This is a genomic window from Halorubrum sp. B53 (assembly GCF_059752395.1).
In genome coordinates, this window is the sequence record NZ_MWTH01000011.1 from 39,506 (window position 1) to 81,372 (window position 41,867).

38 protein-coding genes are annotated in these 41,867 nt (G+C 69.5%); 14 read left to right on the forward strand and 24 right to left on the reverse strand.

Features of this window, described 5'->3' with window-relative positions:
- Window positions 1-1,027 (reverse strand): M24 family metallopeptidase (locus B4V06_RS08610; RefSeq protein ID WP_498169147.1); only part of this gene is annotated, 1,027 nt, incomplete at its 3' end.
- Between the two features lie 311 nt (window positions 1,028-1,338).
- Between B4V06_RS08610 and B4V06_RS08615 the strand changes: the two genes are divergently transcribed.
- The 3 genes from B4V06_RS08615 to B4V06_RS08625 all read left to right on the forward strand — a co-directional run bounded on the left by B4V06_RS08615 (window position 1,339) and on the right by B4V06_RS08625 (window position 5,447).
- Window positions 1,339-2,310: a transcription initiation factor IIB gene (locus B4V06_RS08615; protein WP_498169150.1), complete on the forward strand. Its 972-nt coding sequence runs from the start codon at window positions 1,339-1,341 to the stop codon at window positions 2,308-2,310.
- A 166-nt stretch (window positions 2,311-2,476) separates the two neighbouring features.
- Window positions 2,477-2,950, forward strand: coding sequence for an NUDIX hydrolase (locus tag B4V06_RS08620; protein ID WP_498169153.1), 474 nt, complete (start codon window positions 2,477-2,479; stop codon window positions 2,948-2,950).
- Between the two features lie 142 nt (window positions 2,951-3,092).
- Window positions 3,093-5,447, forward strand: coding sequence for a DUF7527 domain-containing protein (locus tag B4V06_RS08625; protein ID WP_498169156.1), 2,355 nt, complete (start codon window positions 3,093-3,095; stop codon window positions 5,445-5,447).
- Between the two features lie 168 nt (window positions 5,448-5,615).
- On the opposite strand, the gene B4V06_RS08630 is transcribed toward B4V06_RS08625, so the two are convergent.
- Window positions 5,616-5,921, reverse strand: a complete 306-nt coding sequence (locus B4V06_RS08630; protein ID WP_004595838.1) for a hypothetical protein — start codon at window positions 5,919-5,921, stop codon at window positions 5,616-5,618.
- A 304-nt stretch (window positions 5,922-6,225) separates the two neighbouring features.
- Here B4V06_RS08630 and B4V06_RS08635 point away from each other — a divergent pair, with 304 nt between their 5' ends.
- Window positions 6,226-7,575, forward strand: a complete 1,350-nt coding sequence (locus B4V06_RS08635) for an adenylosuccinate synthase (protein WP_123112104.1) — start codon at window positions 6,226-6,228, stop codon at window positions 7,573-7,575.
- Between the two features lie 33 nt (window positions 7,576-7,608).
- On the opposite strand, the gene B4V06_RS08640 is transcribed toward B4V06_RS08635, so the two are convergent.
- The gene (locus B4V06_RS08640; RefSeq protein ID WP_498169161.1) at window positions 7,609-8,475 is read right to left on the reverse strand and encodes an aldo/keto reductase; all 867 of its coding nucleotides are present in this window, start codon (window positions 8,473-8,475) and stop codon (window positions 7,609-7,611) included.
- A gap of 141 nt (window positions 8,476-8,616) precedes the next feature.
- Here B4V06_RS08640 and B4V06_RS08645 point away from each other — a divergent pair, with 141 nt between their 5' ends.
- The 3 genes from B4V06_RS08645 (at window position 8,617) to B4V06_RS08655 (ending at window position 11,519) form a co-directional block, all read left to right on the forward strand.
- Window positions 8,617-9,105, forward strand: coding sequence for an Lrp/AsnC family transcriptional regulator (locus B4V06_RS08645; RefSeq protein WP_123112102.1), 489 nt, complete (start codon window positions 8,617-8,619; stop codon window positions 9,103-9,105).
- A complete protein-coding gene (locus tag B4V06_RS08650) occupies window positions 9,102-10,241 on the forward strand; it encodes a pyridoxal phosphate-dependent aminotransferase (RefSeq protein WP_498169163.1) in 1,140 nt (379 codons plus the stop codon). Before B4V06_RS08645 ends, B4V06_RS08650 begins: the two co-directional genes overlap by 4 nt.
- 123 nt (window positions 10,242-10,364) lie before the next feature.
- Window positions 10,365-11,519, forward strand: a complete 1,155-nt coding sequence (locus tag B4V06_RS08655; RefSeq protein ID WP_123112100.1) for an acyl-CoA dehydrogenase family protein — start codon at window positions 10,365-10,367, stop codon at window positions 11,517-11,519.
- A 24-nt stretch (window positions 11,520-11,543) separates the two neighbouring features.
- Here B4V06_RS08655 and msrB read toward each other — a convergent pair whose 3' ends face one another.
- Window positions 11,544-11,963, reverse strand: a complete 420-nt coding sequence (gene msrB, locus B4V06_RS08660; protein ID WP_498169167.1) for a peptide-methionine (R)-S-oxide reductase MsrB — start codon at window positions 11,961-11,963, stop codon at window positions 11,544-11,546.
- A 134-nt stretch (window positions 11,964-12,097) separates the two neighbouring features.
- Between msrB and B4V06_RS08665 the strand changes: the two genes are divergently transcribed.
- Window positions 12,098-12,334, forward strand: a complete 237-nt coding sequence (locus B4V06_RS08665) for a CDGSH iron-sulfur domain-containing protein (protein ID WP_498169170.1) — start codon at window positions 12,098-12,100, stop codon at window positions 12,332-12,334.
- A 42-nt stretch (window positions 12,335-12,376) separates the two neighbouring features.
- On the opposite strand, the gene B4V06_RS08670 is transcribed toward B4V06_RS08665, so the two are convergent.
- Genes B4V06_RS08670 through B4V06_RS08685 form a run of 4 tightly spaced genes read right to left on the reverse strand, consistent with a single transcriptional unit; the run spans window position 12,377 to window position 17,224 of the window.
- Entirely contained in the window at window positions 12,377-13,396 is a 1,020-nt protein-coding gene (locus tag B4V06_RS08670; RefSeq protein WP_498169173.1) for a PfkB family carbohydrate kinase, read from the reverse strand.
- A 13-nt stretch (window positions 13,397-13,409) separates the two neighbouring features.
- Window positions 13,410-14,495, reverse strand: coding sequence for a DNA topoisomerase IV subunit A (locus tag B4V06_RS08675; protein ID WP_498169175.1), 1,086 nt, complete (start codon window positions 14,493-14,495; stop codon window positions 13,410-13,412).
- Window positions 14,496-16,976, reverse strand: a complete 2,481-nt coding sequence (locus B4V06_RS08680; RefSeq protein WP_498169178.1) for a DNA topoisomerase VI subunit B — start codon at window positions 16,974-16,976, stop codon at window positions 14,496-14,498.
- Window positions 16,973-17,224, reverse strand: coding sequence for a hypothetical protein (locus B4V06_RS08685; protein WP_498169180.1), 252 nt, complete (start codon window positions 17,222-17,224; stop codon window positions 16,973-16,975). The genes B4V06_RS08680 and B4V06_RS08685 overlap by 4 nt, the downstream gene beginning before the upstream one ends.
- On the opposite strand from B4V06_RS08685, the gene B4V06_RS08690 reads away from it, so the two are divergent.
- Together B4V06_RS08690 and B4V06_RS08695 are read left to right on the forward strand one after the other, a co-directional pair.
- Window positions 17,223-18,305 carry a hypothetical protein gene (locus tag B4V06_RS08690; protein ID WP_498169183.1) on the forward strand — a complete coding sequence of 361 codons (1,083 nt, stop codon included), beginning with the start codon at window positions 17,223-17,225 and terminating at the stop codon, window positions 18,303-18,305. The genes B4V06_RS08685 and B4V06_RS08690 overlap by 2 nt on opposite strands.
- 91 nt (window positions 18,306-18,396) lie before the next feature.
- Window positions 18,397-19,371 (forward strand): oxidoreductase, encoded by a 975-nt coding sequence (locus tag B4V06_RS08695; RefSeq protein WP_498169186.1) that lies wholly within the window; start codon window positions 18,397-18,399, stop codon window positions 19,369-19,371.
- A 16-nt stretch (window positions 19,372-19,387) separates the two neighbouring features.
- Here B4V06_RS08695 and B4V06_RS08700 read toward each other — a convergent pair whose 3' ends face one another.
- Complete coding sequence (locus B4V06_RS08700) at window positions 19,388-19,945, reverse strand: hypothetical protein (RefSeq protein WP_498169189.1); 558 nt, start codon at window positions 19,943-19,945, stop codon at window positions 19,388-19,390.
- Between the two features lie 115 nt (window positions 19,946-20,060).
- Window positions 20,061-20,255, reverse strand: coding sequence for a cold-shock protein (locus tag B4V06_RS08705; RefSeq protein ID WP_123112091.1), 195 nt, complete (start codon window positions 20,253-20,255; stop codon window positions 20,061-20,063).
- A gap of 229 nt (window positions 20,256-20,484) precedes the next feature.
- On the opposite strand from B4V06_RS08705, the gene B4V06_RS08710 reads away from it, so the two are divergent.
- Window positions 20,485-21,942 (forward strand): MATE family efflux transporter, encoded by a 1,458-nt coding sequence (locus B4V06_RS08710; RefSeq protein WP_123114812.1) that lies wholly within the window; start codon window positions 20,485-20,487, stop codon window positions 21,940-21,942.
- A 16-nt stretch (window positions 21,943-21,958) separates the two neighbouring features.
- Here B4V06_RS08710 and B4V06_RS08715 read toward each other — a convergent pair whose 3' ends face one another.
- From B4V06_RS08715 to B4V06_RS08765, 11 genes are all read right to left on the reverse strand, one after another.
- A complete protein-coding gene (locus B4V06_RS08715; protein ID WP_498169194.1) occupies window positions 21,959-22,216 on the reverse strand; it encodes a DUF8119 family protein in 258 nt (85 codons plus the stop codon).
- A 109-nt stretch (window positions 22,217-22,325) separates the two neighbouring features.
- Window positions 22,326-22,787, reverse strand: a complete 462-nt coding sequence (locus tag B4V06_RS08720; protein WP_123112089.1) for a universal stress protein — start codon at window positions 22,785-22,787, stop codon at window positions 22,326-22,328.
- 3 nt (window positions 22,788-22,790) lie between these two features.
- On the reverse strand, window positions 22,791-24,548 hold the full coding sequence (locus tag B4V06_RS08725) for a VC_2705 family sodium/solute symporter (RefSeq protein ID WP_123112088.1): 1,758 nt from the start codon (window positions 24,546-24,548) through the stop codon (window positions 22,791-22,793).
- Window positions 24,545-25,015 (reverse strand): DUF4212 domain-containing protein, encoded by a 471-nt coding sequence (locus tag B4V06_RS08730; protein ID WP_123112087.1) that lies wholly within the window; start codon window positions 25,013-25,015, stop codon window positions 24,545-24,547. Before B4V06_RS08730 ends, B4V06_RS08725 begins: the two co-directional genes overlap by 4 nt.
- A gap of 123 nt (window positions 25,016-25,138) precedes the next feature.
- Entirely contained in the window at window positions 25,139-27,133 is a 1,995-nt protein-coding gene (acs, locus tag B4V06_RS08735; protein ID WP_123112086.1) for an acetate--CoA ligase, read from the reverse strand.
- 123 nt (window positions 27,134-27,256) lie between these two features.
- Window positions 27,257-29,035: a bacterio-opsin activator domain-containing protein gene (locus B4V06_RS08740; RefSeq protein WP_498169199.1), complete on the reverse strand. Its 1,779-nt coding sequence runs from the start codon at window positions 29,033-29,035 to the stop codon at window positions 27,257-27,259.
- A 285-nt stretch (window positions 29,036-29,320) separates the two neighbouring features.
- Window positions 29,321-29,557 carry a DUF2061 domain-containing protein gene (locus B4V06_RS08745; RefSeq protein WP_123112084.1) on the reverse strand — a complete coding sequence of 79 codons (237 nt, stop codon included), beginning with the start codon at window positions 29,555-29,557 and terminating at the stop codon, window positions 29,321-29,323.
- A 72-nt stretch (window positions 29,558-29,629) separates the two neighbouring features.
- Window positions 29,630-31,588 carry an acetate--CoA ligase gene (acs, locus tag B4V06_RS08750; RefSeq protein WP_498169202.1) on the reverse strand — a complete coding sequence of 653 codons (1,959 nt, stop codon included), beginning with the start codon at window positions 31,586-31,588 and terminating at the stop codon, window positions 29,630-29,632.
- A 132-nt stretch (window positions 31,589-31,720) separates the two neighbouring features.
- Window positions 31,721-33,076: a GTPase HflX gene (gene hflX, locus B4V06_RS08755; protein ID WP_498169205.1), complete on the reverse strand. Its 1,356-nt coding sequence runs from the start codon at window positions 33,074-33,076 to the stop codon at window positions 31,721-31,723.
- The gene (locus tag B4V06_RS08760) at window positions 33,073-33,438 is read right to left on the reverse strand and encodes a DUF2209 family protein (RefSeq protein WP_123112081.1); all 366 of its coding nucleotides are present in this window, start codon (window positions 33,436-33,438) and stop codon (window positions 33,073-33,075) included. Before B4V06_RS08760 ends, hflX begins: the two co-directional genes overlap by 4 nt.
- A gap of 177 nt (window positions 33,439-33,615) precedes the next feature.
- Window positions 33,616-34,665: a threonine aldolase family protein gene (locus B4V06_RS08765; RefSeq protein WP_498169209.1), complete on the reverse strand. Its 1,050-nt coding sequence runs from the start codon at window positions 34,663-34,665 to the stop codon at window positions 33,616-33,618.
- Window positions 34,666-34,813: 148 nt separating this feature from the next.
- On the opposite strand from B4V06_RS08765, the gene B4V06_RS08770 reads away from it, so the two are divergent.
- Together B4V06_RS08770 and B4V06_RS08775 are read left to right on the forward strand one after the other, a co-directional pair.
- Window positions 34,814-36,340 carry a carboxypeptidase M32 gene (locus B4V06_RS08770; protein WP_498169212.1) on the forward strand — a complete coding sequence of 509 codons (1,527 nt, stop codon included), beginning with the start codon at window positions 34,814-34,816 and terminating at the stop codon, window positions 36,338-36,340.
- A 52-nt stretch (window positions 36,341-36,392) separates the two neighbouring features.
- Window positions 36,393-37,283, forward strand: a complete 891-nt coding sequence (locus tag B4V06_RS08775; protein WP_498169214.1) for a mechanosensitive ion channel family protein — start codon at window positions 36,393-36,395, stop codon at window positions 37,281-37,283.
- Window positions 37,284-37,374: 91 nt separating this feature from the next.
- Here the strand turns inward: B4V06_RS08775 and B4V06_RS08780 are convergent, their stop codons facing one another.
- The gene (locus tag B4V06_RS08780; protein ID WP_498169217.1) at window positions 37,375-37,989 is read right to left on the reverse strand and encodes a hypothetical protein; all 615 of its coding nucleotides are present in this window, start codon (window positions 37,987-37,989) and stop codon (window positions 37,375-37,377) included.
- A gap of 225 nt (window positions 37,990-38,214) precedes the next feature.
- Window positions 38,215-39,387 (reverse strand): 3-dehydroquinate synthase II, encoded by a 1,173-nt coding sequence (locus tag B4V06_RS08785; protein ID WP_498169220.1) that lies wholly within the window; start codon window positions 39,385-39,387, stop codon window positions 38,215-38,217.
- Window positions 39,388-39,572: 185 nt separating this feature from the next.
- Between B4V06_RS08785 and B4V06_RS08790 the strand changes: the two genes are divergently transcribed.
- Window positions 39,573-41,120: an HTTM domain-containing protein gene (locus B4V06_RS08790; RefSeq protein ID WP_498169223.1), complete on the forward strand. Its 1,548-nt coding sequence runs from the start codon at window positions 39,573-39,575 to the stop codon at window positions 41,118-41,120.
- 48 nt (window positions 41,121-41,168) lie between these two features.
- On the opposite strand, the gene B4V06_RS08795 is transcribed toward B4V06_RS08790, so the two are convergent.
- Window positions 41,169-41,867, reverse strand: a 699-nt coding sequence (locus tag B4V06_RS08795) for a 2-amino-3,7-dideoxy-D-threo-hept-6-ulosonate synthase (protein ID WP_498169226.1), incomplete at its 5' end; no start/stop codon positions are given.

A 41,867-nucleotide genomic window follows, 5' to 3' on the forward strand; every position in this document is an offset into this window, starting at 1 on the left:
GGGGGGACTCGTGGACGTCGAGGCCGATCCCGTGGCCGGTCGAGTGGATGAACCCCGTCTCCGTCTCGGGGTCGGTGCGGAACGTCGGCTCGCCGGCGTCCTCGTACACCTCGCAGGCCGCGGCGTGGACCTCCTCGCCGGTCGCGCCCGGCTCGACCGCGTCGAGCGCGGCGTCGAGCGCGCGCTCGGTGAGGTCGTACCACTCCCGGAGCGCGGCCGGCGGCTCCCCGACGCAGAACGTCCGGGTCATGTCGGCGTTGTACTTCGTCGCCTTCGACCGGGGGAAAATGTCGACGATGATCGCCTCGTTCGCCCGGAGCGGGCCGGAGCCGCGGTCGTGGGGGTCGGCCGCCTGCGCGCCGCCGGCGACGATCGTCTCGTCGAGCGCGCAGCCGTGCCGGAGCAGCGTCACCTCGATCTCCTCGGCGACGCGCTCGCTGGTGAGCGGCTTGCCGTCGACGAGCAGGACGCCCGGCTCAGCGTCGGCCTCGCCGTCGGCGGGCGCGTCCTCGCCCGCCACGTCCGCGCTCGCCAGCAGCTCCTCTGCGGCGCGCATCGCGGCCCCGTTCGCCCGCTGTGCCTCGCGGATCGCGTCGACCTCCTCGTCGGTCTTCACGGCGCGGACCTCCCGGAGGAGGTCGTCGCCGTCGACCACGACGTCGATCCCGCGCTCGCGCATCGCGTCGGCGGTCCCGACCGGGCCGCGAGGCGGCATCGACATCGACTCGACCCCCTTGTCGCGGACGAACGCGGCGTACATGTCGTACCGCTCCTCCCGGCCGCCGTACTCGTAGTCGTAGTCGGCGTGGCGCTCGACGGTGTCGGCGTCGGCCTCCGCCTGCGCCCGCCCGTACTCCAGCCCGGAGACGAGCGCGTGGACCTCGCCGTCGGCGTACAGCGTCAGGAACGGGTCCGGGCCGGTGAACCCGGAGAGGTACAGCTGGTTCGCGTCATCCTGCGACGCGTCGAGCAGGTAGCCGTCGGAATCGAGGGCGGCGAGCGTCTCGTCGAGGCGAGTCCGGTTCATACCGTTCGTGGTCGGCCGATACCCAAATCGGTTGCCCTCGCGGAACCGTTTCCGTCCCGAACCCACCGAGTTTATCACGAAATATCTATATAGTGGCGGTCGGCCGACGGTCGACCGCGACCGGACGCGAATTTCGTTCGTGAGAAAACCGGCAACTATCGCCATCAGACGGTTCGAGACGACCTCTCGACGTACTTTTCAGATCCGATATCGGCACAAGGATTTAAATGTGTTCAGCCCTTACCTGATAGTGAGGAAACCAACCGAGACGCGTCTCTCGGTCCCCTCGTTCCCTCCATTTGAACCAACCAATGAGCGAAAACGTTCGAACGTACACGGCGGAGCATGTCGACGACGAGCAGGAGAGCGAGTCGGCCGACGAGGAACTGCGTTGTCCCGAGTGCGGCGGCCAGCTCGCCACCGACACGGAGCACGGCGAAACGGTGTGTGTCGACTGCGGGCTCGTCGTCGAGGAGGACGAGATTGACCGCGGGCCGGAGTGGCGCGCGTTCGACTCCAAGGAGAAGGACAGCAAGTCCCGCGTCGGCGCCCCGACGACGAACATGATGCACGACAAGGGGCTCTCGACGAACATCGGCTGGCAGGACAAGGACGCCTACGGCAAGTCCCTCTCCAGCCGCCAGCGCCAGAAGATGCAGCGGCTCCGCACCTGGAACGAGCGGTTCCGCACCCGCGACTCCAAGGAGCGGAACCTGAAGCAGGCGCTCGGCGAGATCGACCGCATGGCCTCGGCGCTCGGCCTCCCGGACAACGTCCGCGAGACCGCCTCGGTCATCTACCGCCGCGCGCTCGACGAGGACCTGCTCCCCGGCCGCTCCATCGAGGGCGTCTCGACGGCCTCGCTGTACGCGGCCGCCCGGCAGGCCGGCACGCCGCGCAGCCTCGACGAGATCGCGGCCGTCTCCCGCGTCGAGAAGGACGAGATCGCCCGGACGTACCGCTACGTCGTCCGCGAGCTCAAGCTGGAGATCCAGCCCGCGGACCCCGAGAGCTACGTCCCGCGGTTCGCCTCCGACCTCGGCCTCTCGGACGAGGCCGAGCGCCGCGCCCGGTCGCTGCTCGACACCGCGAAGTCGCAGGGGATCCACTCCGGCAAGTCGCCGGTCGGCCTCGCGGCCGCCGCCGTCTACGCGGCCTCCCTGCTGGTCAACGAGAAGGTGACGCAGAGCGAGGTCAGCGACGTCGCGAACATCAGCGAGGTCACCATCCGGAACCGCTACCACGAGCTGTTGGAGGCCGAGGACGGCGTCGCGCTGAGCTGATCGGCGCGCCCGCCCGACCACGTCGACGCTCCGCCTTTTCGTCGTCGACGCACCGCACTTTTGACGCCGGCGCTCCGCCGTTTCTCTCCGAGACCGGAGCGACCGGACGCTCGGTTTCGACTTCCGTTTTCCGAACGCACAAGCCCTCGCGGGCCGAGCAACGCGTATGGAGACCACCCGTCACTTCACCGCGACGACGTACGTCGTCAACGACGGCGCGACCGCGCTCCACGCCCACGACCGGCTCGGGATCCGCCTCCCGCCGGGCGGCCACGTCGACCGCGACGAGCTTCCCCACGAGGCGGCGCTCCGCGAGGTCCGCGAGGAGACCGGGCTGGAGGCCGAGCTGGTCGCGACCGAGTCGTCGATCGCGGGACCGAACACCCGCGGGCTCCCGGAGCCGGCGCACCTCATGCTTCACGACATCAACGTCCACGAGGACGGATCGGTGGGCCACCAACACGTCGACCATCTCTACTTCGCTCGCGTCGGCTCCCGCGAGATAGCGCCGAACGGCGACGGCGAGGTCGACCCGGACGCGTGGCGCTGGTACGACCCGACCGAGCTGGCCGCGAGCGACCTGCAACAGGACGTGATCGAGCTCGGCCGCGAGGCGATCGCGACCGTCGGGGACGCGTAGCCGGACGGGGTCTCGAGGGTCGAGCGGGAAAACCGCCGGACAGAGACCCGATCTCGGTCGGCAGAATCCCGCCCGATCGCTGTCAGACGAGCGTCTCACGGTCCGGAAGGTATTTGGGTCGTTGCAGGCCACATAAACCAAGATGGACGCACAGCGACGATCGGAGATCACCGGGTGGGACGCCCGCGAGTTCTCGGGCGGATTCGCCGGGCTCGGGCGCCTCGTCGACCGCGGGTTCTCCGGCGCGGTGACCGACGGTGCGGCGTGGCTGTTCGTGTTCGAGGGCCGCGTCGTCGGGACGGCCGACGGCGACCTGGACGAGTTCGCGGATGCCTCCGGCACGCTGTACGAGGCCCCCGAGGCGGTCCTCCCGGTGCTGTTCGCCATGCAGGAGCAGGGCGGCGAGCCGCGGGCGCAGTACTACACGAACGACACCCCGCTCTCGGAGGCGGACCGCAAGCTCTCGCAGGGCGGGTTCACCGGCTACGTCGAGCTCTCGGAGAACGTGCTCTCCGGCGACTACTACGTCACGTACACCGCCGGCGAGTCGATGGCCGCCGCGTACGTCGGCAACTCCAGACGGCTGGAGACCGGCGAGAAGGCGTTCTCGCTCGCCGACGACGAGGTCGGCATCTACACCGTCTACGAGGTCGACTTGGACGTCCGCGAGATCCCGTCGGACGGCGACGCGGGAGCGGCCGCGTCCGGGGCGACCGCCACGAGCGATTCGGAGCCGGACGAGCCGGAACCGGACGAGGGATCGGCGGACGGGGCGACGGCGGACCGGACGGAACCGAGCGACCCAGGTCCGAAACGCAGTCCGGAACCCGAGGACGGTCCGGAGCCCGACGACGTCGCGTCTGGCGGGCCGACCGCCGTCGACGCGGCCCCGGACGCCGCCGGCGACGACGCGACCCCCGAAAGAGCCGGAAGCGACGCGACCGCCGGAAGCGACGCGACCGCCGAGAGCCGTGATGGCCCCGGCTCCCGGGCCGAGACCGACCGCGACGACGACCAGTCGCCCGTCGACATCGGCGGGGCGGGCGACCGCGGTGCCGCGGGCCGACAAGGAAACGAGAGCGAAGCGTCGACCGAAGCCGGCGCCCGGGCGGACGAACCGGCGAGTGATCCCGGCGAGGGAGCCTCCGAAATCGCGCCCGGCGGCAAGGACGCGACCGCGGCCGGAACCGACTCGGACCGATCCGGAGACGCGACCGACGGAGCGCACCCGAGCGACGACGTGTTCTCCGAGGAGGAGCAGTGGCGCGAGCAGAAATCGATCCCGGCGCTCGACCCGTCCGAGGCGAGCGACCCGCCGGGCGGCCGCAACGGCGCCGGAAACGCGACCGGGGGCGGCTCCGGAGGGTCGCGCGACTCGAACGGCGCCGCGGGGCGGAACGAGGCCGGAACGGCCGCGCAGTCAGCGAACGAGCCGTCTCCGGATCCGCGCTCGACCGCCGAGGCCGGCGCGAACCGGTCGGCCGTGTCGCAGCGCTCTCGGGGGGCCGGCGAGTCGCGCGACGAGGGAACGCGTCGGGAACGCCTTCGGCAGCTGGAGAGCGCGCTGGAGGAGTCGGAGCGAGAGCGCGAGTCGCTGGCGGCTGAGTTGGACGAGGTCGCCGCGGAGCGCGACGACATCGAGGGCGAGCGCGACGAGCTGGCGACGGAGGTCGACCGCCTCGAGTCGGAGGTCTCGACGCTCCGCGAGGAGCGGGATCGGCTCCGCAACGAGCTCGCCGCGGCCCGGGAGCGGCTTCCCGAGAGCGACCGCTCGCTCTCGCCCGCGGAGGCCCGGAGCGGGACGAACCTCTTCGTCAGGTACGACTCCAAGGGCGGGGCGACGCTGGAGGACGCCCACGACGGCACCGTGGACCGCGACATGCTCCGCGAGAACCTCCGGATCGAGCACCACACGAGCTTCGAGACGGACGGGCTCTCGGTCGACGGCCGACCGTTCGAGGAGTTCCTGCGGGACACGATCGAGTACGGGTTCACGCGCTGGCTCGTCGAGGACCTGCCGTTCGAGGTGAGCGGGACCGGCAATCAGAGCGTCCTCCGCGACCTCTACGACGCGATCCCCGAAGTCGACCGCGCGGAGATCGGCGGCTCGGTGTCGATCGTGATCCGCGAGAACGGCGAGGAGACGCGCGAGCAGCGCGCGTTCGACCTCGTCTTGCGCGACCGGATGGGGAACCCGCTGTTCGTCGCCGACCTCAACGACAGCCGGGACCCGACCGCCGAGGGGACGCTGGAGTCCCTCGTGAGCAACGGCCGCGACATCGCCGAGTCGAACGACTCGTTCGCGGGGGCGTTCGCGGTGACGGAGAGCTTCTTCGAGCCGGGCGCGTTAGAGACCGCGAGCGACGCCGTCGGCGGCGGGCTGTTCAGCCGGTCCAAGCGCGCGAGCTTCGTGAAGCTCTCGCGCAAGCAGGGGTACCACCTCTGTCTGGTCGAGGCCCGTGACGGCGGGTTCCACATGACCGTCCCCGACCTGTAGAGCGGATCCGCGAGACGGGACGTTTGACGAGGATCAGTCAGCGAGCGGCAACGGATGATTCCTTTCGCAACGCGAGGCGATACCGACCGGACACGGGACGCTCCCGGCTGCGTCCGACCGCGGTCAAAACGCGGACTCCCGGCGGGCGAGGCGTACGAACGAGGGCGTTCAGTTCTCGAGTTCGGCGGCGTCGTCGATCCGCATGGAGCCGAGCTTCTCGACAGTCTCGTCGAGCTTCTCGTCGAGTTCGTCGACGAACTCGTGGGTCCGCTCGGTGGTGATCGCGCCCTGGCTGGACGGCTCGATGAGGTTCTCCTCCTCGAGCACGCGCAGCGAGTAGCGGACCTTGTGGTGGGGGTAGCCGGTCTCGTTCGACATCTTCACGATGCCGATCGGTTCGTTTTCGATGACCATTCGCAGAACCTGGAGGTGGCGTTCCAGCATGTCTACCTCCTTCTCTAGTCGATCTATCATGGCACATGTTAACTCGTCATGCCCCGGTTTAAAAGTTGCTGTCGGCGACGGGGGCGGGGTCGCTCGATCCGGCGCTTTGACGTGGGAGTAGTTAACGTGTTCGATCGCTTCGACGACGACGGCCTTCGCGACCCGCCCGGACCGCCCGACTGAGACCGGTGACGGCGACCACGCGCGGGCGGAGAGCGACCGCACGAACGGGCACATCTCACTCGGCCGCGCCACGATGTGATGCACGTCTGTGGGGTAAGACCGACGACGGACCGTAATCGGTTTTACCCCCCGGCCGGAACCTCCGGGCCGTATGACACTCACCATCGTCGGCTCCCAGCTGGGTGACGAGGGCAAGGGCGCGCTCGTCGACCGGTGGGGAGGGGACGCGGACGTCGTAGTCCGTTATCAGGGCGGCGACAACGCCGGCCACACCGTCGTCGAGGGGGGCGCGGAGTACAAGCTCTCGCTGGTACCGAGCGGCGCCGTCCGGGGCACGGTCGGCGTCTTGGGCAACGGCTGCGTCGTCAACCCGCGCACGCTGTTCACCGAGATCGACGACCTGCGCGATCGCGGGCTCGACCCCGACGTGCGGGTCGCCCGGCGCGCGCATGTCATCATGCCGTACCACCGCGTGCTGGACGGGATCGAAGAGGAAATCAAGGCGGACGACGACGCCGGCGACGAGGTCGGCACGACCGGCCGCGGCATCGGCCCGACGTACGAGGACAAGGCCGGGCGGCGAGGGGTTCGGATCGCCGACCTGCTCGACCCCGACGTGCTCCGCGAGAAGCTGGAGTACGCCGTCCCGCAGAAGCGCGCGCTCGTCGAGGACGTGTACGGGCTCGACCTCGATGACGACCGCGCCGAGGCGTTCGACGTCGACGCGCTCCACGAGGAGTTCGCCGCGATCGGCGAGCGCCTCGCCGACGAGGGGATGACCGTCAACTGCAGCGACTACCTCTACCGCCGCCGCGAGGCGGGCGACCGGATTCTGTTCGAGGGCGCACAGGGGACCCACATCGACGTCGACCACGGGAACTACCCGTTCGTCACGTCCTCGAATCCGACCGCCGGCGGCGCGGCGGTCGGTTCCGGAGTGGGCGTCACGACCGTCGGCGACGGCGAGGTCGTCGGCATCGTGAAGGCGTACCTCTCGCGGGTCGGCGAGGGGCCGATGCCGACCGAGCTCGACGGCGACGCCGACGAGGAGGCGCTCGCCGACGACATCCGCGAGAAGGGCGGCGAGTTCGGTACCGTGACGGGTCGCCCGCGCCGGATCGGGTGGCTCGACCTCCCGATGCTCCGCCACGCCGCGCGCGTCTCCGGCTTCACGGGCGTCGCGGTCAACCACGTCGACGTGCTCGCCGGGCTCGACGAGCTGAAGGTGTGTACCGGCTACGAGCTCGATGGCGAAGAGATCGACACCGTCCCCACCACGACCGACCGATGGGAGCGGTGCGAACCGGTGTACGAGTCGCTCGACACCTGGGAGGAGTTCGACTCGGCCGCGGTCGCCGAGGGCGGCTACGACGCGCTCCCCGAGCCGGCGCGCGAGTACCTGGAGCTCGTCGCCGACGAGATCGACACGCCCGTCTACGCGGTCGGCGTCGGTCCCGACCGCGAGGAGACGGTCGAACTCGTGAACCCGTTCGACGAGTAGCGGACCGAGCGACCTTTTTTAAACGATCCGCCGCTACGCCTGCGGGTCGACGTCGTTCAACGCGCGCACGTCCTCGTCCGTCAGCGACAGCTCCGCGGCGGCGACGTTCGATTCGAGGTGCTCGACGCTCGACGTGCCCGGGATCGGGAGCGTCACGTCGGAGTGCTCTAAGAGCCACGCGAGCGCGACCTGCCGCGGCGTCGCGTCGCGACGGCCGGCCACCTCGCCGAGCGCCTCCGCGACGCCCTCCTCGTCGACCGTGTACATCGGCCCCCACGGGATGAAGCCGACGCCGTTGCGCTCGCAGGCCCGCAAGACGTCCTCGTCGTCGCGATGGCCGACGTTGTACCGGTTCTGGACGGTGGCGACGTCGACGATCTCCGTCGCGGTCTCCAGCTGTTCGACGGTGACGTTCGAGAGCCCGACGTGGGCGATCTGGCCGGCGTCTTTCATCTCCGCGAACGCGTGGACGGACGCCTCGAAGTCGGTGTCGGGGTCAGGACGATGATACTGATAGAGGTCGACGGTGTCGGTGCCGAGCCGGTCAAGGCTACACAGCACCTGGTTTTTCAGGAAGTCCGGGTCGCCGTGGGGGAGCCAGTCGCCCTCGCGGTTGCGGAGCAGTCCGGCCTTCGAGGCGACGACCACGTCGTCGGGGTCGCCGAGCGCTTCGCCGATCAGCCGCTCCGAGACGCCCGGCCCGTAGGAGTCGGCGGTGTCGACGAAGTCGACGCCGAGCTCGACGGCGCGCTGGAGCACAGCCTCGGCCTCGTCCTCGTCGTCGGGTCGGCCGATGATGTCCTCGCCGGTGATCCGCATCGCGCCGAAGCCGAGGCGGTTAACGGTCAGCTCGCCGCCGATGTCGAACGTGTCGCTCCGGTCGGTAGTGTCTGAAGTCATGGTCGGCCAGTCGCGGGCCGCGCCCAAAGTCGTGGGGATGGCGGAAGGATCGTCGCCGGAGGAGCGCGGTCCGCCCTCCGGCGCGCTCGCCCGTCTTGCGCACGTCGCTACTAATAAACCGCCCCCGTGCGATCGGAGGGTATGGACGCCGAGCGCGAGGTACTCGACGTGTTGGCGCGGAACGCCCGCGAGGACATCGACGACATCGCGGCCCAGACGGGCCTCGACGCGGAGGCGGTAGCGGACGCGATCGACGCGCTGGAGGCGGACAACGTGGTCCACGGCTACCAGGCGGTCGTCGACTGGGACCGCGTCGACGAGGGGAAGATCCGGGCGGTCGTCGAGATCAACGTCGAGCTCGACCGCGAGACCGGCTACGAGCAGGTCGCCGACCGGATCGCGAAGTTCCCCGCGGTCGACGCCCTCCACCTCGTCTCCGGGGACTACGACTTCGCCGTCGAGGTGCTCGGCGAGACGATGCAGGACGTCTCGCGGTTCATCTCCGAGCAGGTCGCGCCCATGCCGGAGGTCACCCAGACGGTGACCCACTACATCATGGAGACCTACAAGGACGGCGGGATTCGGTTCGAGGACGGCGACGACGACGACCGCCTCTCCGTGTCGCCATGAGGCTCTCGGACCGCGCCAGCGACCTCCCGGAGTCGGGGATCCGGAAGTTCTTCGAACTCGCGGAGGCGCGCGACGACGTGATCTCGCTGGGCGTCGGCGAGCCCGACTTCTCGGCCCCGTGGGCGGCCCGCACCGCCGCGATCGACTCGCTCGAGCGCGGGAAGACCTCCTACACGTCGAACCGCGGGATGGCGGCGCTCCGCGAACGGATCGCCGCCCACCACGAGCGCTACGACCAGTCGTACGACCCGGAAGAGGAGGTGCTCGTCACGACCGGTGCGAGCGAGGCGGTCGATCTGGCCTTCCGCGCGCTGGTCGACCCCGGCGACACGGTCGCCGTCCACGAGCCGACGTACATCTCGTACGGGCCGGGGATCGAGCTGGCCGGCGGCGAACAGCTCACGGTGCCGACCCGCGCCGCGGACGACTTCGCGCTCACGCGGGAGGCCCTGGAGGCGTCGGGCGCCGCCGACGCCGACCTCCTCGTCCTCTGCTACCCGAACAACCCGACTGGCGCGACGATGACCGACGAGGAGCTCGCCGAGGTCGCGGCCTTCTGCCGCGAGAACGACCTCCGGGTGGTCGCCGACGAGATCTACTCCGCGCTCACCTACGGCGCCGATCACGCCTCCATCGCCACGCAGCCGGGGATGCGCGAGCGCACCGTCGTCGTCAACGGCTTCTCGAAGGCGTACGCCATGACCGGGCTCCGGCTGGGGTACGCGCTAGGCCCGACCGACGCGATCGACGCGATGAACCGGATCCACCAGTACACGATGCTGTCGGCGCCGACGACGCCGCAGTACGCCGCCATCGAGGCGCTCGACCGCTGCGACGACGAAGTCGCGGAGATGGTCGACGAGTACAACCGCCGCCGGCGGCTCGTCGTCTCCCGGTTCAACGAGATGGGGCTCGACACGTTCGAGCCCGGCGGCGCGTTCTACGCGTTCCCCGACTGCGGCGGCGACGACGAGGCGTTCGCCGAGGACCTGCTGGAGGCGCAGGGCGTCGCGGTCGTCCCCGGCTCCGTCTTCGGCGCGGGCGGCGAGGGCCACCTCCGCGTCTCGTACGCGACTTCGATGCGAGAGCTGAAAGAGGCGACCGACCGGATCGCGACGTTCGTCGAGAACCGCTGAGGCGACGCTCGACGCGTCGCGGTCGCGGGTCGACGTCGGCGGACCGAGGTGTAAACGAAAAACTACTTGCGAATTGTTCGGCGTTCGCCAACGATTATCACGGTTTACCCTGATACTCGAGGTATGGAGTTTCAGCTGACCGACGAACAACGACAGCTTCGCGAGGAGGTACGGAAGTTCGCCGACGAGGAGATCCGACCGGTCGCGACCGAGTACGACGTCGACGAGAAGTACCCGCACGAGATTATGGACAAGGCCGCGGAGATGGGGCTGTTGGCTCCGCACGTCCCGGTGGAATACGGCGGCGTCGGGTACTCGTCGGTGGAGAACGCGATCCTGACCGAGGAGCTGTTCGCCGCCGACCCCGGGATCGGCCTCTGCGTCTCCAGCGCCGGGTTCGGCGCCGAGGCGCTGATGGAGTTCGGCACCGACGAGCAGAAGGAACGGATCCTCCCGGAGGTGACCGCCGGCGACGCCGTGATGGGCTCGGCCATCTCGGAGCCGCAGGCGGGCTCGGACGTGACATCGGTCGCGACGCGTGCTGAAAAGGACGGCGACGAGTGGGTGATCAACGGCTCGAAGATGTGGATCACGAACGGCACCGTCGCCGACTACTTCGTGGTCGTCTGCGAGACCGACCCCGAGATCGACGACCGCTACTCCGGCTACTCGCAGATCCTCGTGGAGGGCGACCGCGACGGGCTCACCCGCGACAAGATCACCGGGAAGCTCGGCATCCGCGCGAGCGACACCGCCGAGCTGCGGTTCGACGACGTCAGGGTCCCGGAGGAGAACCTCATCGGCCAGCGCGGGATGGGATTCCTCCAGCTCATGCAGTTCTTCGACGAGACCCGCACCGCGGTCGCCGCGCAGGGCGTCGGGATCGCCCGCGGCGCGGCCGAGCGCGCGCTGGAATACGCGGAGGAGCGCGAGCAGTTCGACCGCCCGATCAGCGACTTCCAGGCGATCAAACACAAGCTCGCGGAGATGCACACGAACACCGAGGCCGCCCGCTGGCTCACCTACCGCTCCGCGTGGGCCGTCGACAACGAGTCGGGGGACCTCACGGCGCTCGCCTCGATGGCCAAGGAGTTCGCCTCGCGGGTCGCCGTCGACGTCGCCGACGAGGCGGTGCAGGTCCACGGCGGCGCCGGCTTCGTCAACGATCACGACGTCGAGCGGCTCTACCGCGACGCGAAGATCACCCAGATCTACGAGGGCACCACCGAGATCCAGAAGAACATCATCGCCCGCGAGCTGCTCGACGAGGGGATGTGAGCCGGCTGCTCGTGGCCGACGTCCCTACTCCTCGTCGTATTCCATCGCGACCGAGTTGATGCAGAACCGCTTGCCCGTCGGCTCGGGGCCGTCGTCGAACACGTGGCCGAGGTGCGAGTCGCAGTTCGCACACCTGACCTCGGTGCGGCGCATCCCGTGGCTCGTGTCGACCGTCGTCGTCACGTTCTCCTCCTCGGCGGCGTAGAAGGCGGGCCAGCCGCAGCCGGACTCATACTTCGTCTCGGCGTCGAAGAGGACGGTCCCACAGGCCCGGCAGCGGTACTCCCCGTCGTCGGGGTGGTGATCGACGTACTCGCCGGAGAACTTCGCCTCCGTGCCGCTCTCGCGGAGCACGCGGTACTCCTCCTCGGAGAGGCGCTCCCGCCACTCCTCGTCGCTCAGTGCCTCGGGGTCGACCGCGTCTCGCTCGCCGGTCTCGCTCATACAGCGAGTAGGGGACCCACGCTCAAGGGGGTTGCGGCGGGAACGGCGTCAGGCAGTGACCGTGTCACCCGGGCAGGCCCGGCTGACTCAGAGTCGGGCGTAAGCCGTATTCGGACGGGCACCGATCGACGTGTATGGCACGCGAAGTCACCCACGAGGAGCGAGGGCCCGCGGTGCTCGACGAGTCGGACATGGGCGACGACGACCTGATCTACGTCTGTCAGTGCGGCCTCTCGGACTCGAAGCCGCTCTGTGACGGCTCGCACAACGCGACCGCGGACGAGGAAGACGGCGTCGTTTATAAATACGCGAACGACGACGCGGACGGCGAGCGCCGCGAGGTCGCCGCGATCGAGTACGACGATCGGTAAGCGGTCGCGAGACGGTCGGACGGTAGCGGGAGCGACGGTCGCTCAGGACTCGACGGGGGGCCGTTCGTCGAGGAATTCGGCGATATCCCGTCCACCGCCAGTACCGCCGGATTCGACGTAGTAGACCGCACAGGCGTTTCCACACGCCAACGCGAGGTCCCAGTCCCACCCGCACGCCAGCGCGTGGCCGAGCCCGCCAGTGAACCGATCGCCGCCACCGGTGTGCCGCACCGGCCGCTCGACGCGGTAGTTGTCGACCCGCAGCCGCTCGTCGCACGTAACGGCGGCGGCCTCGTCTCTCGCGTGCATCACCGCGGCCGTGATACCCGTCTCCTCTCGGATCGCGGCGAGCCGCGCGAGGTCGTCGTCGAACGGTCTGGAGAGAGGTGCGGCCGTCGTCCGAACTTCTTGTCGGTTGGCGGAGTACACCACGTCGAACGTGTTTTGGAGAGCGGCGACCGCGTCGAGCAACGCACCGATCTCGTCGGGAGGGGACCCGACGATATCGCCCGGATCGAACACGAACGGAACTCGCGGCACGTCCGTGTCGCTCAGCTCGTGAAACGCGCTCTCGAGCCCTCCCACGGACCCCCAGTTGCTACAGCAGACGGCGTCTCCCCCGAACGCGTCCGAGAGGTCACCGACTCGGCGTAGCTCCGCGAGGGTCCACTCCGCGACCTCGGAGCTCTCGACGAACATCACGTCTCGATCGCTGAAGCCGAGCACGTACACGAGCGCAGGTGACCCCATCGACACGGTGGCGAAGGGCAGCGATTCGAATACCGGCGCGTCGAGATGGCCGTAACAGGTGACCGATCCGCCGAGCGCGTGCAGCTGTTTCGCCGTGTTGACCGCTTGACCACCGGGTTCAGTCGTCTCGACGGTAAACGAGAACGACGACCGATCTCCCAGAATCTCGCGGGCGAACGCGTCACGGGTCTCGAGCGACTCGGCGCCGTCTTCGACGACCGTACAGAAGTGGTCGACGCTTCCGTCGGGGAGCGTCGCCACCGTCGGGGACCCGGACTCACCGAGACGCCGCCGCAGCCGATCGTAGGGCATGCTACGCTCGCCGTTAGATCACCCCCATCTCCCCGAGCCGCTCGGGGAGGTACGTGTCGGTGACGAAGTCGAGCCCGCGGCTCGCGAGCGACTGCTGTTCGGACTTCTTCCCGATGTCGAGCTGGAGCTCGATCTGCTCTTCCCAGTAGTCCGTCTGGAAGCGCGGGTCATCCAGCTCCGACTCGAGGGCGTTCACGTCCGAGTCGGAGAGCGGGTCGGCCGGCAGGTCGTACTCGACGATGTCCTCGGGCTGGATCCCGACGAACTGCGCCTCCGGCGTCGCGAGGTACTTCGAGAGGTGCGCCGACTTGATCGAGCCGTACGCCACGGAGCCGTAGATCCGGTAGGACCACGGGTCGCCGTCGGCGAAGACGGCGATGGGGACGTCCAGCTCGTCGTGGACGCGCTTCGTGATCCGGCGGGTCGCCCGCGCCGGCTGGCCTTTTAAGTGAATGACGAGGCAGTCGTACGCCTCGTCGAACCCGTTCTCGACGAGTCGGTCGCGCATCCCGCCGGTCTCGACCGCGAGCGCGAAGTCGATGTCGTCGTCGAGGAACTCGATCATGTCCGGGTTGTTCGGGATCTGGTACCCCCCCTCGCCGACGTCCTCCTGACAGTGGATCTCGCGCTCGCCGCGGCGGGTCTGCTCGCGGATCTCCAGCGGGCCCATCAGCGTCGCGCCCGACTCCTCCGGGCGCATGTGGAAGTCCTCGCGGGTGACCCCCGTCACGATCTCCAAGTCCTCCACGAGGTCGTTGGACTCGTCCTGCGACTTGAACTGGGCCTCGTCGTTGTCCCACGACTCGGAGAGGTAGTACAGCTCCCGCAGCGTCGAGGAGCGCCCCTCGTCGAGCTGGTTCGCGAGGAACTCGATCGTGTACGCCGCCTTCAGCAGCTTGCGGGCGCCGCGCACCGAGTTGGCGCTGCGGGTCGACGTGCGGTCGCCGTACGTCCACACGCCGCTCTCCGTGTCGTACTCGATGTTGCTCTTCGTCCGCGTCGGGAGCTCCAGCTCCGGGATCTTCCCGCCCGCGAACTGGTCGTAGAAGTCGGCGGCCAGGTCGATCAGCTCGTCTCGTGCGTCTGTGTCTGTCGTCATTTACGCGTTCACCGTGAGTTTCTCCGTCTCGACGCCGCCGACGCTGACCTCGAACTCGGCGTCGTCGTCGACCGCGTACGTCAGTTCCCGCTCGTCGCCCGAGGGCACCTCGGGCTTCCACTGGACGAACCACTCGCCGTCCATGTCGACGACCGTCCCCTCCGAGGGGTCCGTCGGCTCGGTCGAGACGATGTCGGTGATCTCCAGCTGCTCGTTGACGTCCGAGTGGTTCTCGACGACCAGCGTCACGGTGCCGTCCGACACCTCGCGCTCGACGCTGACGTTGTTCATGATGCGCGCCAAGGCCCCGTCGATGTCGGGGCGCGGGCGGCCCGTGACCTCCGAGACCTTGTCGGCCATCTCCGGGAGGATCTTGCCGAGCACGTCCTGCTTCTCGCGGCGCTGCTGCATCGAGCGCCGCTTGTTGAGGTACGACTTCAGCTCGCGGGCGGCCTCCCGCACCGCGAGCTCGATCTCGTCTTCGATCGCGGGGACGTTCGCGAGCGCGTCCTTCGACTCGCTGGTGAACGGGACGTTCGTGGAGGCGACGTGGATGCTGATGACGGCCGGCCCGTTCGGCAGGCCCGAGCCGCCGGGCTGGTCGAGCCCGTAGTTGCGCCACCCAATCGACTTGATCACGTCCGTCGTCGCGCAGGCGCCGCGCTGGTAGACGAGCGGGACGCGGTTCGCGAACCGGAGCAGCTCCACCGACCCCTCGGCCGGAATCGACCCGCCGTAGGCGATGCCGGCCTCGACGATGAACGGGTCGCCGCCGTGGACCTCGGCGTCGCGGGTCGCCGCCGCGTAGAAGTCGGCGTCGTACTCCTTCCGGAGCCCCGCCTCGACGAGCTCGGCCGTGATCGGCGCGAGGCAGTCGGTCGGCGGCGCGAGGATGTCCGTGGTCCGCATCGCGGCGAGCAGGTCGGCCGACGTGTCGCGGTCGCCGGCGATGTCCCGGACCTTCGGCGGGTCGTCGGGCACGGTGCGCGCCCGCGACCAGAACGCCTCGACGACGTTCTCGCGGGCGGTCTCGCCGAACGTCGCGTCGTGCTGCTCGGCGACGAAGTTGGCCGCGTCGGCGACGAGCCGCTCCAAGTCGTCGCGCGTGATCCGGAAGGCGCCGCCGTCGAGGTTGAGGAACCGGCGCGTTAGGGCGTCGGCCATCGCCTGCACCGCGGCGTCGTCCTTCCGCGTCGAGGTCGCCTCGTCCACGAGGGCGTACGCGTCGGCGACGAGCGGGGATTCGGCGTCTCCTGCGTCGCCGTCCTCATCGTCGCCGTCCGCGGCTCCGGTGGCACTTCCGGCCGGCTCGCCGTCGGCGTCGACTCCGGTGATCGCCCGCCACGCCGCGTCGACCGCGTTCTCGCGGACGGTCCCGCCGAACGTCTTGCCGGTGTCGGTCTCGACTGTCTCGGCGACGTTGCCGACGATCGTCGCGAGCTCGGCCCGGGAGAGCCGGTCGTTGCTCGCGACCGTCTCGGCGACGCCCTCGGCGAAGTCGGCGGTCGCCGCCTTCCCCTTGTTGGCGACCGCCTCGCCGACCGCGGCCGCGACGTCGCGGTCGTCGTGCGCGCGCGGCGGCGTCCACGAGAGCTCGCGGCCGTAGTGGACGTCCCGGAAGTTGTCGATGACGCTGTCGGCGGTCTTCTTCCCGACCCGGGTGAACTCCTCCTGGAGGAACCCGGAGACGGAGTACGACTCGGTCGCCTCCAGCATCTTGATCAGCGCGCCGAGCTCGACCCCGTGCGGGTGCGGGCGGATCTCCTTCGTCTCCGCCGGCAGCTCGTCGGTCGCGCGCTCGAACTTCATCGGCTCGTCGAGCCCCGGCTCGCGCAGCTCGATCCGGGCGTGGGGGTTGACGACCGCGGTGTGTTTCACGTAGTCGTGGAGCTGCCCGCGGGCGCGCATGTTCGCCTCCATCTCCAGCTCGATGCGCGTGCCGTGGGGGCGGTCCCACGTCGCCTCCTCGTCCGCCTTGATCTCCGGCTCGTTGGTGTCGGTGTCGATGATGAGCTCGAAGTACTGCGCCCGCGACTGCCCCTTGGGACGCGAGGTGATCTTCGCGGGCTGCCCAGACGTCAACTGAGAGTACAGCACGGCCGCTGAGATGCCGATCCCCTGCTGCCCGCGGCTCTGTTCGCGGGCGTGGAAGCGGCTACCGTACAGGAGCTTTCCGAACACCTTCGGGAGCTGTTCTTTCGTGATGCCCGGGCCGTTGTCCTCGATGACGACCCGGTAGTAGTCGCCCACCTCCTCGATCTCGATGTAGATGTCGGGGAGGACGCCGGCCTCCTCGGTCGCGTCGAGCGCGTTGTCGACCGCCTCCTTGACGGCGGTGACGAGCCCGCGGGCGCCCGAGTCGAACCCGAGCATGTGCTTGTTCTTCTCGAAGAACTCGGCGATGGAGATCTCGCGCTGGCCCTCGGCCAGCTCCTCCGCGATCCCCTCCTCGTCGCCGATCGTCGACTGGAAGGACGTCATTCGGTATCCTCTCCTTCCACCGAGGCACCTAAAAACGCACCGCCGGCGCGGTGAAAGTGGATCTCCGCGTCAGACGTCGTTTCGTCCGGGTGTGTGGGTCGGTTACGCACGTCGACGCGGGCCGACGGCAGCGACGCTTCCGCGACGCGGTCGCGCTCCGATACGTTGAAGTAATTTAACTTTATTGAATAGTGTGACACGGTGACGTGTGCCATATGCACAACCGTGTCGAGAGGGAGCAGATCCATGAGAAACGACGACGCCAAGGGAGAGGCGAATCGAGCGCGGGACGCGGACCGACCGCAGAACGCGAACCGACGCGGGGTTCTCCGGGGCGTGGCCGCGACTGGCGCCGCCGTCGTCTGGGGGTCGTCGGCCGTCGCGGGTGACCCGGGACGAGGTCGGGGGAACGGCTCCGACGGGCCGTCAGCGGGCGGGTTCCCACCCAAGGGGATCACGGAGTACGGGCGGAGCGTCGATCTCGGTAACGGATCGGTCAGGACGTTCACGACGGAGACGCCGTCGGGCGAGACGAAGTACCACGGCGTGAAGTTCGACCGCGCGGCGCTGGAGGGGTTACCGAGCGTCGAAGGCCTCGCGGCGGCCGACAACCGCGACGAGGACGACAAATACGGCGCCGGCGGACAGGCGACGGAGGTCCACTTCAAGCAGTCGCTGCAGTTCTTCGTCCCGTTCCCGGCCGCCGCAGAGACGCCGTTCACGTTCCTGGGACTCAACTGGAACCCCGGCGGCCACTTCGGTGGGGCGGGCGCGTGGCTCAAGCCGCACTTCGACGTCCACTTCCACATGCTCGACCCGGCGACGGTCGATGCGGTCGAGGGGCCGCGACTGCCGCCGTACGACACCGGGAACGGTGAGTACTTGTCCGAAAGTCAAGCACCGGATTTCGATGGGAAGGTGACGGAGACGAACTTCGATTACGACCAGCTTCCCGAGGGGTACGCACGGTCGCCGCCCTGGGTCGCCGACCAGCGATACATCACTGACATGGGCGAACACACGGCTCCCGCGGACGCGCCCGAGCTCCCCGACGGGCCGGGCGACGTTGGTGACCCGGAGGCCTTCGATAACACACTCATCCAGGGGTTCATCGGCGTCGGCGAAGACGAGCAGGACCCGCGGCTGGCGTTCGTTGAACCGATGATCACGTGCGAGTTCCTCCGAGACTTCGGCGGGAACGAGACGTACGAGGTCCCGAAGCCCGACGAATACCCGCACGATCAACAGCATCCGACCGAGTACGGGGTCCGCGACCTTCCGTCGAAGGACGCGATCGCCGTGGTGCTCGGGGGGTTCGAGCAGGTCTGATCGTGAGAACCCGCCTCCTTTCGGGCTTTATTTATCCGTCACCGGTTCGCCCGCCGACACCTTTCTCCGCGTGAGGGCCCTTCCGTCTCCCATGTCAGGCTGGACGGAAGACGAGATGCCGCGACTGGACGGGAAGACCGTCGTCGTCACGGGGGCGAACAGCGGCCTCGGCTACGAGGGGACCCGCGCGTTCGCCGAGAAGGGCGCCACCGTCGTGATGGCGTGCCGGAGCGTCGAGCGCGGCGAGCGCGCGGCCGACGAGATCCGGCGGGAGAGCGCGGTCGACCGCGGCGATCTCGACCTCGACGTGCGCGAGTGCGACCTCGCGTCGCTCGACTCGGTGGCGGCCTTCGCCGAGGGGCTCGGCGACGACTACGACGCGGTCGACGTCTGCTGTAACAACGCCGGCGTGATGGCGATCCCGCGGAGCGAGACCGAGGACGGCTTCGAGACGCAGTTCGGCGTCAACCACCTCGGCCACTTCGCGCTGACGGGCCGGCTGTTCCCGCTTTTAAATAACGCCGAGGGGATCAACGGAGACGCGCGCGTCGTCACGCAGTCCTCGGGCGCCCACGAGCAGGGCCAGATGGACTTCTCGGACCTCAACTGGGAGCGCTCGTACGGGAAGTGGAAGGCGTACGGCCGGAGCAAGCTCGCGAACCTGTTATTCGCCTACGAGCTCCAGCGGCGGATCAACGACGCCGCGGCGGGAGACGACCCAGAGCGCGGCGACCCCGGCCTCCGGAGCGTCGCCTGCCACCCGGGTTACGCGGCCACGAACCTCCAGCATCGCACCGCGGAGGAGAGCGGCAGCCCGCTTTTAAAAGCCGGGATGAAGGCCGCGAACGCGGTGCTCGGGCAGGACGCCGCGACGGGCGCCCTACCGATGCTGTACGCCGCGACCGCCGACGTCGACGGCGGCGCCTACGTCGAGCCGGGCGGGCTCATGAACATGCGGGGAACGCCGACCGTGGGGCGGTCGAACGACGCCTCCTACGACCGCGCGGACGCCCGGCGCCTCTGGGAGTACTCCGAGGAGGCGACGGGCGTCGAGTTCCCTATTTAAATAGGGCCCGCCGCGGCTAATGGAGCGTCCCCTCCCGCACGTGGGCGTCGTGGGCGAACAGCGCGTAGCCGACGTCGACCTCGCGGCGGCCGGTCTCGGCCGCGATTTCGCGGATCGGCTCGATCATCGTCACGTAGTCGTCGGCGTCGAACGACTCCTTCCGGCCGTCGAGGTAGCCCAACCGCTCCAGCGACGCCCAGACGCGGGTGTCGACGACGGCGTGGCTGTCCCCGTCGAGCGCCGCGACAACGCACGACGCCGTCGGCGTCTTGAAGCCCGCGAGTCCGGTGATCAGGTGAATCGTCGAGAAGTCGCCGTCGACGACGCGCGCGTTCCGGGTCACCTCCCGGCAGCGCCGCTCGGGGTTCTTCCGGACGTGATAGGCGCTCCGCGTCGACGACTCGTAGGCGATCTCGTAGAGCTGCTCGCGCGTCAGGTGCCCCTGGGAGCGGTACCGCTCGCCGAACTCGCCGAGCCGCTCCGGGAGCACGCCCTGCGTCTCGGCGTAGCGGTCGAGGTTCTCGGCGACGAACGCGTCGAGGTCGACGGGGTCGTCGGGATCGTCGGTCTCCATACCCGAGCGATTCTCGTCCGTCGACCAAAACACCGGCGCCGTCGCTCGCGGGCGTGATATACGCGGAACGTGTTTCGAGAGCTGTCCGTCGTCGCCGGTCGCGGGTACGGCCGAGCTACAGCCGAGTGAGGTTCTTCGCGCGCGGACCCTTCTCCGCCTCCTCGATCTCGAACTCTACCTCTTGGCCTTCCTCGAGGTCCGGGCCGCCGACGTCTTCCATGTGGAAGAACACGTCCTCGTCAGCGTCGTCACTCTCGATGAATCCGTAGCCGCCGGTGTCGTTGAAGAAGTCGACCTTGCCTGTCGCCATCGCACCCTGATAGACTCCCGACTGGGTGATAAGTGTTGCGTGCGCCCCGATTCTCCGCAGTTCGGTCGTTTCCGGCCCGAATAGACGCTGATTCCGTTTTTCCGAGTCGAACCGGTGCCGGTCGGACCGAGGGCCAACGGGAGCCGGACCGGTTCCCGAAACGTTAGGTCGCGAGCAGTCGTGCGTTCGAACAGAACTCGCCGTGGGAAACGACGACGCCCGGGTCGATATGACGACGGGGGCGATCTCCCCGAAGCTGTTCGACCTCGCGTGGCCGCTGGTGCTCGGGAACCTCCTCCAGACCCTCTACAACCTCGCGGACATGTTCTGGGTCGGGCGAGTGAGCACCGAGGCCGTCGCCGCCGTCTCGCTCATGTTCCCGCTCTCGTGGATGTTCGTCTCGACCGCGGTGGGGCTCACCGCCGCGACGATCGCCTTGGTCTCCCAGCACGTCGGCGCCGGCAACGACCGTCGCGCCGACGAGGTCGTGGGGCAGACGGTGCTGCTCGCGATCGCGGTCTCCGTCGCCCTCGCGGTCCTCGGCTTCGCGGCGCGCCACCGGCTGCTCTACTGGATCGGCGCGCGCGACGCGGTGTTCGTCGAGGCGCTCGCGTACATCGAGGTGATCCTCCTCACCCTCCCGCTCACGTTCCTCTTCTTCGCGTTCCGCGCCTCGCTGCAGGGCGCGGGCGACACGACGACCGCGATGTGGCTCGTCGGGATCTCCGCCGGGATCAACATCGTCATCGACCCCGTCTTCATCCTCGGGTGGGGCCCGGTCCCCGCGCTCGGCACGCGCGGGGCCGCGATCGCGACGCTGATCGCGCGCCTGTTCGCGACCGCGGCCGGCGTCGGGATCCTGCTGCGCGGCGACTGGGGGGTGAAGCTGTACCTCCGCGACCTCGCGCCGAATCCGGAGATCCTCCGGAAGCTCGTCGACGTCGGCTATCCGGCGACGCTCGACGGGTGGGCCCGGTCGTTCGCCGCCGTCTTCATGGCGGCGCTTGTCGCGCGGTTCGGCCCGGCCGCGACCGCGGCCTACGGGATCGGCGTCAGGCTGATGTCGGTCTCCTGGTCGGTCGCGGGCGCCGTCGGGCAGGCGACCGCGACGGGGGTCGGCCAGAACCTCGGCGCCGACACGCCCGACCGCGCCGTCGCCGTCACCCGCGTCGCCACCCTCGGGACCATGGCGCTTCTCGGCGTCGCCGGCGGCGCGGTCTGGCTGTTTCCGGCCGCCGCGATCGGCGTCTTCATCGACGATCCGGAAACGATCGCCGAGGGGGTCGTCTTCCTCCGCGTCGTCGCGCTGTCGTGGGGCTTCTTCGGCGGCCTCATGGTGATACAGGGGGCGTTCCGCGGCGCGGGACACACCAAGGCGGCGCTGGCGCTGTCCCTGCTCTCGCGGTGGGCCCTCCGGCTCCCGCTGGCCGCCCTGCTCGCGTTCGGCGCGGTCGGCGTCACGCTCGGCGGGGTCTCTGTGGGGCCCGTCGACGTTCCCGCGGTCGACGTCGGGTACGTCGGCTTCGACTGGGGCGCGGTGGGACTGTGGTGGGGGTACGCGACGGCCGCCGTGGTCTCGTTCGCCGTCGGCGCGGCGTGGTTCCTGCGCGGGACCTGGACCGAGGGCGTCGTCGACGAGGACGGCGGCGACGGCCCGGAGGCGTCCGTCGAGACGGTCGACGATTAAAAAGAGGGAGCCGCGTCTAGCGCTGCTCTCTCGCCATCTGCAGCGAGATGAAGAAGCCGAAGTACGCCGGGATGCCGGCGAGCATGAACAGGTACAACACCCACTGCGGGGCGGTCGAGAACGCGACGTCGTAGAGCAGGGACACGAGCGTCACCCACGCGACCGCGAACACGAGGTCCTGTAGCATCCCGGTTCGGTTCTCGCTGACCTGCGACCGGACGCGCTCCGCGAGGCTCTTCTCGTTCGGGTCGTCGGTCGTGTCCGTCTCTGGCATAGGTGAGCGTGTCGGTCGGGGTACGTCGGTGTTCCGGAAGCGAGGCGGTTCGGCGGCGATGCGGGTCGGCGCCCGGGCGGCAGGCGAAGCCCGGGGCCGGGCCCGCGGCTCAGTCCTCCTCGAGGTAGTCGACGACGAGGACGGGCACGTGCGTCGAGCGCAGCGTGCGCTCGGTGACGCTCCCGAGGAGCGCGCGCCGGACGCCGGCGCGGCCGTGGCTCCCCATCACGATGAGGTCCACGTCGTGGTCATCGGCGTAGTCCGCGATCACCTTGTGCGGGCGGCCGCCGGAGACGTGTTCGACGACGTCGACGTCCCGCTCGGCGCCGCGCTCGGCGACGGCGCCGGTCGCCTCGTCGGCCTTCTCTTTCAGCTCGCCCATCTCGCCGAACCGGCCCTGCTTGAGGCGGTCGACCTGTTCGGTGCCGAGACTGAGGTGGACCGAGTCGATGTCGACCACGTACAGCGCGTGGACCTCGGCGTCGTACTGCTCGGCGAGGTCGAGCGCGTGGGCGACCGCTGACTCTGCGACATCGCTACCGTCGGTCGGGATCAGAATGCGTTCGTACATGGATTACTCCTCCGTGGCCGCGTCGTCAACTGCGCGGTCCCCCTCGGCGGCCGCGTCGTCAACTGCGCGGCCGCCATCAGCCGCGAGGTCCTCGCCGCCGTCGGCGACGACGTCCTCGGCGGTCTCCTGTTGCCCCATCGGCTCGGGGCTGTGGCACTGCCGGACGATCCGCTTCGTCTCGAGCGACGGCTCGTCGGTCGCCATCGAGACGACGATGGTGACGATGAACACGATCGGGAGCGTGATCAGCGCCGAGCCGATAGCTGGCATCCAGGTCGCCAGCCCCGCCGACAGCGGCGCGTCGATCGAGCCGATGTACGTCGGGACGATCTGGTTGATCATCGGGATCGACCAGAGGGTCAGTCCCGTCGTCATGCCGGCGAGCGCCCCCGGCCGGTTAGCGTTCTCCCACCACATTCCGAGGAAGAACATCGGGAACAGGACGGAGCCGGCGAGCGAGAACGCGTATCCCACGAGCGCGGCGATCGACGACGCGGGGTTGAGCGCGGCCAGGGTGGTCAGCGCGCCGAGCGCGACGATCGAGAGGCGGCCGACGAGGATCTGCTGGCGCTGCGTCGCGTCCTCGTTGATGATGTTCGTGTAGATGTCGTGGCTGATCGCCGACGAGCCGGCGATGAACAGCCCGGCGACCGTCGCGATGGCCGCGGCGATACCGCCCGCCGCGACGATCCCGACGAACCAGTCCGGGAGCCCGGACAGCTGCGCCGCCAGCACGACGATGACCTCGCTGGCCGCGCCCGTCATCCCGGGATCGCCGTACGTCGCACCGACGTTCTGCGAGTAGAGGTCGGTGCCGAACGCCGCGAACGCCGGGGCGCTCCAGTAGAGGATACAGATGAAGAACAGCCCCCAGACCGTCGACCAGCGGGCCGTCCGCTCGCTCTCGACCGTGTAGAACCGGACGAGCACGTGCGGCAGTCCGCAGGTGCCGACGATGAGCGAGAACGTCGTGGCGACCCAGAGGTAGTAGCTCGACGAGGCGAACGGCTCGGAGAACTCGCTGCCGAGCTCGCTGATCAGCATCCCGTACTCGAGCTGCGGCAGCACCGTGGAGTAGCCGTTGGTGTAGCCGACGACGAAGAGCCCGACGACGAACGCGAGGATGAGGATAACGTACTGGACCGCCTGGTTCTTCGTGGCGCCCAGCATCCCGGACAGCGTCAGGTAGCCGACGGTGACGACCATCATGGCGACGACCATCACCTGGTACCCGTCGAGGCCGGGGATGAGGCCCCCGTAGTTACCGAAGATGTACAGGCCGACCAAGGCCATCCCCTTCGCCTGTCCGATGGCGTAGACGAAGCCGATGAGGAACGTCGTCACCGCCGCGATGGCGCGCGCGGTGTCGGAGTTGAATCGGTCGCCGACGAAGTCCGGCGCCGTGTACTTCCCGAACCGGCGCAGCTGCGCGGCGAGGAAGATGAGCAGGATGAAGTAGCCCGTCGTCCAGCCGACGACGAACACGAGGCCGTAGAAGCCGGCCAGCGCGATGGACGCCGCCATCCCGAGATAGGACGCCGCCGACATCCAGTTCGCCCCGATCGCCATCCCGTTCTCGACGTTCCCGATGGACCGGCCGGCGACCCACATGTCGTCGGTGTCGGCCACGCGGAAGACGAAGCCGATCGAGAGGAACAGCCCCAGCATCCCGATCACGAGGATCGCCGGCGCCAGCTTGAACGAGATGTCGAGGGCCTCCGGAAGGAGGTCGCTCTGCAGCAGGAGCGAGCTCCCCGTCATTCCTCGGTCCCCCCGTCGGCCGCCGCGACGTCAGCGCCGCTCCCGGTCTCCGCGACGGTGGCGTGATCGATACCGTACTTCTCGTCGAGCGCGTCACGCTTGCGCGAGTACCAGAACGAGAGGATCAGCGCGCTGGTCGGCGCCCCGAACGCGACGAGGAAGTAGTGGATCGGGAAGCCTAAGATCGGCATCTGACTCGTCATCGGGCCGGGAGCGAGCCGCGTCAGCGTCACCGGCCCCCATACCGCGAGGACCCAGATAGCGAACCCGGTCCAGACGATGCGGAGGTGATCCCGCATGTACGGCGTGCTCGGGTTCAGGATGTTCACCTCCGCTCCGAGGTAGTCGGTGTCGTTGTGCGTCTGTGCCGCGCCCGTGGCGACGCCGCCGTCGGTGGCCGCGCCGTCCGATGCGCGTCCACCATCGGCGGCCGCCTCGCCGGAGTCGTGCGTGCTATTATCTGTCATGTATCGCTGTGTGTCGTTGTGATGTGTCGTCGTTCGTCGTTTGTCTGATTCGATCGTGATGTTTGTTCGCGCGGCGACGTCGTCGGATTGTGTTGTCGCGTCGAAAACGGAACCGCCGTTCGGCTACTCGCTTTTCGCCTTCTGCTGGATCTCCTCGACGATCTCGGGGTTCCGGAGCGTGCTCGTGTTACCGAGCTCCTTGCCGTCGGCGATGTTCTCCAACAGGCGCCGCATGATCTTCCCCGAGCGCGTCTTCGGTAGGTCGGGCGTGAACACGACCTGCTCGGGTCGGGCGATCGGGCCGATGGCGTCCTCGACGCCGGCGACGATCGCGTCGCGGAGCTCGTCGTTACCCTCGTACCCGTCTTCGGTCGTCACGTACGCGTAGACGGCCTCGCCCTTGATGTCGTGGTCGCCGCCGACGACGGCGGCCTCGGCGACGCCCTCGACGCCGACGATGGCGGACTCGATCTCCATCGTGCCCAGCCGGTGGCCGGAGACGTTGAGCACGTCGTCCACCCGCCCGAGCACGGTGATGTAGCCGTCCTCGTCGATCTTCGCCCCGTCCTCCGGGAAGTACACCCAGTCCTCGGGGTCGTCGCTGTCCGTGTCGGAGTACTCCGCCCAGTACTCGTCGATGTACCGCTCGTCGTTGTTGTACAGCGTCCGGAGCATGCCGGGCCACGGCTTCTGTACCGTGAGGTAGCCGGCCTTTCCGGGCTCTACCTCGTCGCCGAGCGTGTCGAGGATCTGGACGTCGAGTCCCGGCAGCGGCGGCCCCGCCGCGCCCGGCTTCATGTCCTTCAACCCGGGGAGCGTCGTGATCATCATCCCGCCCGTCTCGGTCTGCCACCACGTGTCGACGATGGGGCACTCCTCGTCGCCGATGTGCTGGTAGTACCACTTCCACGCCCGCGGATTGATCGGCTCGCCGACCGTGCCGAGCAGCCGGAGCGAGGAGAGGTCGTGGCGGTCGGGGAACTCCTCGCCCCACTTCATGAACGCGCGGATCGCCGTGGGCGCCGTGTACAGCTGGGTGGCCTCGTACTCCTCGACGATCTCCCAGAGGCGGTCCTGTTCGGGATGATCGGGGGTCCCCTCGTACATCATCGTCGTCGTCCCGAGCGCGAGCGGCCCGTAGACGATGTAGGAGTGGCCCGTGATCCAGCCGATGTCGGCCGAACAGAAGTACGTGTCATCCGGCTTGATGTCGAGGACGGACTGCGAGGTCCACGACACCCACGAGAGGTAGCCGCCGGTGGTGTGTTTCACCCCCTTCGGCTCCCCCGTGGTCCCCGAGGTGTACATCAGGAACAGCATGTCCTCGGCGTCGCGGGTGACCGGCTCGACCTCGGCGCCCTCGTGCTCTGCGACGAGGTCGTCGTAGTCGAGCTGGTCGTCGCCGAGCTCGTGGCCGAAGTCGTCGCCGTTCGGCCCGAGCCGGTCGACGACGACGGTCGTGGTGTCGTGGTCGACGCCCGCGAGCCCCTGGTTGGCCTTGTCGAGGTGGTCGAGGGGGTCGCCGCGGCGGTAGTAGCCGTCGCAGGTGACGAGGTACTCCGACTCCGCGGAGTTCATCCGGGTCGCGAGCGCGTCCGCCGAGAACCCGGCGAAGACGACGCTGTGAGGCGCGCCGATGCGGGCGCACGCCAGCATCGCGACCGGCAGCTCCGGGATCATCGGCATGTACAGCGTCACCACGTCGTCCTCCTCGACGCCCTGCTCGCGGAGCGCGGCCGCGAACTCGTTTACCTCCCGGTGGAGCTCCGCGTACGTGTACGTGCGATCGTCCTCGTCTACCGGCTCGCCGACCCACTCGATCGCGGCCTCGTCGCCGCGCTCGTCGAGGTGTCGGTCGAGGCAGTTGGCCGACGCGTTCAGTTCGCCGCCGGTGAACCACTCGTAGAAGGGCGGGTCGCTGTCGTCCAGCACCTGGTCGTAGTCGGACTCCCAGTCGAGGAGGTCGGCCGCGGTCTCCCAGCACTCCGGCCAGTTCTCCTCGAACTCCTCGTAGATCTCGGGGTCGGAGACGTTCGCCTGCGCCGCGAACGACTCGGGCGGCTCGAACACCTCCTGCTCTTCCAGTCTCGCTTCCAGTTGGCCGTCACCCTCTGTCATGGTACGGTCGTATCCATCCGATCTCGGCATATAAACGCTGGCGCTAAATACGAAAAATCATGACAGACTCGCGGTGTCTCGGCCGGTTTCCTCTCACTCGACCCCCGACCCGGGACGCCGGCGTCACCGACGCTCCCGGTGCTCCTCATCGAAGAGTCCGTCGAGGAGCGCGCGCTGGGCCTTCCGGAGGTGGTTATGGAACGTCGGCGAGGAGACGCCCATCGCGTCGGCGACCTCCTCGGCGGTGCTCCCGCGGGGCCAGTCGAAGTAGCCGCCGTGGTACGCGGCGGACAGCGCGGCCCACTGTCGGTCGGTGAACCGCTCGGCGACCCCCTCGCGGAACGAGGACTCAGAGCGCGACGACCGGGGGACGGACTCCTTGCTCGCGAGGCGGGCGTCCTCGAACGCCGCGCGGAGCCCGTCGGCCACCGGCCTGACGTCGGCTCCCTTGGGGAGGTCGGCGACGACCCGCACGCGACCGTCCTCCGCGGTCGCGTCGCGGACCGTCGCGCCGTGTTCCGTGAGCGTCCGGACGGCCGAGCCGCCCTCGACGCGCACCGAGGCCGAGCAGCCGTCCTCTCGCGTCTCGATCACACGGAGGTCCGAGACGCCCCCCGTCCCGTCGACGACGTCGGCGACGCCCTGCGGCATCGCCCCCGCGACGGAGAGGTACAGCCGCGAGGCGTCGTCGGTGACGCCGACGGTGGAGTCGAGGTCGACCCGACAGTCGAGGGCGGCGCTCGCGCGGGCGAGGAACGCCCCCTCGTCGGCGGTGTGGAACTCCACCTCGGTGACCGCGTCGGAGTGGAGGAGGTCCCGCCACCGGCCGGCCGTCACCGCCCAGCCGAGACAGCGCCCGAGCGCGACCAGCTCCCGCTGCTCGGTCTCGGAGACCGGCCCCCCGTCCCCGGCGACGACGCAGAGCGCGCCGTGCGTCACGTCCCGGTAGCTCGCGGGGACGGCGATCCCGGGCCGGCCGTCCGCGGAGGGGTCGCCGTCCGTTAGGACCGGGTCGCCGGTCTCGACCGCGTCGAGCCACGGGCCCTCGCGCGTGACGCCGCGGTCGACGAGGACCTCCCGGTCGACGCCGGCCGCGCCCGCCACCTCAGTCCGGCCGCCGTCGGCCGATCCGCGGACCACCCACGCCTCGGCCCACCGGTCGGACTCGACCAGCCGCGCCGGGACCGTCGCGAGCGGCGACTCTCGGCCGTCGCCGTCGGCGAGGGCCTCGAACCCGCCGAGCGCTGTCGACCGCCGCGCGCCGGCGTCGGCATCGGTGCCCCCGGCCGCCCCGTCGCTCCCGGCGGCCGCGTACGCCTCGGCGACCGCCCGCCCGTCGAGGGGGCCGAGGTACCCGTCGAGCGTGCCGAGCGTTTCCCAGCCGCCGGCCTCGCGCACGGCGTGGGGGTCGACGCCGCGGTCGACGAGGAGGCGCCGCGCGAAGGCGTCTCGGAGATCGCGCGGCGTGAGGTCGGCCGGCACCGCGCCGTCGGTCCGCGCCGCCGCCCGCTCGGCGGTCTCGTTCACGATCATCTGGACGCGGCGGGGCGAGACGTCGACGAACGGCTCCGCCTCGCCGAGCCCCTCGCTCTCGGCGTACCGCCGGAGCTCGGCCGCCAGCGAGGACGGGACGACGGTCTCGCGGTCGATCGGTTCCGCGGCGTCGCCGCCGCGCGGCGACCCCTCATCGGTCTCGGAGCGCGCTCCCGCGTCGTCGGCCGGAACGGCGAGGAGGGAGACGTCCGCGACGCCCGGATCACTGAGGTGTCGGGGCGCGACGCGGGTGATCTCGCCGGTCCGGAGGCCGACCTCTCCGGCGAGGCGGACCACGACCGCGGCGCGGTACGTCTCCGCGGCGGTCACGAGCGCGTCGTACGCGTCGGCGTCGAGCCCGTCGACCATCTGTTTCGTGGACACACGAAAATACGAAACAAAAATCTTCCGCCGTGGCCTCGAATCCGATTACCTTCGAGGGCGATCGCGTTCGAGGCTTCCGAACCGGTCGTTTCGGCGCCCTTTAATTTCGTTTTGAGATTTCAGACCGAAACAGTTTCCACACAGGTTGGTCCCGTTCCGCTTCGTTCGGATCCGTCCCGGTCCGAGCGTGGCCCTGACGGAGGCCCCGGTCCGAGCGGAGCCCTGACGGAGGCCCCGGTCCGAGCAGGACCCTGAGGGGGTCCAGTCAGCTCAGGCGCCGGTGACGACGCCCCACGAGACGTGGTCCCACAGTCGCTCGTAGGTGTAGTAGGTCGCGGTCTTGACGACGTTGGTAACCAGTCCGATGTTCACGGCGTCGCTCACGTTGCCGACGACTGCCCACGCCACGAGCACGGTGATGGCGACCATGAGGGTGCGGTAACAGAGCGTCTTGGCGACCGCGCGCTTCCGCTCGTGAAGCGCCGACCGGGAGACGAACGTGCCCATGCCGACGCATCGGAGCCCACCTATATGAAACTTCTAGACGCTTCTATATGCCCTAGAAGTAACATTAAACAGTTACTCTCCGCGGACCGACGACTCGATCTCGCCGACGACCTCCGGGTTCCGGAGCGCGCTGACGTCGCCGAACTCCTCGCCGCGGGCGATGTCCTCCAGCAGCCGACGCATGATCTTCCCCGAACGGGTCTTCGGGAGATCCGGGGTGAACACGATCCGGTCGGCGCGCGCCACGTCGCCGACGGAGCGGGCCAGCTCCTCGCCGATCGTCGCCTCGAGCGACTCGTCGGGCTCGACGTCGCTCCGGGTGGTCACGTAGGCGACGATGTCGCCGTCGTCGTCGCCGACGACCGCGGCCTCGGTCACCCCGTCCACGCCGACGATCGCCGACTCCAGCTCGGCGGTGTTGAACCGCTGTGCCCGCACGTTGATCACGTCGTCGACGCGACCGAGAATGGTTACGTAGCCGTCCTCGTCGACCGTCGCGCCGTCACCGGTGCGGTAGCGCCACCCGTCTTCGGCCTCAATCCAGTACTCGCGGCGGTAGCGATCGTCGCCCTCGCGGAGCCCCCGGAGCATCCCGGGCCACGGCGAGCCGATCGTGAGGTACCCCGGCTCGCCCGGGTCGACCGGATCGCCGTCCTCGTCGACGACGCGGGCGTCGATCCCGGGAAGCGGCGGGCCGACCTTCCCCGGCTTCATCGGGGTGATCCCGGGCAGCGTCGCGAGCGCGATGGCGCCCGTCTCCGTCTGCCACCAGGTGTCGACGACCGGCGCCTCGCCGCCGCCGACGTGCTCGCGGTACCAGTGCCACGCCTTGGCGGTGATCGACTCGCCGACGGTGCCCAGCAGGCGGATCGACGAGAGGTCGTGGCGGTCGGGGTACTCCGCGCCCCACTTCATGAAGGACCGAATCGCGGTCGGGGAGGTGTAGAAGACGCTGACGGCGTTGCGCTCGATGAGGTCCCACACGCGCTCGCGGTCCGGGTAGTCGGGCGACCCCTCGTAGAGGACGGTCGTGGTCCCGACCGAGAGGGGACCGTACACGCCGTAGGAGTGGCCCGTGATCCAGCCGATGTCGGCCGCGCACCAGTAGGTGTCGTCGGGGCGCACGTCGAGCACGTTCCGGGTGGTCCACGCGACGTGCGAGAGATACCCCCCGGTCGCGTGCTCGACGCCCTTCGGCCGGCCGGTCGTCCCGGAGGTGTACATCACGAACAGGAGATCGGTGGCGTCGCGCGCGACCGGTTCGACAGTCTCCCCGTCGTGTGCGCCGACGAGCGACTCGTACGCGTGCTCGTCGTCGCCGAGGGACACGTGGAGCGCGTCCCCGAGCCGGTCGACGACGACCGTCGCCGCGAGGTCGGTCTCGGTCCGGAGCCGGGCGTTGTCCGCCTTCGACTTCTGGTTGAACGCGTCCTCCCGCCGGTAGTAGCCGTCGCAGGTGATCAGGTACGACGAGTCGGCCGCGTCGAGGCGGGTCGCCAGCGCCTCCGCCGAGAGCCCCGCGAAGACGACGTTGTGCGGCGCGCCGATGCGGGCGCACGCCAGCATCGCGACCGGCAGCTCCGGGACCATCGGGAGGTACAGCGTCACCACGTCGTCCTCCTCGACGCCGAGGTCCCGCAGGCCGGCCGCGAGCGCGTTCACCTCGCGGTGGAGGTCGAGGTAGGTGTACGAGCGCCGTTCGCCGCGCTTCCCGAACCACCGGATCGCGAGCTGGTTGCGCCGCTCGTCGAGGTGCCGGTCGACGCAGTTGACGGCGGCGTTGAGCCGTCCGTCCGGGAACCACTGATAAAAGGGCGGCTCGCTGTCGTCGAGCACGGTCTCGTACTCCGTCTCCCAGTCGAGGAGATCGGCGGCCCGCCGCCAGGCGTCCGGTCCCTCGGTCTCGAACGCGTCGTGCACCCCCGCGTCGCTCGCGACGGCCTGCTCGCTGAACCCGGTCGGGGGCTCGATGGCGTCGGCGGCGGCGACGGAGCGGTCCCGCCGTCGGCCGTCGATTCCGGCGTCGTCCATGATACCTGTTCGCAAGCGAAGGAATGTATACTTTGTCCGGGGTCCCGGCCAGTGAGCCGAGCCGACGGGAGCGACGGGGGCGTCGCCTGCGGAGCGGCGGTCTGGTCGCCCGGGGATCGACGGAGAGCCCGCCTACGTCGACTCCGCGGGCGCGAGCGAGGCGGCCTTCGACCGGGCGCGGGCCACGATCGAGGGCTTGGCCTCGAAGTCGACGGTCACCTGGTCGCTGGCGTACGACTCCTCGTCGACGTGGCCGTGGTCGTGGATCCACGAGACGAGGCTCATCGCCTCGTCGGAGACGGGGAGGACGAGCCGCTCGCGCTCCCAGTCGGGCAGCTCGTCCTCGACGCGGTCGCGCAGCTCCGCGACGCCCGCGCCCGTCTTCGCCGAGACGGCGACGGGGTCGGGCGCGACGCCGGAGAGCGCGCCGCGCTTGTCGGCCAGCTCGCCGGGCGCGAGCCGGTCGATCTTGTTGAACACCGTGACGACGGGGGCCTCGTTGCGCTCGTAGAGGGTGTCGTGGCTCGTGACGAGCTTCTCGCGCATGTCCTCGACGGGCTCGCTCGCGTCGACGACGAGCAGCACGAGGTCGGCCCGGTAGACGGAGTCGAGCGTCGACTCGAACGACTCCACGAGCCAGTGGGGGAGGTCCGCGATGAACCCGACCGTGTCCGTGAGGAGCACGTCGCGCTTCTCCATCTCGGCCCGCCGGGTCGTCGTGCCGAGCGTGGTGAACAGCATGTCCTGCGACTCCGCGGTCGTGTCGAGGTCGGGATGCCGGTCGGCGTTCTCGTCGACGTCGATCTCGGCCGCCAGCCGGCGCATCAGCGTCGACTTCCCGGCGTTGGTGTACCCCGCGAGCGCGACCAAGTCGAAGCCGGAGTCGCGGCGCTGCTCGCGGCGCGCCTCCTCCTTCGCCGCGATCGACTCCAGCTCGTCGCGGATCTCGGAGATCTGGCGTTTGATGTCGCGCTCGACGCTCTCGTCGTACTCGCCGAGCCCCATGAAGCCGGGGCGCTCGTCGCGCTTCGCGAGGCTCGCCTTCGCCTCGGCGCGCGGGAGCTCGTACCGGAGCTCGGCCAGCTCGACCTGGAGCTGCGCCTTCCGAGTGTTCGCGCGCTGCCCGAAGATCTCGAGGATGAGCGTGAACCGGTCGATCACCTCGACGCCCTCGGGGAGCTCCCCGCCGATGTTGAACGTCTGGTAGGGTCCCACGTCGTTGTCGACGATGACGGCGCCGGCGTCGGTCCGGCGGACGAGGTCGCGCAGCTCAGCGACCTTCCCCTCCCCGAACATGAACGCGGCGTCCTCCGTGCGGGTCTGCGTGAGCTCGCCGACGACCTCGTAGCCCGCGGCCGCGGCGAGCTGGGTGATCTCGGCGAGGTCGGCGTCGCCGGAGTCGACGCGCTTGGCGACGACCGCCCGACGCTCCTCGGGGACCGGTTCTGCGTTGCCGTCGGCGCCCGCTCCCTCGACGCTCCCGGTCATAAGAGGAGGTCTCGGGCGGCGTACGCGGCGTGGTGTGCTGCCTGCACTGTTTCGCGTTCCCCTATGCTCTCGACGTATTTAAACTCGGGTCGGAAGCTCAGTCCGACTCGCTCGGGGGGCTCCTCGTAGAACTCGCCGTGCTCGGCGACGATCGGCCCGTCCGGTGGCTCCGGCAGGTTTCCGACGGCCGTCGCCACGAGTCCCAGCGTCGCATCGAGCGTCGGTCCCTCCCGCGCGGCGGCGAACCCCATCCCCTCGACCGCCCGGATCCGTGTCGAGTCGATTCGGGCGTGGACCGCTGCCGCGACCATCAGGTACTCGCCGTCCTCCTCGTGGCGGCCGCTGATGTCGACGCCGACCACCTCAGGGACGGGCGCCGGCCACCTCGGTTCGGCCGGAGCGCAGTTCCGATCCCGCGGGTACTGTGCCCATACGACCGACTTGATCGCCCGCCGAATTGAACGTTTCTGTGGTGTGTGTCAGACCTCCAACCGCGCCGCCTCAAGCCGACCGCGCCGCCTCAAGCCGACCGCGCCGCCTCAGGCCGACAGCTCCGCGACCGCGTCGCCGATCCGGTCGATCGCGTCGTCGACATCGGCGGCGTCCACGTCGAGGTGCGTCGTGAACCGCGTCGTGTAGTCGTCGAATTCGACGCAGCCGACGCCGGCCGCCTTACAGGCCTCCACGAGGTCCGCGGCGGGGATCCCGGCGTCGTCGGTGTGCGAGACGACGATATTGGTGTCCGGCGCGGGCGCGTCGACCCCGTCGAGCGCGTCGAGCCCGGCGGCGAGCCGTTCCGCGTTGGCGTGGTCGTCGGCGAGGCGGTCGACGTTCTCCAGCGCGAGCAGCCCGGGCGCGGCGATCATCCCGGCCTGTCGCATCCCCCCGCCGAACAGCTTCCGGACGCGGCGCGCCTCCTCGACGAATTCCTCGCCGCCCGCGAGGATCGAGCCGACCGGCGCGCCGAGCCCCTTCGAGAGGCAGAAGGTGACGCTGTCGACGGGCGCGACGATCTCGCTCGCGTCGACGCCGAGCGCGACCGCGGCGTTGAACACTCGGGCGCCGTCGAGGTGAACCGGCACGTCGGCGTCGCGAGCGACCTCGGCGGCCGCGGCGATCTCCTCGACCGGGACCGCGACACCGCCGCGGTAGTTGTGGGTGTTCTCCAGCGACAGGAGGCCGGTTCCCGGCCGGTGGAGGTCCTCGGTCACGAGCCCCTCGGCGACCGCGTCCGGCGTCGGGACGCAGCGGTCGCCGGCGTCGATCGTCCGGGTCTGCGCGCCCGAGAGCTTCGACGCGCCGGCGAGCTCCCACCGGTAGATGTGCGACTCGCGCTCCAAGAGGAGCTCCTCGCCCGGCTCCGTGTGGACGTGGACGGCGATCTGGTTGGCCATTGTCCCGGAGGGGACGTAGAGCGCGGCCTCGGTTCCGACCACCTCGGCGGCGCGGCGCTCCAGCTCGTTGACGGTCGGGTCGTCGCGGTACACGTCGTCGCCGACCTCGGCGTCGCGGGCGGCCTCGCGCATCGCGTCCGAGGGCGTCGTGACGGTGTCGGATCGCAGGTCGATGGTGTCCTCGTCGATGTCCATTCGTTAGCAGCGATTCGGCGCCCGGTCTGAAATAGGTCGCGCTCGGGGCCGATTCGCCCGGCTCCCAGCGGCGGAGGCGGCCGTGGCCCGCCGTCCCGTCGATTCCGCGTTCGCTTCCTTCTTAAGCGACGCGGCCGATCCGTGTCGTATGGCAACGGAAGCCGCGGCCGACGACGCGAGCGACGCCCCCGAGGCGTACGAGGCCCTCCTGGACCGCGTTCGACGGTGGAACACGGTCGGGAGCGCCGCCGGCGTGCTCGGGTGGGACCAGCAGGTGATGATGCCCGAGGGGGGCACCCCCGCCCGGTCGAAGGAGCTCTCGACGCTCTCGTCGATCCAGCACGACATGATCACGGACGACGAGACCGGCGAGCTGCTCGCCGAGCTCGACGACGCCGACCTCACCGACGAGCAGTCGGCGGTCGTCCGCGAGGTCCGCCGCGAGTACGAGCGCGCCGACGCGGTCCCGGTCGAGCTGGTCGAGGAGATCTCCGAGACCGGCTCCGAGGCGCTACAGGCGTGGGAGGAGGCGAAGGCCGAGGACGACTTCGATGAGTTCGCCCCCTATCTGGAGAAGCACGTCGAGCTCAAGCGGGAGTACGCCGAGCACATCGACCCCGACCGCGACCCCTACGAGGTCCTCTTCGAGGAGTACGAACCGTGCCTCTCGATCGACCGCGCCGAGGCCATCTTAGCGGAGCTCCGTGAGACGCTCGTCCCCATGATCGACGCGATTCGCGAGTCGGACGCCGACCTCGCGGTCGACACCTTCGAGGGCACCTTCCCCGAGGACGAGCAGGAGGAACTCGCTCGCGAGGCGCTCGAACTCGTGGGCTACGACTTCGACCGCGGCCGGCTCGACGTCTCCTCGCACCCGTTCACCGCCGGGAACCAGTTCGACTGCCGGGTGACGACCCGGTTCGACGAGTCCGACCCGCTCGGCGCTATCGGGTCGACCATCCACGAGTACGGCCACGCGCAGTACAACCTCGGGCTCCCGCAGGAGGAGTGGGCCACCCCGCTCGGCGAGTCGCGCGACCTCTCGGTCCACGAGTCGCAGTCGCGGCTCTGGGAGAACCACGTCGGGCGGAGCCGGTCGTTCTGGGAGCTGTTCCTGCCGCGGTTTAAAGAGCAGTTCCCCCAGACCGAGGACGCGACCGTCGAGGACGCCTACGAGGCGTTCAACCAGGTCCACGAGGACAACTTCATCCGCGTCGAGGCGGACGAGCTCACCTACCACCTTCACATCATCGTGCGATTCGAGATCGAGCGCGACCTGGTCCGCGGCGACCTCGAGGTCGAGGACGTGCCGACGGTCTGGAACGACAAGTACGAGGAGTACCTCGGGATCCGCCCCGAGACCGACAGCGAGGGCTGCCTCCAGGACATCCACTGGAGCCACGGCAACTTCGGCTACTTCCCCACCTACTCGCTCGGCTCGGTGATGGCCGCGCAGCTGTTCGAGGCCGCCGAGAGCGAGATCGACGACCTCGACGCGAAGATCGCCGACGGCGACTTCGACGACCTCCAGGCGTGGCTCGGCGAGAACGTCCACCGGCACGGCTCCCGCTACGAGACGAACGAGCTGGTCAAGCGGGCGACCGGCGAGGACTTCTCCGCGGACGCCTTCACCGACTACGTCGAGGAGAAGTACGGCGAGCTGTACGGGATCTAGCTCGCACACCTCGCAGTCGGGGTTTTTACCGATACGCCGCGATGTGCAGCGCATGGTCGGCCAGGTGTCTCCGCCGAAATGGGCGACGGACGTCTTCTCGGCGTACGATCAGGTGTTTTCGGAGCTGTTCTGGTTTCTCGTGGGGTTCGGGGTCGTCTATCTCGTCGGCCAGACGTTTCTCGTCCCCGTTCTCACCCGCGTCATCAGGTCGCGTAACCGGAACAACCCCACGATCGAGACGGCGGCGAAGACGTATCTCCGGGTGCTCCTGATCGGATTCGCGACCCTCACGGGCATCATCGCCGCCGGCTACGGACGGGTGCTCTCCGAGTCGGCGGTCATCATCGCGGCGCTCACGTTCGCGCTCGGGATCGCCGGTCAGCAGGTGTTCGGGTCGCTCATCAGCGGGATGTTTCTGGTCGCCGACCCGGATTTCAACGTCGGCGACTGGATCGAGTGGTCGGGCGGGAGCGGCACGGTCGAAGCGGTCGACTTCCGCGTCACCCGGGTCCGGACGCCTGACAACGAGACCGTCTCGATCCCCAACACCGAACTCACGACCAACGCCATCACCCGGCCCTACGGTCGGAACACGTATCGAATCACGGAACAGGTGTACGTCGCCTACGACGAGGACGCCGAGCGGGCCCTGCTGACGTTACAGCAGATCGCCGCGACTCTCGATCCGGTTCTCGGTGACCCGGCGCCGAACACCCGCCTCGTCGAACTCGGCGAGAACGCGATCACGATACAGGCGGAGTTCTGGATCGACGATCCGAGAAATCGGAGTATGCCGACGATCCGCTCTGACTTCCGTCGGCTAGTGAAACGGCGCTTCGACGAGGAGGGGATCACGCTCGCACCCCCGTCTGCGCAGTTACTCTCGGGGGAGGTGACCGTGACGGAGCGTCCGACCGAGCCGGCCGCCTCGAGCAGCGAGTGAAAGCGAACGCGGCGGGTCCGGCGGACGGGCGCGCGCCCCTACGACGGAACGTATCGCGGGTCGGTTCGGACGCGAAAGCGACGACGCATACTCACACTCCCAGCCGGAACCCGGTCATCAGGACGATGATCCCGAGCATCGTCGCGGCCTCGAACAGGCCGACCACGAGGTTCTTCTTCTCGATCGCTTCGAGCCGCGAGGCGTCCGGGTCCGACGAGAGCGTCTCGTAGTAGGCGCTGAGCTGGAGCCGGTGCGGGACCGCGAGGCCGAACGCGAACAGCCCCCACCCGAGCGCGAGCGCGAGCCCCGACCACGTCCCGGCGAACCCGTACCCCAGCCCGAGGTCGGGCGTCAGCAGGACGGTCCCCGAGACGACGGTCGTGAGCGAGAAGCCGACGAGGAAGAAGACGGCCTTCGGAACGAGCGTCGTCGTCACCGCGGCCGACGCCTCCTCGCCGAGCCCTCCGAGCGTCGGGCCGATGATCGCCGGGAAGATCAGGGCGAAGCCGAACCACACCGCCCCGGCGACGACGTGCGTATAAAAGAGGAGCTCCGTGCTCGAGAGGAGGAGGCTCGCGCCGAAAAAGGCCAGCGGGACGAGGAGGCTCCCCGCCGCGAACGCCGGATTCGCGGCGTTCGCGAGGTGTTGTACGCGATCCACTACGGTACCGTCCGTCACGCGGCTATGCTCGTGACTCACAGCCATGGACCGATGAACGGTAAGACGTTTGGTAATAGTAACGGTCGGGGCAGTCCTCTGACAGAAAGGCGGCTCTGAGACCGACCGGGTCGGACGTGTCGTGCTTCGAGCAGGTCTCGCGACTCACCGGTCGAGGGCCGGCTCGTTCGTAGTGGCCTCGCGTTCGCTCGGCCACTCGGCTCGCGGGCCTGCGGCCCGCTCGCGTACGAGACCTCGCTCCGATCGGTCTCGCTACTTCTCGATGATGCTCTCCTCCACCGCTTCGCCGAAGTGCCGCGCCACGTCCTCGTAGTAGACGAGCGCCTCGTCGCCCTCCTCGAGGTCCGTGACCGCCTTCTTGCCGTCCGCGGTCGCGACCTTGACGGTCTCGGCGTTCTGGATCAGGGTCTCGACGCGGTCGACGCCCTCTTCCGTCTCTATCTCGGCCTGAATCCGGAACATCGGCCGCTTCTCGATCTTCACGCGGCCGACGATCGCCTCGCGGGTGTGGCCCGCGGTGTCGACGACCTGCACCTCGTCGCCGCTGGACAGTTCCGCGAGGTAGTTGGTGCCGCCCTCGGCGTTCCGGACGTACGCGTGGACGGCCCCGGCGTTCACGCGGAAGGGGCGCGACTCGACGTACGGCGACTCCGCGGTCTCGGCGTGGACGAAGAACAGCCCCCGCGACATCGACCCCACGAGCATCCCCTCGTCGTCGTCCATCAGCGAGCCGGTATCGATGCAGACGCGGTCGGCCATCCCGGTGCGCTCGACCGCGGTGACCTCGGCGTGTCTGAGGTCCAGCGTCTCGCGGTCGGCCGCGTCGCGGGCGTCGACCGCGCCCCGGATCTCGTCCGGCTCGTCGGAGTCGAGGAGCACGCCGTCGGCGCCGATCTCCAGCGTCTCGAAGGCGGTCCGCGCCTCGGCGGCGGTCGTCGCGCCGGCGACGAGGTGCGTCTCCTCGCCGACCCGCGCGATCAGGTTCTCCAGCGGGATGATCGACCAGTCCTCGCCGACGACGATCGTGTACTCGGCGTCGTTCGCCGCCTCCTCGGCGAACCGCTCGTAGTCGGTCCCGAGCACGCGGACGTACACGCCCTGCGCGCGGTCGTCTCGCCGGCGGACCGTCGTGAGATCCGCGGAGCCGGAGAAGTCGTCGGGGAGGTCGATCGTCCCGTCGCCCTCGCCGCCCTTGCCGATGAAGTAGGCGTCGGCTTCGGCGTCGCTCTCGGCGTCGTCGATGACGTCTGCCTCGGAGCGGAACGCCGCGACCGAGACGTCGCCGAGCTCGCGGACGCGCCCCACGTCGGCCTCGTCGACGAGCACCCAGTCCGCGCCGGCCTCGATGGCGGTCGTGATCCGTCGCTTGCGCGCCTCCCAGTCGCCGACGCTCCCGTCGGCCTTCACCCAGACCGTGCGTGTCATTACCGGAACCTCACGGCGGGCGGGCTTGAAAACTGCGGAAGGGTCGCGCGTTGCGAGCGGCGGCGCCGCGGGAGCGTCCGCCGATGGCGACGGTGCGACGGGACCGGCCGCCGTTGGCGACGCAACGACCCGGAGACGACAAAGCACTTATCACTAAGCTCGTATCGTAGGACGTACACCTCCGAATGACGACACCACGCCGGCGGCCCTCGAACGCGGGGTCCCGATACGCCGCTGCGCGCGAGGCCCTCCGGGAGCGCGCCGCGCCGCACCTCGGGATCGATCCGCGAGCGCTGGGCGCGTTCCGGATCGGGCTGGCCCTCCTGCTGCTCGGTGACCTGCTCGTCTACCGGCTCCCGGTGGTGGGCGCGTTCTACACCGACGACGGCGTCCTGCCGCGCTCGACGCTCGCCGAGCTGTACCCGTTCTTGGAGACCGTCTCGATCCACGCGGTGTCCGGCTCGGCGTGGGTCCAAACGGGGCTCCTCGCGCTCGGCGCGTGCGCCGCCGCCTGCCTGCTCGTCGGCTACCGAACGCGAGCGTCGACGGGCCTCTCCCTCGTCCTGCTCGCGTCGCTTTACGCTCGCAACCCGTTCGTGATCAACGGCGGGAACACGATTCTGCTGATGCTCCTCTTTTTAAGCCTCTTTCTTCCGCTCGACGACCGCTGGTCGCTCGGTGCCGGCCGGTCGAGCGACCCCGGTTACCGCGACGACGCCGATGGAGGCGCGACTGACGGGGGCGAGAGCGGCGTCGGTCGGCGGGTCTGTTCGCTCGGAACGGCCGTCACCCTCCTGACGCTCGTCTCGATCTACGCGGCCAACGTGGTCTCCAAGGTCCGGAGCGACGCGTGGATGTCGGGCGTCGCGGTCCCGCGGATCTTCCAGATAGAGGAGTTCGTCGTGCTGTTCGGCCCGTTCGTCTCGGACCACACCGCGGTCCTCGCGGCCATAAACTGGCTCTGGATCGCGCTCCTCTCGGCGTCCGTGCTGCTGGTCGCCGCCACCGGGTGGCTGCGAGCCGGCGTGGCCCTCGCGTTCGTCTCCGCGCACCTCAGCATGGCCGCGACGATGCGGCTCGGCGTGTTCCCGTTCGTCATGATCTCGGTCCTGCTCCTCTTCCTCCCGCCGAGGGTCTGGGACGCCGTCGAGGCGCTCGCGTCGAGCCTCCCCGGGTCGTCTCGGCTCCCAGATCGGGCGTACCGAAGCGACGGCGGAAGCCCGACCGAGGCGGCGTCTCCGGTCACGTCGCGGGCGCGTCGTGGGATCCGCGTCGCGGCCGCCGTCCTGCTCGTTGGCGTCTTCGTCGCGCTCGTGGTCTGGCAGGCCGCGGGGGTCGGGCTCGTCGACATGCCGGCGTCGGAGTCGGCCGGCGAACTCTCGGAGGTGAGCTGGTCGTTCTTCGCGCCGAACCCGCCGGACACCTCCAGCTGGTACGTCGTCCGAGCGACGCTCGACTCCGGCGAGACCGTCGACGCGCTCGACGGGGGTCCGGTCGCGTTCGACCGGCCGCCGGACGCGGCGGACACGTACCCGACGACCCTCTGGCACCAGTTCGGGCACAGAGTGCGGTACGCCGGCGAGACGCAGTACCGCCCGGTTGCGGCGTACGTCTGTGAACGGGCGGACCCCGACGTGGAGTCCGTGACCGTCTTCCACGTCGAGCAGGAGGTCGGTCCGAACGGACCGGTGGGAGAGCCGGAGCCCCAAGAGCGGATCAGCGCCGCCTGCTGACGCCTCGAGCGTTGTTACGCCTCGGGCGTCGCCACGCCGCGAGAGTCGCTACGCCTCGATGAACCCGCCCGCGCGGAGCGCCTCGTCGACGTCGGCGTCGTCGTGGACGATCGCCGAGACGGCGCGGGCGATCCCCTCGGGGTCCTCGTGCTGGAAGATCGACCGGCCCATCGACACGCCGGCCGCGTCGCCGTCCATCGCGCCGCGGACCATCTCCACCGTCTCGCGGTCGGTGCCCTTCGAGCCGCCGGCGATGACGACCGGGAGCCGCGTCGACTCCGTGACGCGGGCGAACGAGTCGCCGTCGCCGGAGTAGCCGGTCTTCACCACGTCAGCGCCGAGCTCCTCGGCGAGCCGGACGGCGTGCCCGAGCGACTCGGGGTCGGTCTCGTCGACGCCCTCGCCGCGCGCGTACGCCATCGCGAGCACCGGCAGGCCGAGGCGCTCGGCGTCGGCGGTCAGCTCCGCCAGCTCCTCGATCTGGTCCGGCTCGTGCTCCGAGCCGACGTTGATGTGGAACGAGACCGCGTCGGCGCCCGCGCGAACCGCGTCGTCGACGGTTCCGGTGACGCGCTTGTCGCTCTCGTCCGGGCCGATCGTCGTCGACCCGTTGAGGTGGACGATGTAGCCCGCGTCGTTCTTGTTCGAATGGACGCGCGGCGCGACGCCGCGTTGCGTGAGTACCGCGTCCGCGCCGCCGCGCGTGACGCCGTCGATCGTCGACTCGATGTCGACGAGCCCGTCGAC

What these genes read in the sequence shown, in the direction of transcription:
- B4V06_RS08705 (WP_123112091.1), bottom strand. Translation starts at nt 20,255, where the DNA reads ATGGCGACAGGCAAGGTCGACTTCTTCAACGACACCGGCGGCTACGGA.
- B4V06_RS08695 (WP_498169186.1), top strand. Translation starts at nt 18,397, where the DNA reads ATGTCAGGCTGGACGGAAGACGAGATGCCGCGACTGGACGGGAAGACC.
- B4V06_RS08650 (WP_498169163.1), top strand. Translation starts at nt 9,102, where the DNA reads ATGAGGCTCTCGGACCGCGCCAGCGACCTCCCGGAGTCGGGGATCCGG.
- B4V06_RS08665 (WP_498169170.1), top strand. Translation starts at nt 12,098, where the DNA reads ATGGCACGCGAAGTCACCCACGAGGAGCGAGGGCCCGCGGTGCTCGAC.
- B4V06_RS08730 (WP_123112087.1), bottom strand. Translation starts at nt 25,015, where the DNA reads ATGACAGATAATAGCACGCACGACTCCGGCGAGGCGGCCGCCGATGGT.
- hflX (WP_498169205.1), bottom strand. Translation starts at nt 33,076, where the DNA reads ATGACCGGGAGCGTCGAGGGAGCGGGCGCCGACGGCAACGCAGAACCG.
- B4V06_RS08690 (WP_498169183.1), top strand. Translation starts at nt 17,223, where the DNA reads ATGAGAAACGACGACGCCAAGGGAGAGGCGAATCGAGCGCGGGACGCG.
- B4V06_RS08785 (WP_498169220.1), bottom strand. Translation starts at nt 39,387, where the DNA reads ATGACACGCACGGTCTGGGTGAAGGCCGACGGGAGCGTCGGCGACTGG.
- B4V06_RS08685 (WP_498169180.1), bottom strand. Translation starts at nt 17,224, where the DNA reads ATGGATCTGCTCCCTCTCGACACGGTTGTGCATATGGCACACGTCACC.
- B4V06_RS08745 (WP_123112084.1), bottom strand. Translation starts at nt 29,557, where the DNA reads ATGGGCACGTTCGTCTCCCGGTCGGCGCTTCACGAGCGGAAGCGCGCG.
- B4V06_RS08670 (WP_498169173.1), bottom strand. Translation starts at nt 13,396, where the DNA reads ATGCCCTACGATCGGCTGCGGCGGCGTCTCGGTGAGTCCGGGTCCCCG.
- B4V06_RS08675 (WP_498169175.1), bottom strand. Translation starts at nt 14,495, where the DNA reads ATGACGACAGACACAGACGCACGAGACGAGCTGATCGACCTGGCCGCC.
- acs (WP_498169202.1), bottom strand. Translation starts at nt 31,588, where the DNA reads ATGGACGACGCCGGAATCGACGGCCGACGGCGGGACCGCTCCGTCGCC.
- B4V06_RS08635 (WP_123112104.1), top strand. Translation starts at nt 6,226, where the DNA reads ATGACACTCACCATCGTCGGCTCCCAGCTGGGTGACGAGGGCAAGGGC.
- B4V06_RS08725 (WP_123112088.1), bottom strand. Translation starts at nt 24,548, where the DNA reads ATGACGGGGAGCTCGCTCCTGCTGCAGAGCGACCTCCTTCCGGAGGCC.
- B4V06_RS08700 (WP_498169189.1), bottom strand. Translation starts at nt 19,945, where the DNA reads ATGGAGACCGACGATCCCGACGACCCCGTCGACCTCGACGCGTTCGTC.
- B4V06_RS08775 (WP_498169214.1), top strand. Translation starts at nt 36,393, where the DNA reads ATGGTCGGCCAGGTGTCTCCGCCGAAATGGGCGACGGACGTCTTCTCG.
- acs (WP_123112086.1), bottom strand. Translation starts at nt 27,133, where the DNA reads ATGACAGAGGGTGACGGCCAACTGGAAGCGAGACTGGAAGAGCAGGAG.
- B4V06_RS08720 (WP_123112089.1), bottom strand. Translation starts at nt 22,787, where the DNA reads ATGTACGAACGCATTCTGATCCCGACCGACGGTAGCGATGTCGCAGAG.
- msrB (WP_498169167.1), bottom strand. Translation starts at nt 11,963, where the DNA reads ATGAGCGAGACCGGCGAGCGAGACGCGGTCGACCCCGAGGCACTGAGC.
- B4V06_RS08765 (WP_498169209.1), bottom strand. Translation starts at nt 34,665, where the DNA reads ATGGACATCGACGAGGACACCATCGACCTGCGATCCGACACCGTCACG.
- B4V06_RS08620 (WP_498169153.1), top strand. Translation starts at nt 2,477, where the DNA reads ATGGAGACCACCCGTCACTTCACCGCGACGACGTACGTCGTCAACGAC.
- B4V06_RS08640 (WP_498169161.1), bottom strand. Translation starts at nt 8,475, where the DNA reads ATGACTTCAGACACTACCGACCGGAGCGACACGTTCGACATCGGCGGC.
- B4V06_RS08630 (WP_004595838.1), bottom strand. Translation starts at nt 5,921, where the DNA reads ATGATAGATCGACTAGAGAAGGAGGTAGACATGCTGGAACGCCACCTC.
- B4V06_RS08780 (WP_498169217.1), bottom strand. Translation starts at nt 37,989, where the DNA reads ATGGCTGTGAGTCACGAGCATAGCCGCGTGACGGACGGTACCGTAGTG.
- B4V06_RS08680 (WP_498169178.1), bottom strand. Translation starts at nt 16,976, where the DNA reads ATGACGTCCTTCCAGTCGACGATCGGCGACGAGGAGGGGATCGCGGAG.
- B4V06_RS08625 (WP_498169156.1), top strand. Translation starts at nt 3,093, where the DNA reads ATGGACGCACAGCGACGATCGGAGATCACCGGGTGGGACGCCCGCGAG.
- B4V06_RS08655 (WP_123112100.1), top strand. Translation starts at nt 10,365, where the DNA reads ATGGAGTTTCAGCTGACCGACGAACAACGACAGCTTCGCGAGGAGGTA.
- B4V06_RS08740 (WP_498169199.1), bottom strand. Translation starts at nt 29,035, where the DNA reads ATGGTCGACGGGCTCGACGCCGACGCGTACGACGCGCTCGTGACCGCC.
- B4V06_RS08710 (WP_123114812.1), top strand. Translation starts at nt 20,485, where the DNA reads ATGACGACGGGGGCGATCTCCCCGAAGCTGTTCGACCTCGCGTGGCCG.
- B4V06_RS08790 (WP_498169223.1), top strand. Translation starts at nt 39,573, where the DNA reads ATGACGACACCACGCCGGCGGCCCTCGAACGCGGGGTCCCGATACGCC.
- B4V06_RS08715 (WP_498169194.1), bottom strand. Translation starts at nt 22,216, where the DNA reads ATGCCAGAGACGGACACGACCGACGACCCGAACGAGAAGAGCCTCGCG.
- B4V06_RS08645 (WP_123112102.1), top strand. Translation starts at nt 8,617, where the DNA reads ATGGACGCCGAGCGCGAGGTACTCGACGTGTTGGCGCGGAACGCCCGC.
- B4V06_RS08615 (WP_498169150.1), top strand. Translation starts at nt 1,339, where the DNA reads ATGAGCGAAAACGTTCGAACGTACACGGCGGAGCATGTCGACGACGAG.
- B4V06_RS08770 (WP_498169212.1), top strand. Translation starts at nt 34,814, where the DNA reads ATGGCAACGGAAGCCGCGGCCGACGACGCGAGCGACGCCCCCGAGGCG.